Origin of the sequence: Plantactinospora sp. CA-290183 (assembly GCF_050936375.1) — a bacterium.
Taxonomy (GTDB): domain Bacteria; phylum Actinomycetota; class Actinomycetes; order Mycobacteriales; family Micromonosporaceae; genus Plantactinospora.
On record NZ_JBNJMX010000022.1, the window covers coordinates 1 to 57671 of the forward strand.

A 57671-nucleotide genomic window follows, 5' to 3' on the forward strand; every position below is an offset into this window, starting at 1 on the left:
ACGCCCGGCAGGCGTGGCCGTCCACGAAGCACGCGTTGCAGGCGGTCGGGCTCGCGCTGCTGGTCGAGCTGGCCGCCGCGCTCGGCATCACCGGGGTCTGGCTGGTCGGTCTCGTCGTCACCTGAGGGCGGCGGAGCGCCGTTGTCTGAGGGCGGCGGAGCGTCGTCACCCGAGGGCGGCGGAGCGGATCCGGATCGGTGTGGGCGGGACGTACACGCTCTGCGCCCCGCCGGGACCCTCGACGTAGCCCGACGCGCTCCAGCTCGCCGCCCCGGCGACGAGGGGGCCGGAGTAGCTGACCAGCTCGACGGCGTACTGCTGGGGCTGGCCGGTGCAGACCGCCGGTTCGAGGTAGCCGAAGGCGTCGACCACGGTGCCGGCGACATCCTGCCGGAGGCCGAGGTCGACGACGCCCCGCTCGGCCACCCCGCCGGGGTACGGCCCGCAGGTGTACCGGCCGATCAGCACGGCGCGCTCCGGGCTGTCGCCGAGCAGCGCGTACCGGGCGGTGACCGTCAGAGCCGGCGCGGCTCCCGCCCGGCCCTCGGGCGCGGCCGTCGCCGGCACCGGCGGTGCGACCAGCGCCGCGAAGGCGAGCCCGAGCACCGTGACCACCCCTGGCAGCAGCCTCGTCATGCCTGGTCCTCCTCGTCTCGCCGCCGTCCCGACGTCGCCTGCGGCGGTCGCGGTACGCGGATGCGGTTGAGCCGGGACGCTAGGCCAGATCGGCCCGCCGCGCCGGCCGGGGACGGCCCGAGCCGGACATGCCGCAACTAGCGACAAGCCGAGCAAAGACGGGGAGAGCGGGTGGTTGACGGGGCACTCCGGCCGGCGGACGATCTCGGCAGACGGTGGCGAAGGTCACAGTCTCCATCCTGCCGGTAGAAGGAGACGTCGATGAGCGCACCAACGCATCCCGCCGAGCCGCCGGGCGCCAGCGCCGCCGGCCTCGACGAGCAGCGGCTGGCCGAACTCGGCTACAAGCAGGAACTGCGCCGCAAGCTCTCCGGCTTCTCCAACTTCGCGGTCTCGTTCTCGATCATCTCGATCCTGGCCGGCGCGATCACCTCGTACGGGATCGCGATGACCGCCGGCGGGCCGATGGCGATCACCCTGGGCTGGCTCTTCGTCGGCGGCATGGTGATCCTGGTGGCCCTGGCCATGGCCGAGATCTGCTCGGTCTACCCGACCGCCGGGGCGCTCTACTGGTGGGCGGCGGCGCTGGCGAAACGGAACAAGGCGGCCTGGGCCTGGTTCGTCGGCTGGTTCAACTTCCTCGGCGAGGTCGCGGTCACCGCCGCCATCGACTTCGGGGCGGCCATCACCACCTCCGCCTTCCTGAGCCTCGCCATCGGCCTGGAGGTCACCGCGGGAAGCACCTTCCTGATCTTCCTCGTGATCATCGTCGCGCACGGCCTGCTCAACACGTTCGGGGTCAACCTGGTGCGGCTGCTCTCCGACGTCAGCGCCTGGTGGCACCTGATCGGGGTGGCGGTGATCGTCGGCGTGCTCGCGATCGTGCCGGACCGGCACAAGCCGATCTCGGAGGTCTTCTTCGAGGTCCGCGACGCCACCGGCTTCGAGTTCACCGGTGCGGCGGTCTACGCGGTGCTGATCGGCCTGCTGATGGCCCAGTACACCTACACCGGGTACGACGCCAGCGCCCACGTCGCCGAGGAGACCCACGACGCGGCCCGCTCGGCGCCCCGGGGCATCGTGATGTCGGTGGTGGTCTCGGTGATCGCCGGCTTCTTCCTGCTCTTCGCCATCACCTGGTCCATCCGGGACTACGACGCCCAGCGGCAGACCGAGCTCGGCCTGCCGCCGGCGCAGATCTTCATCGACGCGGCCGGCGACGACCTCGGACTGCTGCTGCTCTTCATCTGTGTGGTCGCCCAGTTCTTCTGCGGGATGGCCTCGGTCACCGCCAACTCCCGGATGGCGTACGCCTTCAGCCGGGACGGCGCGCTGCCCGGCTCCCGCCTCTGGCGGCGGGTCAACCCGCGCACCGGCACGCCCACCAACTCCATCTGGCTCTGCGTCGCCTGCTCGACCCTGCTGGTGCTCCCCTCGCTCTGGAACACCACGGCCTACCTGGCGGCCACCTCGATCGCGGTGATCGGCCTCTACATCGCGTACGTCGGACCGGTGTTCCTGCGCCGCCGCAGCCCCGACTTCACCCCCGGACCGTGGCACCTGGGCCGGTGGAGTGCCCCGGTGGGCTGGCTGGCGATCGGCTGGGTCGGGGTGATCTGCGTGCTCTTCGTGCTCCCGACCACCGCGCCGATCACCGCCTCAACCTTCAACTACACGATCGTCGCGGTGGCGGTGGTGCTCGGCGCGGCCTGGCTCTGGTGGGTGCTCAGCGCCCGGCGCTGGTTCACCGGCCCCCGCCAGAACCTGTCCGGTCCAGAGCGGTCGCCCGACGGCCCGACCCCGCAGGCGAGCCCGTTGGCCACACCACCGGAGGCCTGAGCACGGCGATCAGGTGCGGTGGCCGTCCGCCGTGCCCAGCGTCCTCTCCCAGCCGGAGGCGAGTTCGGGCGTGAGTTCTCCGGCGAGTTCGGGTGTCGCGATCTCGAAGAGGAATTCCTTGATCGTGTCCTCGAACCCGGGTTCCAGACCGACGTCGTCCCGCCCTTCCAGCGCCTCCGCCCAGCGCTGGCATTCGTGGGCCGTCAGGTCATGCTCCCGGTAGCGCCGGAGCAGGCGCATCCCATCCAGTCGGGTCAACACGACAAGCTCGGTGTCGCTGTCCCACTCGAAGCGTGCCAGCGCCGCAACGGCCTCCGTCAGCGACGTTCGCAGCTCGATGAGGTTCCGCAACGCGTCCCCGCGTTGCGTCCGGAGTACGTCGTCCTCGTTCACGGCATCTTGTCCTTGGTGTGTGCGATCGATCCGTCCGGCGTGTGAGTGGTTTTCGTGTAGGCGATGGTTCTTCCGGCTCCGTCGACGGTCTTGGTGTACAACGCGTAAGAGCCGGGTACGCGACCGGAAACCATGGCCTCGAACTGGATCGTGCCGTCGGGGCGTTGTCTGATCACGACGTGCGTCGCGGCCGCGGGTAGCTTCTTCTCGTAACGAGTCAGGTTCGACCGTTGCTCCGATGTCAGGTCGTCGCGACCAAGTGCCCGAGCCAGGACGGCCGGGGCACTCGCTGAATCCCGGGCGCCTCCCGAGGGTGGCTGGCCGGCCGCGCCGCCGTCGATCAGACCGGCGTACGCCGACAGGAGTTCAGTCGCCTTTCGTACGTGGGCGAGCGCATCAGCGACCAGTTCGCCGGCGATTCGTATCCGTTCGAGTGTTTCGGTCGGCTCCTGCCGAGCGGAGCCGTGGGTGACCCGGTGCCAGTTGACGCCGGCCTCATTGATCTCGACGCGGGCCCGTCCGAGCGTCGCGGCGGGGAGGGCGGCAATCATCCGCCGCAACTCTGCGGGAACGGAATCCGTCATAGTCGCTCGGAGAATCGCCGGCCCGTCGACGTCGCCCGATCGAGTTGGCGTACCGCGTCGACGGTTGCGCGCAGCGCGACGTCGAGTTCGGCGATGGCGCCGCGGACGTATTCGTGGTTGCTGCTCCGCAGGACGGTCTTCGCCTGGCTCGCGGTGTCGCGTAGGCAGTTGGAGGCGTGATTCAGCGCCGCATGCGGTAGGAGGTTGAGGATTTGCGTGCACTCTTCCCGTAGCGTCGCCATCGGGCATCCTCATGGTTGTCGTGGACCTGGGCTGCTGCGGCGCTCTCAAGATATCGATGACGGGGACTCTGTTGGGGCGTCTCCGGGTTGTCTTCATATCTTGCGAAGAGGATCAATGAGCAGATGTCGGGAGAGCCCGACCTGTCGCCGGTTGACGCTGCCGTCCTTTGCGAGTAGATCTTTGTCCATGGGATTCCGCGCATGACGGCCCGATCGCCCGCGCTGAGCCTGGAGCAGTTGCGGCTGGAGGTCGACGCCGGCCAGCTCGACACGGTGCTGCTCGCCCTGGTCGACATGCAGGGCCGGCTACAGGGCAAACGGTTCCACGCGCCCTACTTCCTGTCCGACGTGGTCGGGCACGGCAGCGAGGGCTGCAACTACCTGCTCGCCGTCGACGTGGAGATGAACACCGTCGACGGGTACGCGATGTCGAGCTGGGAGCGGGGCTACGGGGACTTCGCCATGGTGCCCGACCTGGCCACGCTGCGCCGGGTGCCCTGGCAACCCGGCACCGCGATGCTCCTGGCCGACCTGGCCTGGTCGGACGGGGCCGAGGTGGTCGCCTCGCCCCGGCAGATCCTGCGCCGGCAGCTCGAGCGGCTCGCCGGGCACGGCCTGAGCGCGTACGCGGGGACCGAGCTGGAGTTCGTGCTCTACCGCGACTCCTACGAGGACGCCTGGCGCCGGGGCTACCGCGAGCTGACCCCGGCGAACCTCTACAACGTGGACTACTCGCTGCTGGGCACCGCCCGGGTCGAGCCGCTGCTGCGCCGGATCCGCACCGAGATGGCCGGCGCCGGCCTGCTGCCGGAGAGCGCCAAGGGGGAGTGCAACCTCGGCCAGCACGAGATCGCGTTCCGCTACGCCGACGCGCTGACCTGCGCGGACAACCACGTGGTCTACAAGAACGGGGCGAAGGAGATCGCCGCCCAGGAGGGCATGGCGATCACCTTCATGGCCAAGCCGAACCAGCGGGAGGGCAACTCCTGCCACATCCACTTCTCGCTGCGCGATGTCGACGGCTCCTCGGCGATGCTCGGCGACGGCCCGGCGCACCTGTCCGAGACCGGGCAGCAGGTGCTGGCCGGGCTGCTGGCCACGATGCGCGACTTCAGCCTGCTCTTCGCGCCCAACGTCAACTCGTACAAGCGGTACCAGCCCGGGTCGTTCGCCCCGACCGCGCTGCGCTGGGGCACCGACAACCGCACCTGCGCGCTCCGGCTGGTCGGCCACGGGCCGGGGATGCGGGTGGAGAACCGGGTCCCGGGCGCCGACGTCAACCCGTACCTGGCGATCGCCGCGCTGGTGGCGGGGGCCGTACACGGGATCGAGGCGGGGTTGGAGCTGGCGCCCGAGTGCACCGGCAACGCGTACGGCGACGAGGCCGCGTCGCGGGTGCCGGCCACCCTGCGGGACGCGCTCGGGCTCTGGGAGGCCGCGCCGCTGGCCCGGGCCGCGTTCGGGGACGAGGTGGTCGCGCACTACGCCAACCAGGCCCGGGTGGAGCTGGCCGCGTTCGACGCGGCGGTCACCGACTGGGAGATGTTCCGTGGCTTCGAACGGCTCTGAACCCACCACGCTGGTCAACCCGGCGACCGGGGCGGTGCTGGCCACCGTCCCGGCGACCGGCCCCGCCGAGGCCGACGCGGCGATCGGGCGGGCCGAGCGGGCGTACCAGGGCTGGCGGCGGGTCGCACCGGGGGACCGGGCCCGGCTGCTGCGCCGGTTCGCCGCCGAGGTGGACGCGCACCGGGACGAGCTGGCCGGGTTGGAGGTGGCCAACGCCGGCCACACCATCGGCAACGCCCGCTGGGAGGCGGGGAACGTCCGGGACGTGCTCGACTACTACGCGGGGGCGCCGGAGCGGCTGACCGGCCGGCAGATCCCGGTGCCGGGCGGGCTGGACGTGACCTTCCACGAACCGCTCGGCGTGGTCGGGGTGATCGTGCCGTGGAACTTCCCGATGCCGATCGCCGCCTGGGGGTTCGCCCCCGCCCTGGCGGCCGGCAACACCGTGGTGCTCAAGCCGGCCGAGCTGACCCCGCTGACCGCGATCCGCCTCGGCGAGCTGGCCCTGGCCGCCGGCCTGCCCCCGGACGTGTTCACCGTGCTGCCCGGCCGGGGTGCGGTGGTGGGTGGGGCGTTCGTGCGGCATCCTGCGGTGCGCAAGCTCTGCTTCACCGGCTCGACGGAGGTGGGCACCCGGATCATGGCCGGCTGTGCCGAGCGGGTCAAACGGGTCACCCTCGAACTCGGCGGCAAGAGCGCGAACATCGTCTTCGCCGACGCCGACCTGGAACGGGCGGCGGCGGCCGCGCCGTACGCGGTCTTCGACAACGCCGGCCAGGACTGCTGCGCGCGGTCGCGGATCCTGGTCCAGCGACCGGTGTACGACCGGTTCCTGGAGTTGCTGGAGCCGGCGGTGCGGGCGGTGCGGGTCGAGGACCCGGCGCGGGAGACCGCCGAGATGGGGCCGCTGATCTCGGCGCCGCACCGGGACCGGGTCGCGAGCTACGTCGACGGCGCCGAGGTGGCCTTCACCGGCTCCTGTCCGGACGGGCCGGGCTTCTGGCATCCGCCGACGGTGCTGCTGGCGAGGTCCCCGACCGAGCGGCACTGGCGGGAGGAGCTCTTCGGCCCGGTGGTCTCGGTGCTGCCCTTCGAGGACGAGGCGGAGGCGCTGCGGCTGGCCAACGACACCGAGTACGGCCTCTCCGGTTCGATCTGGACCCGGGACGTGGGGCGGGCGATCCGGGTGGCCCGGGGCGTGGAGGCCGGCAACCTGAGCGTCAACTCGCACTCCTCGGTGCGCTACTGGACCCCGTTCGGCGGGATGAAGCAGTCCGGTCTCGGCCGGGAGCTGGGCCCGGACGCCCTGCACGCCTTCACCGACGTGAAGAACGTCTTCATCGCCACCGAGGACGGCGGTCGAGAGGGGTACGGCGATGATGAGTGATCGACTGGCCGGGCGGGTGGCGGTGGTCACCGGGGCCGGCAGCGGGATCGGCCTGGCGACCGTCCGCCGGTTCGCCGCCGAGGGGGCCCGGGTGGTCTGTGTCGACATCGCGCCGGACGCCGGACGGGCGGCGGCCGAGGAGGTCGACGGCGATTTCGTGGCCTGTGACGTGGCCGACGAGACGGCGGTGCGGGAACTCTTCGACGGGGTGGCGCAGCGGCACGGCCGGGTCGACATCGCGTTCAACAACGCCGGCATCTCGCCCCCGGAGGACGACTCGATCCTGACCACCGGCCTGGACGCCTGGGAACGGGTACTCAGGGTCAACACCACCAGCATCTACCTCTGCTGCAGGTACGCGATCCCGCACATGCTCCGGCAGGGCAAGGGTTCGATCATCAACACCGCCTCGTTCGTCGCGCTGATGGGGGCGGCGACGTCGCAGATCGCGTACACCGCGAGCAAGGGCGGGGTGCTGGCGCTGACCCGGGAACTCGGGGTGCAGTTCGCCCGGCAGGGGATCCGGGTCAACGCCCTCTGCCCCGGGCCGGTCGGCACCCCTCTGCTGCGGGAGCTCTTCGCCGCCGACCCGGAGCGCGCCGCCCGGCGCCTGGTGCACGTACCGATGGGCCGGTTCGGCGAGCCCGAGGAGATCGCCGCCGCGGTGGCCTTCCTGGCCAGTGACGACGCCTCCTTCATGACGGCGGCCCAGTTCGTGGTCGACGGCGGGATCACCGGCGCCTACGTCACCCCGATCTAGGCCCGGCCGTGGGGCGTGGGTGTCCCGGCGCGCCGACGATAGGCTGGAAGTCATGACCGTCCGTGCACCGCTGACGCCCGGGACGATCTCACCGTGGCGTCAGGTCCCGTCGCATATCGTCCGTCCCGAGTACGTCGGCAAGAAGCGGCCGAAGGAGTGGCGCGGCTCGCACGTGCAGTCCGCCGAGACGATCGAGAAGATGCGGGTCGCCGGCCGGATCGCCGCCCAGGCCACCCAGCTGGCGGGGGAGCACTGCAAGCCGGGGGTGACCACCGACGAGATCGACCGGCTGGTGCACGAGTTCCTGGTCGACCACGGCGCCTACCCCTCCACCCTCGGCTACAAGGGCTTCCCCAAGTCCTGCTGCACCAGCCTCAACGAGGTGATCTGCCACGGCATCCCCGACTCCACGGTGCTGGAGGACGGCGACATCATCAACGTCGACGTCACCGCGTACCTGGACGGGGTGCACGGCGACACGGACGCCACCTTCTGCGTCGGTGAGGTCTCCGAGCCGGCCCGGCTGCTGGTCGAGCGGACCCACGAGGCGATGATGCGGGGCATCCGGGCGGTCGCCCCGGGCCGGCAGATCAACGTCGTCGGCCGGGTCATCGAGTCGTACGCCAAGCGTTTCGGCTACGGCGTGGTGCGCGACTTCACCGGCCACGGCATCGGCGAGGCCTTCCACAGCGGTCTCTACGTCCCGCACTACGACAGCCCGCGGCCCACCGACATCATGGAGCCGGGGATGACCTTCACCATCGAGCCGATGATCACCCTCGGCACCTACGAGTACGACATCTGGGCCGACGGGTGGACGGTGGTCACCAAGGACCGCCGCTGGACGGCCCAGTTCGAGCACACGATCCTCGTCACCGAGGACGGCCACGAGATCCTGACGCTCCCGTGACGGACGCCTCGGTCCCGATCAGCGAGCACCACCACGCCGACGTCTCCGGCGGCTGGCTGCGCCCCGCGGTGTTCGGCGCGATGGACGGCCTGGTGACCAACATCGCGCTGATCGCCGGGGTGGGCGGCGGCGGGGTCGCCGCGCGCAACATCGTGTTGACCGGCTTCGCCGGGCTGGTCGCCGGGGCGATCTCGATGGGGCTGGGCGAATACACCAGCGTGCGCTCGCAGAACGAGCAGGTCGAGGCCGAGGTCGCCAAGGAGCGCCGGGAGCTGGAGCGCAACCCGGTCGGCGAGGCCCGGGAACTGGCCGAGGCGTGGGCGTCCCGGGGGCTGCCCCGGGACCTGGCCGAGCAGGTGGCGAACGCCCTGCGGAGCAATCCCGAGGAGGCGCTGCGGATGCACGTACGGGAGGAGCTCGGCGTCGACGCCGACGACCGGCCCAGCCCGTGGACGGCCGCCTTCTCCTCGTTCCTCTGCTTCTCCGTCGGGGCGGTGGTGCCGCTGATCACCTACCTGCTCGGCTTCGACAGCCTCTGGCTCGCGCTCGGGGTGGGCGGCCTGGGGCTCTTCGTCGCCGGTGCGGCGGTCGCCCGGTTCACCAACCGCCGCTGGTGGGTCAGCGGCGGCCGGCAGTTGCTGCTGGGCGCGGCGGCCACCGCCGTGACGTACCTGGTCGGGCGGTTGATCGGCGTCGGCGCCGCCTGAGCGCCCCGCTCAGCTCGGCTCCAGCCGGAAGATGTGGAGCTTCCGGCCGCCGGCCCGTCCCAGGTAGGTCTGGTAGGCCGGCCACTGCGCCACCAGCAGCAGCCACAGCCGCTCCCGCTCCGCGCCGTCGACCGGCCGGGCCCGCACCGGCACCCGCGCGCCGCGCACGGTCACCGTCGCGGCCGGATCGGCGAGCAGGTTCAGCGCCCAGGCCGGGTGCCGGGTCGAACCCCAGTTCGAGCCGATCACCACGTACGCGTCACCGTCCGGCGCGTACTGCAACGGGTTGCTGCGCGGCTGACCGGAGCGGCGTCCGGTGGTCGTGATCAGCAGGGACGGCACCAGTCCCAGCGCCACCACCCGGCCCTTCGTCAGGCGGGCGATCAGGCGGTCGGCCGGGACCACCAGCGGTGTGCAGGCGGCGAACCAGCGCTGGTGACCGAGCCGACGGACGAGACCGCCCGGCGTGCAGACGCGGTGTTCCGGAGTGGACATCCGTACAGTCTGCCGGTCGACCGTCCGGTCCGCACCGGTCAGCCGGGGCGTCCCGGGAAGGCCACCGTGGCCGGGATGACGCCGGCGGTACGCCGCCACCGGGTGGCCCGGACCGCGGCGTCGGTCAGCGCGGCGAGCGCCCGGGTGCGCTGGTCGCCCTCGGTGGCGGGCAGCGCCGCCCGCCAGACCGCCGCGGTGCGCTCCTCGATCTGGAGCGCCAACTGGAGCGCGCTGGTCTCGTCGGTGACCGGGAACGGCAGCGTGTACGCCGGCTCGGGCGGCGGAGGGCTGGCGCCCTGTTCGGCCAGGAGCAGCACCAGGCTGTCCCGGCGGGCCCGGTGGGCCGCCTCCGCCGAGCGCGCCTGGTCGGCCGAGGCGCCGGAGAGCCGTACGCCGATCGGCCCGTACGCGTAGATCGCGGCGTGTTCGGCGGCGAGCGCGGCGGCGAGTTCCCCGCTCACCGGACCACCTCCGCGTGGCTGGCCCGGGCGGCGGCGATCGACCCCACCAGCGCGGCCCGCGCCGCGGGGGCGGCCGCGCACGCCGTGGCGGCGGCCTCCCGGGCCTGTTGCTCGGCGGTCCGCAGGTCACGCAGCGTCGCCTCGGCGCTCGCCCCGGGGGCGGCGGCGGTCGCGGTGGTGCTCGGCAGCGCGGTGCCGGTGACCCGGGCCAGTTCGGCGGCGTGCTCCCGGTGCGCCTGGGCGATCGGGCGGAGCCGGGCGTCCAGCTCCGGGAAGGCGGCGATCGCGGCCTCGTGCCGGCCGGCGAGCTCCAGTGCTCCGGGAATCAGCGGGACGAGCGGGTCCGGGGCGGGCGGCCGGTCGGGACCGTTGTCGAGCAGCCCGCACCCGGTCAGCGAGCCGGTGGCCCCGGCCAGCGCCACCAGGGCGGCTGTCCGTACCACCGTGCGCCGGGACCGTCCCGCCGCGGTGTTCGTCTGGTTCGTGTCTGGCGTGCGCACCGGCCAAGTCAACACCATCGGTGCCGGGCCGGGGGCCGGCACCGCCCGTGTCGGCCGTCCGTCGGTGCGCCGATCGGTCGCCCGGCGGGCCAGCGCGTTACGCTCTGCGCAGCCGCCGGGCACTCGGCCCGGGGGCACGCTGGTGTGGCTGCCCGACCGGGTCCCGCCGATCGCGAGAAAGGTGCGGAGATGACGCAGCGTGGCCGTGCCACTGGCCGGCCGAAGGCGAGCTCGCGCGCTCCGGCACGCCCTCGGGGAGATGCGGCCGCGCATCGGCTCCGACTCCGCGCCGTGATCGAACCGGTGGTGACGGCCGCCGGGTACGACCTGGAGGACCTCTCGGTCTCCCGGGCCGGACGCCGGCACGTGGTCCGGGTGATCGTGGACCGCGACGGCGGCGTCAGCCTCGACGCGGTGGCCGACGTCTCCCGGGCCGTCTCCGGTGCGCTGGACGAGGCCGAGGCGGCCGCGGGTGACCTGGTCGCGGGGGAGTACCAGCTCGAGGTGAGCTCGCCCGGGGTGGACCGTCCGCTGACGCTGCCCCGGCACTGGCGACGCAACGTCGGCCGACTGGTGAAGGTGACCGCGAGCGGTGCCGGCCACCGTCCGCCCGAGCAGCGCCGCCCGGACGGGCCCGTCGGGGATCCCCCGGCCGGCGCTCCGGAGCGGGACGAGGCACCGGCCGCCGCTGGTACGCGGGCCGGGTCCCGGCAGGTGACGGCCCGGGTGGTCGCCGCCGACGAGCACGGGGTGGTGCTGGCCACCGAGTCCGGCCCGACGCAGTGGCGGTACGCGGACCTCGGTCCCGGCCGCGTGCAGGTGGAGTTCACCCGGCTGGACGAGATCGCGGACGGGGATCTCCCGGAGATCGACGACAGCGACGACAGCGACGATGACGATTTCGGCGACGACGAAGATGTGGAGGGCGAGGAGCGGTGAACATCGACCTCGCGGCGTTGCGCGCCCTGGAGCGTGAACGGGAGATCCCGTTCGACACGATCCTCGCGGCGATCGAAACCGCGCTGCTGACCGCCTACCGGCATACCGAGGGGGCCCAGACCCACGCCCGGGTCGAAATCGACCGGAAGACGGGGGCGGCCCTGGTCTACGCCCAGGAGGTGGACGACGAGGGCACGGTGACCCGGGAGGTGGACGACACCCCGCACGATTTCGGGCGGATCGCCGCGATGACCGCCAAGCAGGTCATCCTGCAGCGGCTGCGCGAGGCGACCGACGAGGTGCACTTCGGCGAGTACGTCGGCCGGGACGGTGACCTGGTCACCGGCGTGGTGCAGGCGCACGAGGCGCGCAGCGAGAAGGGCATCGTCTCGGTCGACCTGGGCAAGGTGGAGGCGGTGCTGCCGCAGGCCGAGCAGGTCCCGGGCGAGCTGTACGAGCACGGCCAGCGGATCCGGTGCGTGGTCGTGCACGTGGTCAAGGGCTTCCGCGGGCCGCAGATCACCCTCTCCCGTTCGCACCCCAACCTGGTGAAGAAGCTCTTCGCCCTAGAGGTGCCGGAGATCGCCGACGGCACGGTCGAGATCGCCGCGATCGCCCGCGAGGCGGGGCACCGCACCAAGATCGCCGTACGTTCCACGGTCTCGGGCGTGAACGCCAAGGGCGCCTGCATCGGCCCGATGGGCCAGCGGGTCCGCGCGGTCATGAGCGAGCTGCACGGTGAGAAGATCGACATCATCGACTGGTCGGACGACCCGGCCGGGTTCGTGGGCAACGCCCTCTCCCCGGCCAAGGCGCTCCGGGTCGAGGTGGTCGACGCGGCCACCCGTACCGCCCGGGTCACCGTGCCGGACTTCCAGCTCTCCCTGGCCATCGGGCGCGAGGGGCAGAATGCCCGGTTGGCCGCCCGGTTGACCGGCTGGCGGATCGACATTCGTCCGGATACGGAGCAGGTGTCCAGCCCGGCGCCGGCCGCCCGGCCGAGCGGTGCTGATCACGCTGCCGAGGCAGGCGGAGCGGTTTCGGCCGGGTAGGGGTAGACTTTCTCAGTGGTACGACGCGCGTGGCCGGAGCGCACCTGTGTGGGCTGCCGGCAGCGGGCGCCGGCCGGCCAGCTGCTGCGGATCGTCGCGGTCGGCGATGAGACTGGTCACAGCCTCCGACCCGATCCGGCCCGTAGGATGCCGGGTCGGGGGGCGAACCTGCATCCTGATCCGGCCTGCTTCACGCTGGCGCTCCGGCGCCGGGCCTTCGGGCGCGCGCTGCGTATCGCTGGCGTTCCCGACGCGAGTGAGTTGGCCGAGCACTTTCAAGGCGTTGACAACCACGTCCGGTCACCCGACCGGACGGGGCCCATGCAACGGACCGCACGCAAGGTAGGACGACCGACATGAGCACACGATGAAGTCCCAGAAATGACCAGGCTTCAAGTGCACGAGTGAGGTCGCTGTGGGCGCTGCCCGCACGACCTCGGAGTGAGGAGTGCAGTGGCAGGCAAGGCCCGCGTACACGAGCTTGCGAAAGAGCTCGGGGTCGAGAGCAAGACCGTACTCGCCAAGTTGAAAGAGATGGGCGAGTTCGTCAAGTCAGCGTCGAGCACCGTCGAGGCCCCGGTGGCCCGCCGGCTGCGCGGCGCATTCGTCGCGTCCTCGGAATCCGCGGCACCCGCGGCTCCGTCGGCGCCTCCGGCCCCGTCGGCACCGCCGACCCCGGGTGCCGGCGAACCCAGGACCTCCGCCAGGCCGGCGCCGCCCCGTCGCGCGGTGCCGCAGGCCAAGCCGAAGGGTCCGGGCCCAGGTCCGGGTCCGGTTCCGGGCCCGCCGCCACCGGTGGCGACCACTCCGGTCGCGAAGCCGGCGAGCGCGCACGACATCGAGGTGGCCGCCGCCGAGGCGCGGGCCGCCGCGCTCAAGGCCGAGCAGGAGGCGACCGTCAAGGCCGCCCAGGCCGCCCGGCAGCAGCGCGGCGACACCGTCCGGCGGGAGCCTCCGGCCGACGGCGGGAACACCGCCCGGCCGAGGCCGGGGCCGAACGCCGTGCCGCCCCGTCCGGGTTCTCCGGCCGGAGCGCGTCCCGCGCCGCCCGGTGCGCCGACGCCCGGTCCGGCAGCCCGGCCCGGCGGTCGCCCGCCGGCTCGCAGCGGCGGTAACAACCCGTTCGGCATCACCCCCGGTGGACAGCGCCCGGCCGCCGCTGGCGGCGGGTCCCGGCCCAACCCGGGGTCGATGCCGCCCCGGCCGAGCCCGGCCTCGATGCCGCCTCGGCCCAGCCCGGCGTCCATGCCGACCCAGCGACCCAGCCCCCGCCCCGGCGGTGGCCCCGGTCGTCCGGGCGGTGGCGGCGGTGCCGGTCGCCCCGGTGGCGCTGGCGGCGGTGGATTCCGCGGTGGTCCCGGTGGCGGTGGCGGCGGCGGTGGATTCCGCGGCGGTCCCGGTGGCGGTGCCGGCGGTGGCGCCGGTGGCGGCTACCGCGGTGGTCCCGGTGGCGGCGCCGGCGGTGGCGGTGGCTACCGTGGCGGTCCCGGCGGCGGTGCGCCGGCCGGCGGCGGAGGGCGTCCCGGTGGGGGCGGCCGTGGCCGTGGTGGCGGTGCCGCGGGTGCCTTCGGGCGTCCGGGGGGCAAGCCGACCCGCGGTCGCAAGTCCAAGAAGCAGCGCAGACAGGAGTTCGACAACCTGTCGGCACCGGCGATGAGCTCGGGCGCGCCCCGGGGTCAGGGTCAGGTCGTCCGCCTGCCGCGCGGTGCCTCGCTGTCGGACTTCGCCGACAAGATCAACGCGAATCCCGGTTCGCTGGTCCAGGAGATGTTCAACCTGGGCGAGATGGTCACGGCGACCCAGTCCTGCTCCGACGAGACCCTGCTGCTGTTGGGTGAGCACCTCGGCTTCGACGTGCAGATCGTCAGCCCGGAGGACGAGGACCGCGAGCTGCTGGCCCAGTTCAACATCGACCTGGACGCCGAGGTCGCCACGGACCGGCTGGTCAGCCGGCCGCCGGTGGTGACCGTCATGGGTCACGTCGACCACGGTAAGACCAAGCTGCTCGACGCGATCCGCAAGGCGAACGTGGTCGAGGGCGAGGCCGGCGGCATCACCCAGCACATCGGCGCGTACCAGGTGCACGTGCCGCACGAGGGCATCGACCGGGCGCTGACCATCATCGACACCCCGGGTCACGAGGCGTTCACCGCCATGCGTGCCCGTGGTGCCCAGGTCACCGACATCGTGGTGCTGGTGGTGGCGGCGGACGACGGCGTCATGCCGCAGACGATCGAGGCGCTCAACCACGCCAAGGCGGCCGACGTGCCGATCGTGGTCGCGGTCAACAAGATCGACAAGCCCGAGGCCAACCCGGACAAGGTCCGTCAGCAGTTGACCGAGTACGGCCTGGTCGCCGAGGAGTACGGCGGCGAGACCATGTTCGTCAACGTGGCGGCCAAGCCGGGCATCGGCATCGAGGAGCTGCTCGAGGCGATCCTGCTCACCGCCGACGCGTCGCTGGAGCTGACCGCTCCGATCGACGGGCCGGCACAGGGTGTGGCCATCGAGGCGCACCTCGACAAGGGTCGCGGTGCGGTGGCCACGGTGCTGGTGCAGAAGGGCACCCTGCGGGCGGGCGACTCGATCGTCGCCGGTGGGGCGCACGGCCGGGTCCGGGCGATGCTCGACGAGAACGGCAAGCCGGTCTCCGAGGCGGGTCCGGCACGTCCGGTGATGGTGCTCGGCCTGACCGCGCCGCCCGGCGCGGGCGACACGTTCCTCGCGGCCGAGGACGACCGTACGGTCCGGCAGATCGCCGAGCAGCGGCAGGCACGGCGGCGGGCGGCGAGCTTCGCCAACTCCCGTGGGCGGGCCACCCTGGAGACGCTCATGGAGCAGCTCAAGGAGGGCGAGAAGACCTCGCTCAACCTGGTGCTCAAGGGCGATGTCTCCGGTTCGGTCGAGGCCCTGGAGGACGCGCTGTTCAAGCTCGACATTCCGGAGGAGGTCCAACTGCGGATCATCCACCGGGGCGTCGGTGCCATCACCGAGAGCGACGTGATGCTGGCCAGCGCCTCCTCGGAGGCGGTGACGATCATCGGCTTCAACGTCCGGGCCTCCAACAAGGTCCGGGAGATCGCCGACCGCGAGGGTGTGGAGATCCGGTACTACACGGTCATCTACCAGGCCATCGAGGAGATCGACGCGGCGCTCAAGGGCCTGCTCAAGCCGGAGTTCGAGGAGGTCGAACTCGGCTCGGCGGAGGTCCGCGACGTGTTCCGCTCGTCCAAGATCGGCAACATCGCCGGTTGTATCGTGCGGTCCGGTGTGCTCCGCCGGAACGCGAAGGCACGGCTGCTGCGCGACGGGGCGGTCGTGGCGGAGAACCTCACGATCAACTCGCTCAAGCGGTTCAAGGACGACGCCACCGAGGTCCGCGAGGGCTTCGAGTGTGGTCTGACTCTGGGTGGTTACAACAACGTCCAGGTCGGCGACGTCATCGAGACGTTCGAGATGCGCGAGAAGCCGCGCGCCTGAGCGACGCTCGACCAGCGGCCGGGACCCGACGGGTCCCGGCCGCTGGCCGTTCCCGCACCCGCGCCGGGTGGCCGGTTCCGGCCGGCGGAAACCCGATGATCGGGACCGGTGCCGTGGCGTACCCTTCCCGGCGTGTACACCGGAACCGCCGTCTTCGACCTGCTGCTGCCCGGCGACTCCCGCTCGCTGAAGGCCAAGAGATCGTACGTACGTCCCATCGTGGCGGCGCTGCGCCGGTTCGAGGTCTCCGCGGCCGAGGTCGGCGCCCTCGACCTGCACGGCCGGGCCCAGATCGCCGTCGCGGTGGTCGCCTCCGAGGCCGCTCACGTCGGCGAGGTGCTGGACGCCTGCGAGCGTTCGGTGGCCGGCCGCCCCGAGGTGGAGTTGCTCTCCGTACGGCGTCGACTGCACGGCGCGGATGACTGAGGGTAACCGTCGGCGGGGTCGCGACAAGTGGCGCGGCTGACGGCGACGGTGGGCGCACGGGCGCCCGGCGCGCAGGTAGTGTTCAGCAGGTCGGCCGGTCCGGCCGCGGCGCGTGGCGTCGCCGGTCCGGCCCGGAAGCAGGATGCCGTGGAGGTGCGGAGATGACGGACCCGGCCAAGGTGCGCCGGCACGCCGAGCGCGTGCGGGAGCTGGTGGCTTCGGTGGTGCGTACCCAGATCAAGGATCCCCGGCTCGGCATGATCACTATCACCGACGCGCGGATCACCGGAGACCTTCGGGACGCCACGGTCTTCTACACGGTGCTCGGTGACGCCTCCGAGCAGGCCTCCACCGCCGCCGCGCTGGAGAGTGCGAACGGGCTGCTGCGCAGCACCGTCGGCAAGGCCCTCGGCCTGCGCCACTCGCCGACGCTGACCTTCGTGATGGACAACGTGCAGGACCAGGTCAAGCACATCGACGACCTGCTGGTGGCGGCCCGCAACGCCGACGCCGAGGTGCAGCGGCTGGCGGCCCAGGCGGAGTACGCCGGCGAGCCGCAGCCGTACAAGGTCGACGAGGACTCGGACGAGGAGCCGGACGAGGACTCAGACGACGAGGCCGTACCGCCGGCCGGTGAACCCGGGGACCGACGGTGACCGGGGGCACCAACGGGGCGCTGCTGGCCGAGGCGCAGCCCACGGCCGAGCAGCCCACCGAGGCGGAGTGGGCCGCGGCGGTGGCGGCGCTCACCCGGCTGCCGGCCGACGGGCGGGTGCTGTTGATCTGCCACGTCAACCCGGACGGCGACGCCCTGGGCAGCATGCTCGGCTTCGGGCTGGGCCTGCGCCGGCTCGGCGTACGGCAGCTGCAGGCGACCTTCCCGGGGCGGCCGGAGCTGCCGGAGCCGTTCCGGGCCATGCCCGGGCTCGACCTGCTGGTGCCGGCCACCGAGGCGTATCCGGACCCGGACCTGGTGATCTGCTTCGACGTCGCGGCGGTGTCCCGGCTCGGCGCGCTGGTCGATCGGCTGGACCGGGCCGGTGCCGCGCTGGTGCTGGACCACCACGCCTCGAACACCCGGTTCGGCGGGATCCATCTGGTGGACCCGCACGCGGCGGCGACCTCGGTGGTGGTGGAGAAGCTGCTCACCCGGCTCGGCGTGCCGCTGGACCAGGAGATCGCCGAGTGCCTCTACATCGCGCTGGCAACCGACACCGGCTCGTTCCGGTTCGACATGACCACTCCGGCGGTGCACGAGATGGCGGCCCGCCTGCTGGCGACCGGCATCCGGCCCGGGGAGATCTCCCGGCGCATCTTCGACAGCCGGCCGTTCGGCGCGGTCCGGCTCTACGGTGACGTGCTGGGCCGTACCCAGCTCGAACCGGCGGCGGCGGGCGGCCGGGGGCTGGTCTGGACGTACGCCACTCTGGAGGATCTGGCCCGGCACGGGCAGCGCCCGTACACGCTGGAGCCGCTGATCGACTCGGTGCGCTGCACGGTGGAGGCCGATGTGAGCTGCGTGCTCAAGCAGGTCGCCGAGGGGGAGTGGGCGGTCTCGATGCGCAGCAAGGGCGCGACCGACGTGAGCCGGGTGGCGGTGGCGCTCGGCGGGGGCGGGCACCGGTTGGCAGCCGGCTTCACCGCGTACGGCGCGGTCGGCGACGTCGCGGAGGCCATCCGCGCGGAGCTGTCCCGGCCCGGCCTGGAGCTGAGCGGGTCCTGAGCCTCCCGCCCGGTGCGGCCGGGCGGGGACCGCGAGATCGGTGACCACCCGGCGGCGTCGGAGCTTTCCGCTTCGGGGTGCCGCAGGGACAATTGCCCGATGGAACAGCAACCGGAGCTCTCCGCCGATGTGCCCCGGGCCTGGGACCGACCGGTCGTCACGGTTCCGATCCTCGCGTTTCTCTCCGTGGTGGGCGGCCAGTTGCCGTCCTTCTCCACCCAGGCCAACCTCTACACCATCGGTACGGGTGGTGCGCTGGTCTGGTTGGGCCTCTCCAGCCGGATGCCCCGGCGACCCGTGCCGCAGCGGCTCGGCTCGGGCGCGATCTGGTGGCTGCTGCCGGTGACCGTCTTCGGGGTCTTCGAGGCGAGCACCTTCATGCTCGGCTCCTCGGACGACTATCCGACCTTCTCCAAGCTCGCCGATCCACTGCTGGAGGACAGCCTCGCCCGCTCGGCCGGGTACTTCGCGTGGCTCTCCGCGTTCTGGGTGCTGGTGCGCCGATGATGCGGGCACTGGCGATCGGCGGGTTCACCTCGGCCCTGCTCCTGCTCGTCGCGGTGGAGTGGGCGGCCCGGCGCGAAGGGTCCCGGATCCCGACCTTCGGCGACGTCTGCGCGTACGTGATGCGCTACGAGGTGGGCCCGGTCCCGGTGGGGCGGATTGCCCTGTTCGGCTTCTGGTGGTGGATGGGCTGGCACTTCTTCGCCCGCTGACCTGGGATCCCGCGATCGTACCGTCTCGTATCGCGGGATCCCGGCACAGGATGTGGACCTGAACGATAGCTTGGGTAAAGGAACTGAACGATAGCTAGGGTCGTGACGACGCCAGCCCACCCAAGTTGGCGCATCGAGCACGACCGTCACGCCTCCAGGGTCAACCGACCCGGGCTCACGCTGTCCCGGCCGCTTCCGCCCGGCAACCCCGGACCACGGCCGAGGGCGATCAGCAGGACCCGTCGCGAGGGGCCGCGTCCGCGGCGCCATGCGCCCTGGAAGGAGCCACCACCATGGCCAGCAAGCCGAGCAAGCCGAAGCCCGAGAACACCGACGAGGCCCGCGAGCAGGCCCGCCGCGCGTTGCAGATCTCGATGGACACCCGCCAGTAGCCCTCGCACGCCCTCGCCGGCCGACCATCCGATGTGGGCGGTACTGCCGCTCGCGATGATGCGGTACAGTCCCCGCTGATCGAGAGGTCGACGGCATAGGCGGACATCGCAGGCGCGTCCCGCCCGGCCGTCGGTGACGGGGAGGGTGCGATGCCGAACGGCGGGGTTGATCTCGGGGCGGACCTGTACGACCTGTGGAAGGCGGGCAAGGACAACCTTCCGTCGGTGGCCGGTGAATACACCGCGGCGAGCAACGCGGTGGGCAGCATCGCATCCGGGGTGAGCGGTGCCTTCATGCGCCCGGCCCAGTTCGGCGGCACGCACGGCCCGGCGTACGCGGCCTGGTCGAGCCTGCGCAACGAGCTGGAGTCCATCCTGGAGCAGACCGCGACGAACCTGACCCAGACCGGCCAAGCGCTCTGCCTGGCCGCTACCCGGTACGCCGCCTCCGACAGCGCCGCCGACGCCGAGTTCAAACGCCTGCGGCGGGAGAACGGGGAGCCGCATGCGTAGGGCGGCGGGCGCAGGGGTGCGGGGAGGCGTGCGATGAGCTTCGAGCAGTTGATGGAGCACGCCCACGCGCTGCAGCAGAAGGCCATCGAAAAAGAGGTCAAGCAGTTCAAGGACGCGGTGGAGTCCGAAGGCCAGGGCAACATGGACCGCTACGTCGAGGATCAGCGCCAGCGCAGCACCCAGACGTACGCGGGGGTGCCGGGGATCTTCCAGCCGTTCACCGAGATGCCCAAACCGGAAACCTTCGACGGCATGATCAATCACTTGGCCACGGTGATGCGCAAGCTGTCCAAGGGCCAGTCCGAGGACGCGATCAACGGACAGCTGTACCCCGCCAACTCCACGCTGGACGAGCTCAGCGGCGCGGGGGCCTGGCTGGCGAACTGGACCGGCGAGGCCGCGAGCGAGTTCAAGGCGAACTTCGTCGACAAGTTCCCGTCGGTGGTCGCAAACCAGTTCCTGCTGGCCAGCGTGCTCAAGGGGGCACTGGAGGCGGAGCGGGAGATCTGGGTCAGGGCCCGCGCCGACATCGACAAGATCGCTCACGACGGCCTGGAGGCGCTGGAGGGAGCGGGCGGCTGCGGCCGGAACGACTGGAAGATGAGGTTCACCGTCGTCGCCGCGGTTGTCGCACTCGCGGCGGTACCGGTCACCGGAGGGGCCTCACTGCTGGCGATCACCGCGGTCGGCTCGGCGGCCTCGGTCGCCGCCGAAGCCTCCGCCGACCCGCCGCCGGAGATGCGGTTCAGCGGCGAGAGCGCGTACGCGGTGATCCAGCAGGTGAGTGAGGCCGCCACCAAGCTGGTCGAGTACATCAACCAGCAGGAGCAGAAGATCGCGGTCGCGATGAAGAGCGCGCAGAGCGTCGTCGGCGCGAGCCGGAGTTCCTTCGTCTCCGCACGGCCGCAGCTCGCCGAGGCCGACGCGCGCAACGTGACCAGCGGCGACTACATGGGCTACTCGCGCTGACGCAGGGGAGTTGACATCGTGAGCGTTCTCGCGGAGCGGCTCGACAACATGTACGTCCGCGTCGCGTCGCCGGCCGGCAACATCGTCGCCGAGCTCTCCGGGCGTACCGACGTGCGGCTGTCGTTCTCGGCGGAGAGCTACCGCTACCTCAACGAGCGGGAGCTGGAACGGCAGCTGGTTGGTCTCGGCAAGCTGCTCTGGGCCGCCCGGACGCGGGAGTACTACGCGGCGGTCAGCGAGGCGTTCGGCGAGACGGTCACCGGGGAACCGCCTCCCATCGGCCCACGGGACGTGGAGTTCCACGAGGCCCGGGACGAGCTGGTCGCCGAGGGCCGCTCCGACGGCACGATCCAGGTCTCCGTGCGGGGCATGCAGGTCTGGACGGTACGGATCGCCGACGGCACGGTGCGGCGACTGACCGAGCAGGAGTTCGCCGCCCGGGTCCAGGAGGCGGCCGGCCAGCTGATCCGGGACCAGTTCAGGAAGATCGGGCTGCTGAAGGCCAAGATCTACGGTTGAGCGGCGGCCACGTGTCCGCAGAGTCCGAGGAGTGAAGCCACGATGGAGTCCAGCGGTCCCGAGCCACGGCGTCGGCCCCTCCGGCTGGCGCTGATCGGTGGCGTCGCGGTCGTGGTGCTGGCGGCGGTCGCCGGTGCGGTGGTGCTTGCCCGGGGCGACGACTCGCCCACGGAGGAGGCCCCGTGTGCCGCGCTGCCCAGCACGCCGCCGCCGGGCGTGGACGCGCCGGGCGGGCAGGCGCCGGGCGGCGGCGGCCTGCGGGTGGTGGAGTCGGGTTTCACGCCGGTCGCCGGGAACGGCGACGACAAGCCGTACGTGAGCCTGGGCGCGGTGCTGGAGAACACCAGTACCCGGGTGGCCCATCGGACGCTGGTCAGCTTCCGGCCGGTCGACGGGCGGGATGCTCCCGTCGCCACCCCGGGGAACCTGCTCACCCAGCAGATTCCGGTGATCCTGCCGGGGCAGCGGGTGGTGGTCGGCGGTGCGACCTACCTTTTGGAGGACGCCGCGGGCCGGCCCGCCACGGTTGCCCGGTTCCACCTCGACCTCGGGTCGACCCGGTGGGTCACCCGGGACGACGGGGACCTGATGTTCGCCGAACTCACCGCGCGGCACCAGCGAACCGAGCGTTTCGCGGAGGCCACGGACACCGGGACCGTTCACTACACCGTTGATTCCGGCTACTGCCGGCAGATCAGCTCGCACGGCGTCGGGGTGGTGTTTCGGAACAGCGCCGGCGTGATCGTGGGCGGCAGCTTCCAGACCGGCGGCTCGGTCCGGTGCCGTCCGGGGACCAGCGAGGAGTCCGTCGACCCGATGATGGGGATTCCGCCGGAGATCGACGACAGCCGGACCGAGGCGTACCCGTACTGTGACCCCGTGCCGGGCGGCGCGGTGGACCCGACCGCCTCGGGCGCGCCGGTCAACTACGGGCGGTAGCGCCCGGGCGAGAACCGCCCACGGGCAGACTTCCGGCGCCGGCAGGACGGCTTCCGCCCCGTGCTCGGCTGCCCCGCCCCGTATCGCTCAGCCGTGATCGCGAAGACTTTGGCACCCGTGGGCGAGCAGAATTCTTCGCGATCACGGGCGTCCGGGCCAGCCCGGTCGCGCGCCTTGGGCCGCGCGATTCGGTCGCCTCCGTGCTTCGCCGGGCATCGGCTCGGGCGTCGTCTGTAAGTCCGAGACAACCTTGCGATCACCCGCCTGACGTGTCAGGATCGCCCGCGATGAGCGCCTTAGCCGAACAGCCGCCGCAGTCCGCCGCCTCCGCCCGGCGGATCGCCGGGCTGGCCCTGCCCGCCCTGGTGGTGCTCGCCGCCGAACCGCTCTACGTGCTGGTCGACACCGCCGTGCTGGGGCACCTCGGCGCGGTACCGCTCGGCGCGCTCGCCGTCGGCGGGCCGGTGATGACCCTGGTCGTCTGGATCGGCACCGTCACCGCGTACGGCACCACGGGGCGGGCGGCCCGCCGGTTCGGGCACGGCGAGCGGGCGGCCGCGGTGGCCGAGGGCGTCCAGGCGTCCTGGCTCGCCCTCGCCGCCGGTGTGCTGCTGGCGGTCGCCATGCAGTTCGCGGCCGGCCCGCTGGCGCGTACCGTCGCGGGAGACGCCTCCGCCGAGGTGGCCGACGGCGCGGCACTCTGGCTGCGGGTCGCGGCCATCGGCGCCCCCGGCCTGCTGCTGGCGGCGGCGGGCAACGGCTGGATGCGGGGGGTCCAGGACACCCGACGACCGCTCTGGTTCGTGCTCGGGCCCAACCTGCTCTCCGCCGCGCTCTGCCCGCTGCTGGTCTATCCGGCCGGCCTCGGCCTGGTCGGCTCGGCGATCGCCAACGCGGTGGCCCAGACCCTCTGCGGGCTGCTCTTCGCCGGTGCGCTGGTCGCCGAGCGGGTGCCGCTGGCCCCGCACCCCCGGGTGATCGGCCGGCAGCTCGTGCTCAGCCGCGACCTGCTGATCCGTGGGGCGGCCTTCCAGGCCAGCTTCCTGTCGGCGACCGCGGTGGCGGCCCGGTTCGGCGTCGCCGCCGTCGGCGCCCACCAGATCGCGCTGCAACTCTGGTTCTTCACCGCGCTGATGCTCGACGCGCTGGCCATCGCCGCCCAGTCACTGGTCGGCGCGGCCCTCGGTGCCGGTGACGCGGCGGGCGCCCGGCTGCTGGCCCGGCGGATCGCCCTGTTCGGTGGTGTCTGCGGGATCGCCTTCGGCATCCTGATCGGCGCCGGTGCCGGGATCATCCCGTCCTGGTTCAGCGCCGACCCGCAGGTACGCGAGCAGGCCATGGTGGCCTGGCCGTGGTTCGCCGCCATGCAGCCGCTGGCCGGCGTCGTCTTCGCCCTGGACGGCGTGCTGATCGGCGCGGGTGACGTGCGGTACCTGCGCGACCTCACCGTGGTGAGCGCGCTCGGGGCCTTCCTGCCGGCGATCTGGCTCACCTATGTGCTCGACGCCGGGCTGGGCGGCATCTGGGCCGGGCTGACCCTCTTCGTGGTGGCCCGGCTGGTCGGGCTGCTGCTGCGGATGCGCTCCGGCCGCTGGGCGGTGCTCGGCGCGACCCGCTGAGATGCCCGAGATGATGATTCGGGCTTGCATGACCATTCAGTGTTCCGCATATACTCTTGGTCGTGTCCAAGGTTCTCACCTCCCTGCCTGTCGGTGAACGTGTCGGAATCGCCTTCTCCGGGGGCCTCGACACCTCCGTAGCGGTCGCCTGGATGCGCGACAGGGGCGCCGTGCCGTGTACGTACACCGCCGAGATCGGCCAGTACGACGAGCCGGACATCGGCTCCGTGCCGGGCCGCGCGATGGCGTACGGCGCGGAGGTCGCCCGACTGGTCGACTGCCGGGCGGCGCTCGTGGAGGAGGGACTGGCGGCCCTGGCCTGCGGCGCGTTCCACATCCGCTCGGGTGGCCGTACCTACTTCAACACCACCCCGCTCGGCCGGGCGGTCACCGGCACCCTCCTGGTCCGCGCGATGCTCGACGACGGGGTACAGATCTGGGGGGACGGCTCCACCTTCAAGGGCAACGACATCGAGCGGTTCTACCGGTACGGCCTGCTCGCCAACCCGTCGCTGCGGATCTACAAGCCGTGGCTGGACGCCGACTTCGTCGGTGAACTGGGCGGACGCCGGGAGATGTCGGAGTGGCTGCTCGCCCACGGCCTGCCCTACCGGGACAGCGTCGAGCGGGCCTACTCGACCGACGCGAACATCTGGGGTGCGACGCACGAGGCCAAGGCGCTGGAGCACCTCGACGCCGGCATCGAGATCGTCGACCCGATCATGGGCGTACGGTTCTGGGACCCGGCGGTCGAGATCGATCCCGAGGACGTCGCGATCGGTTTCGAACAGGGCCGCCCGGTGACGATCAACGGCAAGGAGTTCGCCTCCGCCGTCGACCTGGTGCTGGAGGCGAACGCCATCGGCGGCCGGCACGGCCTGGGGATGTCCGACCAGATCGAGAACCGGGTCATCGAGGCCAAGAGCCGGGGCATCTACGAGGCGCCGGGAATGGCGCTGCTGCACGCGGCGTACGAGCGGTTGGTCAACGCGATCCACAACGAGGACACCCTGGCCAGCTACCACACCGAGGGGCGGAAGCTGGGCCGGCTGCTCTACGAGGGCCGCTGGCTGGACCCGCAGGCGTTGATGCTGCGCGAGTCGTTGCAGCGCTGGGTCGGCACGGCGGTCACCGGCGAGGTGACCCTGCGGCTGCGGCGCGGCGAGGACTACTCGGTCCTGGACACGTCCGGGCCGGCGTTCAGCTACCACCCGGACAAGCTCTCGATGGAGCGCACCGAGGACTCCGCCTTCGGCCCGGTCGACCGGATCGGCCAGCTCACCATGCGCAACCTGGACATCGCCGACTCGCGCGCCAAGCTCGAACAGTACGCCCGGGTCGGCATGGTCGGCGGCACCCCGCACCCGGCGCTGCTCGGTGCGGCCCGGTCGACGTCGACCGGGCTGATCGGCGCGATGCCGGAGGGTGGAGCCGAGGCGATCGCCTCCCGTGGTGAGGTCTCCCGCGCCGATGAGCTGCTCGACCACGCGGCGATGGAGGCCGGCACCGACTGACCGGGCCGGGTCGTGCTGCGGTGGTCGCCGCAATCCCGTTGCTGCCCGGCGGCACCGCGGGCCGGGCATCCCGCCGGCAGGACAGCCGGCCGGACGCCACCGGCCGAGGCGCCCGAGAGCCGGCGTCGGGCATCTGGCACCCTTGGCAGTCGTGAGCGTGGACGGTCTGATCGTGGTCGACAAGCCCGGCGGCATGACGTCGCACGACGTCGTGGCCCGGATCCGCCGCCTGGCCCGGACCCGGCGGGTCGGGCACGGCGGCACCCTCGACCCGATGGCGACCGGCGTGCTGGTGATCGGGGTCGGCCGGGCCACCCGGCTGCTGACGTACGTGATCGGTGCGGGCAAGAGCTACACCGCGACGATCCGGCTCGGCCAGGCCACCGTCACCGACGACGCCGAGGGCGAGGTGGTCGCCACCGCCTCGGCCGCCGAGGTGACCGACGAGGCGGTCCGGGCCGGCCTGGTCCCGCTGACCGGCGAGATCGACCAGGTGCCGAGCGCGGTCAGCGCGATCAAGATCGACGGCCAGCGGGCCTACAAGCGGGTACGCGACGGCGAGACCGTCACCCTGGCCGCGCGCCGGGTGACCGTGTCCCGCCTCGACGTGCTCGCCGTCCGGCGTGACGCACCCGATCTCGTCGACGTGGACGTGACGGTGGACTGCTCGTCCGGGACGTACATCCGGGCGCTGGCCCGGGACCTCGGCGTTGCGCTCGGGGTCGGGGGGCACCTCACCGCGCTGCGGCGTACCGCCGTGGGTGGGTTCACCATCGCGGAGGCGCTCACCCTGCCGGAGCTGGAGGAACGGGCACCGGACGTGGTGAACCTGCCGGTCGAGGACGCCGCCCGCCGGTTCTTCCCGCAGCGGGAGGCGGACGCCCGGGAGGCGAAGGTCCTCTCGCACGGGGGCCCCCTGGACCCGGCCGGCATCGTCGGCCCGTACGCGGTCTTCGACCCGGCGGGTGGGCTGGTCGCTATCGTCAGCGAGCGGGACGGCCGGGCCCGGGCGGAGATCGTGCTCGCGCCGGCCTGACCGAGGTGGAGCCGGCCCACCCGGAGCGGCTCGGACGGGTCGAGGAGCGGTTCGGGCGGCGCTGGAGCGGTGCGGCGCGGCTGGAGTGGTGCGGCTGGAGCGGTGCGGCGCGGCTGGAGTGGTTCGGGCGGTGCGGGAGCGGTTCGGGAGGAAAGGGCAGCATGCAGCGGTGGCGGGGGTACCACGGGGCGCCGGTCGGCTGGGGGCGGTCGGTGGTCACCATCGGCGTCTTCGACGGCGTCCACAGGGGACACCAGGCGATCATCGGACACGCTGTGAAGCGGGCCCGGGACCTCGGCGTGCAGTCGGTCGTGGTCACCTTCGACCCGCACCCGGCCGAGGTGGTACGCCCGGGATCGCATCCGGCGGTGCTGACGGAGCCGGCCCGCAAGGCGGAGCTGATCGAGGCGCTCGGGGTGGACGTGCTCTGCGTGGTCCCGTTCACCGCCGAGTTCTCCCGGCTCTCGCCCGAGGCGTTCGTGCACGACGTACTGGTCGAGCAGTTGCACGCGGCGCTGGTGGTGGTGGGGGAGAACTTCCGGTTCGGGCACCGGGCCGGGGGCGACGTCGCGTTGCTGGAGCGGCTCGGCCGTACCTTCGGGTTCGGCGTCGAGGAGGCACCACTGGTCGCCGTCGACGACACCGTCTTCTCGTCGACGTACATCCGGGCCTGCGCGGCGGCCGGTGACGTGACCGCGGCGACCGCGGCCCTGGGCCGGCCGCACCGGTTGGAGGGCGTGGTGGTCCGGGGCGACCAGCGCGGCCGGGAGATCGGGTTCCCGACCGCCAACCTGCTCTGCCACCGCTACGCCGCGGTGCCGGCGGACGGGATCTACGCCGCCTGGCTGGTCCGGCGGGCCGGCGGGGCGGACCAGCCGCCGGCCCGGCTTCCCGCCGCCGTGTCGATCGGGACGAACCCGACATTCTCCGGACGTGAGCGCCGGGTCGAGGCGTACGTCCTGGACTTCTCGGGTGATCTCTACGGCGAGCGCGTCGCGCTGGACTTCGTCGCGTACCTGCGCCCGATGCAGCAGTTCGACGGCGTCGAGCCGCTGGTGGCGCAGATCGCCGAGGACGTCGCGCAGACCCGGCGGGTGCTCGACCTGGGGTCACCGGACCCGCTCTGACCAGGGCGTCCGCCCCGGAGGGCGGATGCCGGCGCGCCCTTGGCTCGGCCGCGCCCCGCCGGGCTGGTAACCTGACCGGGACGTCGGGTTACCGGCGTGGCCCCGCGTGCCTGCACGACGCCGCGGGTGCGGGGCCCTCCACGCCCGGTCCTCGGGCGGTGGATGGCAGAGACAACCCACGGAAACAGGGAGAAATGGCGCTCGACCAGGAAGCCAAGAGCAAGATCCGGCAGGAGTACGCGACCGCCGAGGGTGACACCGGGTCCCCCGAGGTGCAGGTCGCGGTGCTCACCAAGCGGATCGCCGAACTCACCGAGCACCTGAAGGTGCACAAGCACGACCACCACAGCCGTCGTGGTCTGCTGCTGCTGGTCGGCCGCCGCCGTCGGCTGCTCAACTACATGCAGAAGAAGGACATCAGCCGCTACCGGACGCTCATCGAGCGGCTCGGCCTGCGGCGGTGACCTGAGCGGGGGAGCGGCCGTCCCCGGTGCCGCCGCCGAGTGCGCACGCACCGGCGGACAGCCGCTCCACCCGCCTCGTCGCCACCAACACTGGGGCCAGCGCGACCACCCGATGGGGAGCCGGTCGACGCACCGGTCCTCGGTAGTGGCCCCCGGGCCGGCCGGCATCCGCCGGCGCCCCGGGCGCTTCGATCGAAGACCGGCCGTCTGAGCAGCTTCTCCGGCCGCGGTCGCACGCCGGGACCCACCGGCGTGCAGGGCAGTCGCGGGGCCCCCGATCGAAGGAGCGCTACCGCACCATGACCGAAACGTCCAACACGAACAACCCCAACCTCGGCGGCGAGCACCGCACCGCCCTGATCGACAACGGGTCCTTCGGCACCCGTGAGATCACCTTCTCGACCGGGCGCCTCGCCAAGCAGGCCGCCGGTTCCGTCATCGCCCAGCTCGGCGAGACGGTCGTCCTCTCCACGACCACGGCGGGCAAGCACCCGAAGGAGCAGTTCGACTTCTTCCCGCTCACCGTCGACGTCGAGGAGCGGATGTACGCCGCGGGCCGGATCCCCGGCTCGTTCTTCCGCCGCGAGGGCCGGCCCAGCGAGGACGCCATCCTCACCTGCCGGCTGATCGACCGGCCGCTGCGCCCCTCCTTCGTCAAGGGGCTGCGCAACGAGGTGCAGGTCGTCGAGACCGTCCTCGCGCTCGACCCGAAGCACCCGTACGACGTGGTGGCGATCAACGCCGCGTCGCTCTCCACCAAGCTCTCCGGCCTGCCGTTCTCCGGCCCCATCGGGGCGACCCGGATGGCGCACGTGGACGGGCAGTGGGTCGCCTTCCCGACCCACGAGGAGATGGCCCGGGCCACCTTCGACATGGTGGTCGCCGGCCGGGCCCTGCCCGACGGTGACGTCGCGATCATGATGGTCGAGGCGGAGGCCACCGAGCACACCGTCGCGCTGGTCGCCGGTGGCGCGCCCGCGCCGACCGAGGAGGTCGTGGCGAGCGGGCTGGAGGCCGCCAAGCCGGCCATCCGGGAGCTCTGCCGGGCGCAGAGCGAGCTGGCCGAGGTCGCAGCCAAGCCGGTCGCCGAGTTCCCGGTCTTCCTCGACTACGCCGACGACGCCTACGAGGCGGTCGCCGGTGCGGCACGCGGGGAGGTCACCGAGGCCATCAAGATCGCCGGCAAGGCGGATCGCGAGGAGGCGCTGGACCGGATCAAGGAACGGGTCGTCGCGCAGTTCGCCGGCGACTTCGAGGGCCGCGAGAAGGAGATCAGCGCGGCGTTCCGCTCGCTGACGAAGTCCGAGGTGCGGGCCCGGGTGCTGCGTGAGCAGGTCCGGATGGACGGCCGCGGCCTGCGGGACATCCGCCCGCTGACCGCCGAGATCGCGGTCCTGCCCCGGGTGCACGGGTCGGCGCTCTTCGAGCGCGGCGAGACCCAGATCCTCGGCGTCACCACGCTCAACATGCTCCGGATGGAGCAGGCGCTGGACACCCTCTCCCCGGAGAAGACCAAGCGCTACATGCACAACTACAACTTCCCGCCGTACTCGACCGGTGAGACCGGCCGGGTCGGTGCGCCGAAGCGGCGGGAGATCGGGCACGGTGCGCTGGCCGAGCGGGCGCTGATTCCGGTGCTGCCCGCCCGCGAGGAGTTCCCGTACGCGATCCGCCAGGTCTCCGAGGCGCTCGGTTCGAACGGCTCCACCTCGATGGGTTCGGTCTGCGCCTCGTCGCTCTCGCTGCTCTCCGCCGGTGTGCCGCTCAAGGCGCCGGTCGCCGGCATCGCGATGGGCCTGATCTCCGACGAGGTCGACGGCAAGACCCAGTACGTGACGCTGACCGACATCCTCGGTGCCGAGGACGCCTTCGGCGACATGGACTTCAAGGTCGCCGGCACCCGGGACTTCGTCACCGCGCTGCAGCTCGACACCAAGCTCAACGGCATCCCGTCCGACGTGCTGGCCGCCGCGCTGCAGCAGGCGTACGAGGCCCGGCAGGTCATCCTGGGCGTGATGCAGGAGGCGATCGAGGCTCCGGCGACGATGTCGGACTACGCCCCGCGGGTCACCACGGTGCGGATCCCGGTCGACAAGATCGGCATGGTGATCGGCCCGAAGGGGCAGACCATCAACGCCATCCAGGACGAGACCGGCGCCGAGATCTCGATCGAGGACGACGGCACGATCTACGTCGGCGCGACCAACGGCCCGTCGGCCGAGGCCGCCGTCGAGCGGATCAACGCGATCGCCAACCCGACGCTGCCCAAGATCGGCGACAAGTTCCTCGGCACGGTGGTCAAGACCGCCGCGTTCGGCGCGTTCATCTCGCTGCTGCCCGGTCGCGACGGCCTGCTGCACATCTCCAAGGTGGGCGACGGCAAGCGGGTCGAGCGGGTCGAGGACTTCCTGAACGTCGGCGACCGGGTCGAGGTACAGATCGCCGACATCGACGCGCGCGGCAAGATCTACCTGGACAAGGCGCGCCCCGAGGGCGAGGAGGCCCCGGCGCAGCCGGCCGGGGGCGAGCGGCCGGCCGGCCGGGACCGGGGCGACCGTGGTCCGCGGGACCGTGGCGACCGGGACCGCAATGACCGTGGCCCGGCCCGTGGCGACGCCGCGACCGGTGAGGGTGGCGGCGAAGGTGGCGGCGGCGAGGGTGGCGGCGGCGAGCGCCGTCGCCGCAACCGGCACAGCTGACCTTCCGCGTACGCGCCGGCCCGCCAGCACTGGCCGGGCCGGCGCGTCCGCATTCATCGCATCGATCGACCGGGCGTCCGGTCGAGTCAGGAGCCAGGGTTCCTTGAGCAGGGCTGAGCACGGTCCCGTGAGCAGTGTCCCGCCGGGCCGGGCCGGGCGGTCGTCGGGCGCGTCGGCCGGCGCTGCGGGAGCCTCCCGGGCGGTGACCCGGGTACTGGCCGCCGACCCGCTGGGCGGCACCGTCCGCCGTACCGTGCTGCCGAGTGGCCTGCGGGTGCTCACCGAGGCGATCCCGACCACCCGCAGCGTCTCCTTCGGCGTCTGGGTGGCGGTCGGTTCCCGCGACGAGACCGGGCCGCAGGCCGGGGTGTCGCACTTCCTGGAGCACCTGCTCTTCAAGGGCACCAACAAGCGCAGCGCGCTGGACATCTCGGCCCAGATCGAGGCGGTGGGCGGCGAGACGAACGCCTTCACCACCAAGGAATACACCTGCTACTACGCCCGGGTGCTCGACCAGGACCTGCCGTTGGCCGTGGACGTGATGTGCGACCTGGTCGCCGACTCCGTCCTCGACCCGGCCGACGTGGAGACCGAGCGTGGGGTGATCCTCGAAGAGATCGCCATGCACGACGACGAGCCCGGCGACGAGGTGCACGACCTGCTCGCCCGCGCCGTCCACGGAGACCATCCGCTGGGCCGGCTCATCTCCGGCACCGAGGAGACGGTCTCGCCGATGTCGCGGCGGCAGATCCAGACCTTCTACCGGCGCCGCTACACGCCGCCGGCGATCGTGATCGCGGCGGCCGGCAACCTGGACCACGCCGAGGTGGTCAAGCTGGTCCGCAAGGCCGTGGCCGGCACCCCGCTGGACACCGAGCCCGCCGCGCCGGCTCCGCTGCGCCCGACCGTCCCAGGGGTACGGCCGCAGCCGGCCCGGACGCTGGTGGAGCAGAAGGAGACCGAGCAGGCGCACGTCGTTCTCGGCTGCCCCGGCATCGGGCGGCTCGACGAGCGGCGCTTCGCCCTCGGCGTACTCAACAACGTGCTGGGTGGCGGCATGTCCAGCCGGCTGTTCCAGGAGATCCGGGAACGGCGCGGCCTGGCGTACTCGGTCTACTCCTACTCCAGCCAGTACGCCGACAGCGGGCTCTTCGCGGTCTACGCCGGCTGTGCCCCGGGCAAGGTGGACGAGGTGCTGAAGCTGATCCGCGCCGAGCTGGCCGAGGTGGCCGCCCACGGCGTCACCGAGGCCGAGCTGGAGCGGGGCCGGGGAATGGCGAAGGGCTCGTACGTGCTCGGCCTGGAGGACAGCGGATCCCGGATGAGCCGGCTGGCCAAGGGGGAACTCCTCTTCGGCGACCTGCTTCCGGTCGACGAACTGCTGGCCCGGATCGACGCGGTCACCGCCGACGAGGTCAACGCCCTGGCGGCCGACCTGCTCGCCCGGCCGATGTCGCTGGCCGTGGTCGGACCGTTCGGAAAGGGCGACTTCCCCGCCCACGCCGACTGAGCCACCCGGCCGGGGCGGCGCCGCGCCGACCGGGGGTGCCGGTCCTGGTCGGGCGCGGGGTGCCCTCGGCACCCGCTGAGGCACTCGGCCGGGTATGGGATAGGTTGTGCCGCGTGAGCGACGAGCGTGAACCGCAGGCCGGATCGTCCACCCCGTCGTCGGGCCGGCCCTCCGGTGAGCCGCTGCGGGTCGGCGTGCTGGGCGCCCGGGGTCGGATGGGCGTCGAGGTGTGCCGCGCGGTGGATGCCGCCGACGACCTCGAACTGGTGGCGATGATCGACCAGGGTGACTGGCTCTTCAACGCCTCGGACGCCGGCGCCGAGGTGATCGTCGACTTCACCACCCCGGACATCGTGATGGACAACCTGCACTGGTGCGTCGACCAGGGCATCAACGTGGTGGTCGGCACCAGCGGCTTCACCGAGCAGCGGTTGGACCGGGTGCGTACCTGGCTGTCGCACAAGCCCGGCGTCGGCGTGGTGATCGCCCCCAACTTCGGCATCGGGGCGGTGCTGATGATGCAGTTCGCGGCGCGGGCGGCCCGGTTCTTCGAGTCGGTGGAGATCGTCGAGCAGCACCATCCGAAGAAGCTCGACGCGCCCAGCGGCACCGCCGCGCACACCGCCCGGTTGATCGCGCAGGCCCGGGCCGAGGTCGGCCGGGGTTCCGGCCCGGACGCCACCACGGACGAGGTGCCGGGTGCCCGGGGCGCCGACATCGACGGGGTACGGGTGCACTCGGTCCGCGCCGCCGGTCTGGTCGCGCACCAGGAGGTGCTCTTCGGCACCGCCGGTGAGACGCTGACCATCCGGCACGACTCGTACGACCGGGCGTCCTTCATGCCCGGGGTGCTGCTGGCGGTCCGGTCGGTGCCGCACCGTCCGGGGCTCACCGTCGGCATCGACGCCCTGCTCGACTGAGCGCGCCCTGCTCGACTGAGCGGTTAGGAAGGGGCCCTTCCTATCGTTTTTTGTATAGGAAGGGCCCCTTCCTTACACCTCGGGGTCCGGGGTGATCGAGACGTGCAGGCGGAGCTGGGGGACCAGCAGGTCGTCCACGTCCAACGCCCGGGCCGCCCCGTCGGGCTCCCAGCCGGCGCCGGCGAGAAACTTCCGGGTCGCCTCGTCGCCCTCGAAGGCCCAGGCCACGGCCGAGGTGAAGCCGTCGGAGCGCCACAGGTCGACGGCGGCGGCGAGCAGCCGGCTGCCGTGCCCCCGCCGCCCCCACCGGGGCTCGACCAGCAGGTCGGTCACGGCCGCGACCTCGGGTCCGAGGGCGGCTTCCGGCTCCTGGGGAGCGAGCGCCGCCTCGTCGGGGGGACCGGATGCCGCAAATCCCACTAGCTGCGCGCTTTCCCCCACCAGATACGATGATTCGGCCTGCTCGACGGCGACCAGAACGCGGTGCCGGTCGGAGGGGGGCGACTCGATCGCCGCGCTCCACCGCCGGCCGAACCAGGCCTCGTCGAGGTTGTCGAGCACGTGCTTGGGCAGCATCCGCCGGTACGCGACCCGCCAGGTCGCGAGCTGGATGCGTGCGATCTCGGCGGCGTCCTCGGGACGCGCCGGGCGGACGTACCCGAGAGCCATGAGTGGTGAGCCTACGCAAGCCGAGGGGGGCGACAGTGTCGCAGGGTGCCTTTTCGCGGGCCCGTTACCAGGTGCCCTTCGTGATCGCGCTCGCCGTGCTGGTCACCGGCTTCCTGACGGTGGCCGCGGTGCGGCACGGCTTCTTCGACCTGCGGGTCTACTACGGCGCACTACACCACTGGGTGGCCGGCGGGGAGATTTACGACTGGCTCAAGCCGAACAGCAAGTACGGCTTCACCTATCCGCCGTTCGCCGCGCTGGTCATGCTCCCGATGGCGTACGTCTCCTGGCACGTGGCGACCGTGATCAGCGTGATCCTCACCGTGCTGGCCAGCGCCCTGCTGATCTGGTGGCTGGTCGACCCGATCGCCCGTCGTACCGGCTGGACCCGCTGGTTCGTCCTGGCGGTGGCGCTCTGCCTGGCGGCGGCGTTCGAGCCGATGCGCGAGACGGTGAACTTCGGCCAGGTGAACATGCTGCTGCTGTTCCTGGTCGGGGCCGACCTGCTCTGGCTGGTCGCCCCCGTGACGCCGTTCGGGCGGCGCCTGCCCGCGCGCTACCGCTGGTTCGCCGGGGTGGGCATCGGGCTGGCCACCGCGATCAAGCTCACCCCGGGCATCTTCATCGTCTACCTCCTGGTCACCCAGCGCTGGCGGGCGGCGATCGTGGCCAGCGGCACGGCGGCCGGGGCCACCCTGGTCGCCGGTGCGGTGGCCCCGGACGCGTCCCGGGAGTTCTGGACCACCGCGCTCTGGGACACCGACCGGGTCGGGTCGCTGTCGTTCATCTCCAACCAGTCCTGGCAGGGCGTGGTGGCCCGGATCGACCCGGACCACCCGAGCCGGCTCCTCTGGCTGCTGCTGGTGGTCGCGACGCTGGTGTTCTGGGCCTGGCGGTCCCGCTCGGCGGTCCGGGCGGGGGACGAGGCGACGGGCTTCGCCCTGACCGGCGTGGTGGGCTGCCTGATCAGCCCGGTCACCTGGGTACACCATCTGGTCTGGCTGATCCCGGCGCTGATCCTGCTGGTGGACAACGCGTACGCGGCGCCGGCCCGCAGCCTGCGCCGGCGCTACCTGCTCGGCTTCGCGATCTTCGCGTACCTGGTGCTGATCAGCCGGCTGGTCTGGATCTGGGAACGGCGGTTCGACGGGCTGCTCGGCTTCCTCGGCAGCAACGCGTACGTCTGGATCAGCGTGGCGCTGCTGGTCGTACTCCCGGTCCGGGGGCATGCCCTGCCCGCCGCCGTCCAGGACGTACCGGAGCTCGACCAGCCCAAGCGGCGGCCGTCCCCCCGCCCGCTGCAGTTCGTAGGTCGACCGCTCGCCATCGGTGACTAGCCCGGCCCGCTCGTAGAAGCGGCGGGCCCGCCGGTTGTCGGCGAGCACCCAGGCCCGCACCCGCGTCCAGCCCCGGGCGGTGAGTTCGGCGAGGGAGGCGGCCAGCAGGTCCCGCCCCACCCCGGTGCCCCAGAGCGCCGGCTCGACGGACATGGTCAGGATCTCGCCGTAGCGGTGGTCGAGATCGTCCGCGTCCTGGTTGTTGCGGTACGGCCCGACCGTGCTGAAGCCGAGCACCGTGCCGTCGTCCGCCTCCGCGAGCAGGGTCCGGAACGGGTGGTCCGGCTCGGCGGTACCGACGTCGCGGCGGCGCTGGGCCCAGGCCGCCACGTTCAGCCGGGCGAGCACCTCGGCCGGCATGATCCCGGCGTAGCCGGCCTGCCAGGTCCGCACGTGCACCCCGGCGACCGCCGCCGCGTCGTCCGGCTCCTCCGGGCGGATGCGTACCATCCGATGTTTTTATCCCGATTCACCCGCCGGATCCAGCACCCCGGGCTCGCCTGTCGTACGCCTCGATTAGGGTGCTCGGCCATGGCGGTACCCGAATCGTTGTCCCCGGCGCAGGCCCGGCGCGTCGCCCTGGCCGCCCAGGGGTTCGCCGACCCCGCCCCCGGCGGGCCACCCACCCGGCGGCACCTGCGCCGGGTGCTGGACCGGATCGGCCTGCTCCAGATGGACTCGGTCAACGTGCTCCAGCGGGCCCACTACCTGCCGCTCTACAGCCGGCTCGGCCCCTACCCGACCGCGCTGTTGGACACCGCGGCCTACCGGCAGCCCCGCGACCTGGTCGAATACTGGGGGCACGAGGCCTCGCTGATCCCGGTCGAGCTGCATCCGTCGCTGCGCTGGCGGATGGCGGGCGCGCACACCGACGCCTGGGGCGGGATGCGCCGGATCGCCGTCGAGCAGCCCGCGCTGGTCGCCCGGGTCCTCGACGAGGTGCGCGCGAACGGCCCGCTCACCGCCGCCGAGATCGAGCACGACGCCCCGCGCGAGACCGGCAACTGGGGCTGGAACTGGTCGGCGGTCAAACGCGCCTGCGAGTTCCTCTTCTGGGCCGGCGAGCTGACCGTCGCCACCCGGAACACCTCCTTCGCCCGGGTCTACGACGTACCGGAGCGGGTGTTGCCGCCGGAGGTGCTGGCCGCGCCGACCCCGGCCGCGCCCGACGCGTACCGCCGGCTGGTCGGGATCGCGGCCCGGGCGCTCGGGGTGGCGGCCGAGCCGGAGCTGCGCGACTACTTCCGACTGCCGGTCACCGCCGCCCGGGTCGCCGTCGCCGAGCTGGTCGAGGCGGGTGAGCTGGTGCCGGTCGAGGTGCGCGGCTGGCGACTGCCGGCGTACCTGCACCGCGATGCCCGACTGCCGCGCTGGATCCGGGCCAGCACCCTGGTCAGCCCCTTCGACCCGCTCATCTGGGAGCGGGCCCGCACGGAACGGCTGTTCGGGTTCAGCTACCGGATCGAGATCTACGTGCCGGCCCCGCAGCGGGTCTACGGCTACTACGTGCTGCCCTTCCTGCTCGACGACCGGTTCGTCGCCCGGGTGGACCTGAAGGCCGACCGCCGGGCCGGGGTGTTGCAGGTGCCGGCCGCGTGGGCCGAGCCGGGCACGGATCCCGCCCGGACCGCACCCGCGCTCGCCGCCGAGCTGCACCGGCTCGCCGGCTGGCTCGGGCTGGGCGCGGTCGCGCCGCCGCTGCGCGGCGACCTGGCCGGACCCCTCGGCACCGCGCTCGCCGGCACACTCGCGGTACCGTGAGGACGAGCCGGACGCTGCGAGGAGATGGATGGGGCGCGATGACGAGGGTTGACGACGGTCGAGCGGTCGAGCCCGGACCCCCGGCGCCCGCAGCCGGGCCGGTTGCTCCGCCGCCGTACCCGGCCGACCAGCCGTATCCGGTGCACGAGCCCGACCGGTTCACCCGGTTCGTCAACCGGCTCTACGCCCGGGCGCCCCGCTGGGCCGCCCCGGTGGCGGTGCTCGGCTGCATGGCCGCCGCCGTCGGCTACACCGTCTTCACCGACCCCACCCGCAGCGCACCGGACGCGGCCCCGACCTGCCTGCTCAAGCTCACCACCGGGCTGGACTGCCCGGGGTGCGGCGGCACCCGCGCGTTCTGGTACGTCCTGCACGGCGACCTGCCGGCCGCCGCCCGGCACCACCTGCTGTTCGTGTTCGCGCTGCCGTTCCTGCTCTACATCTACCTCGCCTGGGCCGGCCAGGTCCTCTTCGGCTGGCGGTTGCCACAGTTGCGGGTGACCCCGACCGTGCTCGGGGTCTTCCTCGCGGGCTGGATGGTCTTCTCGGTGCTGCGCAATCTGCCCTGGGCACCCTTCGACGGGCTCTACGTCTGACCGTCGGTCCCGCCCCCGTCTCCCCGGCTCCGCCGTTGCGGTCACCGGTCATGCTGACCGCAGGAATCCACCATCGGTGTCGTCCGGAGGCGAAACTGTGCAACTCCACCGTCGTACCCTGCTCTCCGCCGCCGCGGCCACGCTCGCCTCGATGACCGTCCCGCTCGCCGGTCCGGCGGCGGCCGGCGCCGATCCCGGGCCGGAGCCGCCGGTCGAGCCCGGTGAGCCGATCTTCCCCCGGCCCGGGGGCGGGACGCGGGCGATCCACACGCTGAACGTGGACGCCCGGGCCTACCTGCTGGACATCCGCACCGGGGCCTACCACCGGCTGCCGTTCCTCGCCGTCACCCTCGCCCCGGACGACCGCACGGTCGCGGTGGAGGACGTCGAGGGCCGGATCGGGGTGGCCCGGCGCGCTGCCCTGCTCCGCGACGGCGCGGCGGCGGTGCGCTGGACCACGCTGCCCCCGGGCGCGGTGCTCTGGTCACCCGACGGGACGGCGCTGCTGACCACCACCCCGGACCGGGAGACCCGCCGGGTCACCGCGAACCGCTACGACCTCGCCACCGGCCGGCTCCGCCAGACGCTGGTCGACTTCGACTCCGAGGGCGCCGTCGGCTGGGCGGCCGACTCCATCCGGTACGTCGTGCGGCTGCCCGGTCCCGACCCGGAGGTCCCGGACGGCCCGCTGCGGTACGTCGATCCGGACGGCACACCCGGCGCGCTGCTCGGCACCACCGGTCACATCTGGGACGCCCACGCCTACTCCCCGACCCGCCGCCACGTGATCGTGGAACCGGCCCGGGGGTACCCCTTCCCGCCGGAGCCGGCGCCGTGGCAGCTGCCCCGGATCCTCGACCTGCGGACCGGCACCGTCGTCGCGGCCGTACCGACCGACTGGCCGCTGCTCGGCTGGCACGACCACCGGCGGGTCGTCCGGGTGGCACCGCCGGCCGAGGGGCTGCGGACCGTCCTGGAGGTGGTCGACGTGCACACCGGGACCGTGACCCGGCGGGTGCCGGCGCCGGGCCTGCCGCCGTACCATCTCCAGCTCGGTTCCGCGGCCCACCTGCACGGCCGGGCCGCCGCGCTCGGTTTCTGACCCGGCGCGGACCCGGCGACGGGTCCGCGCCACCGGCCCGGACCCGTCGGTGGCGGCGATCCCGACCGCCGCCACCGAGGCGGCCCGTCAGAGCGTCTTGTACGCCCGGACCACCGTCTGGGTGACCGTGTTGCCCGCCGTGTCGGTCGCGGTGGCCCGCAGCGAGACGTAGCCCGGCGTCTCGGGATGCCGCACCAGGGCCTGCCCGGCGCTCACCTCGACGGGGTGCCAACTGGTCCCGTCGTCGTAGGAGGCCTCCACGGTCAGGCTCCGGTTGGCCCCGGCGCCGGAGTCGGGCTGGGCGGTGACGGTGACCGGTACGGTGCCGGTCTGGCCGGCGGGAGCGGTGTTGTCGCTGTCCACCCGGGGTGAGAAGCGGACCGTGGAGAGCGGCAGCCGGCTCGGTGCGTCCCCGTCCACATGGGCGGACCGGAAGGTCCAGGTCACCTCGACCCGGGTGGAGAGCGTCGCCGGCCCGCCCCGCTCACCGGTCATCGTCAACCGGTAGTCCGCCGCCTCCGGTGGCACGGTCAGCTCGCCGTTGAGCCCGTCGAGTTCGGTCAGCGGCTCGCCGTCGCGGAGCAGGGTGATCCGGCCGGTGGCGATGGAGGAGAAGCCGGCCCGGCCGACCCCGTCGCCGTAGAGCGGCGCCTGCACGTACAGGGTGTCGCCGAGCCGGGTCACCCACTGGTGCTCGTACGGGGGCGCGGCCACCGTCGGGCCGAACACCCCGCGACTCCACTGCTCCTGGTACGACTGCCCGGCCCGGTACGCCACCGGCGGCGCGACCAGGCTGGTCAGGTACGCCTGGGTCTGGCCGGAGCCGGTCATCTCGTCGACCGAGCGGAACCACCGCGCCCGGCCGTCGGTGTTGTAGTACTCGGTGCGGGTGGCGGGGAGCGGGAAGGTGACCGGGTGGGCGAAGCCGCCCATCACCGACTCGGGCAGCACCGCCCAGGCGAGCTTCCGGCCCAGGCTGCCGGCCGCCTCGTGGCCGTGGTCGGCGCGGACGGTGGCGAGGTCGGCCTCGGCCACCTGCCGGGTGAACCCGGTCGGCATCCGCCCCTCGGTCAGCCAGCACAGCAGGTACGCGTACGAGGAGTCGGCCGTGTCGGCCGGGGCGAAGGTGGCGGTGACCCGGGAGGCGAAGCCCTCGGCCGGCTGCTCGGGACCGATCCGGCCGATCTCCAGCCGCTCGAAGGTGCGCCCGAGGGTGCCCACCTCGACGGTGCGCCCGGCGGCGACGACGCTGGTGGCGAGTTCGGCGAAGACCTGACCGGCTTCCGTCCTCGGCACGGTGACCGAGAGCGGTTCGCCGAGCCGGGCGTCGAGCACGACGGAGGAGTCGGCGGTGACCTCCAGCGCCGGTTGGGCCAGCACGCTGGTCAGGTAGGTCCCGTCGGCCGGGCTGGTGATCGCGGTGAGGACCGCGTAGCGGCCCCTGGGCACCCGGGTGGTGACCGCGCCGGCGGAGGCGGGCAGGGAGCGGCTCTGCGCGCCGTCCAGGCTGGCGAGCATGGTCAGGTAACCGGAGGTGGCCTCGCCGGACTGACCGAGGTGCGAGATCGTCACGTCGTAGCTCTCCACCTCCCGCTCGATCGCCAACGGGGTCGGTACGGCGCCGCCGCCGGTCGCGGCGGTCGCGGTGAGCTGGCCGGTGAGCTGCCCCTCCGGGCCTCCGGTGAGCGAGGTGTCGGCGGTGATCGTCGCCTGCGCCGTACCGCCGGCCGGGACGGTGAGGGTGGCCGGTGACACCGCGAACATCGCCGACGGTACCGCCGTACCGTCCGGGCCCTCGGCCGTGACGGCGAGCCGCAGCGTCACCGCGGTCGCGCCGTCGTTGCGGTAGCGCACCGTCCGGCTGACCGGTGCGTCGTCGTCGTGCGGCCAGGCCTGGCGGCCGAAGCTCAGGCTCGGCGGCTCGGCGGTGACCCGCTGTTCGAGAGCCCGGGCGATGTCGAGCCGCCCGGCGCCCTGGGCGAAGACGCTCAGTTCGGGGTTGGGTCGGGCGGCGGCCATCAGCGCGGCCTTCAGCGCGGCGGGCGGGAGGTCCGGCTGGCGCTGGGCCAGGATCGCGGCGGCCCCGGCGACGTGCGGGGTGGCCATGGAGGTGCCGGACATGGCGATCCCGCCGCCGGGCGGTACGTCCGGGCCGGCGGCGGCGGAGCTCTGCGCGGCGACGATGTCCAGGCCGGGCGCGGTCAGGTCGGGCTTGATCGCCCCGTCGCCGATCCGGGGGCCCTGGCTGGAGAAGCCGGCGAGCTGGTCGGTCTTGCTGACCGCCCCGACCGCGAGGGCGGCGTCGGCGGTGGACGGCGAGCCGATCGTACCGACGCCGGGGATGTTGCCGGCGGCGATCACGAAGAGCGTGCCGTGGGTGGCGGTGAGCTGCTGCACCGCCTGTTCGAGCGGGTCCACGCCGACGGTGTCCTGTCCGGTGAGGCTCATGTTGACCACCCGGGAACCCTGCTCGGCGGCCCACTGCATGCCGGCGAGGATCCACGACTCCGCGCAGCCTCCGCCGGCGCAGACCTTCCCGTCCAGCAGCCGGGCACCCGGGGCGACACCGGTGAACCGGCCCGCGCCGGTGCCGGCCACCGTGGAGGCGACGTGGGTGCCGTGCCCGGCGATGTCCCGGGCGTCCTCGGCGCCCTCGGTGAAGTTCTGCCGGGCGACCACCTGGCCGTCGAGGTCGGGGTGGCTGTCGTCGACGCCGGTGTCCAGCACCGCCACCTTCACCCCGGCACCGTCGAAGCCCGCGGCCCAGGCGGCGGGCGCGCCGACCTGCGGCACGCTGTCGGCCAGCACGGGTCGGCGCAGGCCGTCGAGCCAGAGGGTGCGGACCGTCGTGCTCATGGTCCGCTCGCCGGAGCCCGCACCGGTGAGGCCGGTCCAGAAGCCGGGCAGCCGGGCGCGGTCGACCGCGAGGGCCAGCCCCTCCACCGGCGGCAGGGCCCGGATCACCCGGGCACCCACCGCGACGACGTCGCGCTGACCGGCGGTCCGGGCGTCGGTGCCGGTGTACGTGACCATCAGCGGCAGGTCCGCCCGCCGGTCGTAGCCGAACTCCAGCAGGGCGGTGACGTCGAAGAGCCGTTCGTCCAGCCGCCCGGTGCGCAGCAGGGAGAGCGCGTCGACCGGGATCACGTGCAGCGCGTCGCCGGTGCGCCGGGTGAGGAACTGGATCTCCTCCCGGCCCGGTCCGGGCTGCACGCTGGCCTTGTCCCCGGCGGTGACGGTGACCCGGTCCCCGGTGACCAGGGTGACGGTACGGGCTCCGCCGGCCAGCTCGGGCTCGTCACCGACCGCGGCGGCGGGCACCGACCGGCTCACCGGCCCGGACTGCGCCACCGCGCCCGACGGGGGCGCCGTGGCGGGTCGGGCCGGAGCGCCGAGCGCACCCGCCGGCGGTGCCGGTACGGCGATCGCGGCCAGGAGGGCGAGACTCGTCACTCCTCTCTTAATCTTCCTTACTGGATACATGGTGTGCCTCCCCTGGAGCCGGTCATACCGGCACTTCTCCGCTGACCGAAACACAGAGTCGACAGCGAGGCAACATCGACGTCCATAGATTGAGATGGGTGACGTCGCGGGTCGTGCCGGGAGGCACGCCGGCGAGGCGGTGCCGATCCGTCCGGAACTGCCGATATGGCACAATAGTTACGTTATGCGCGAAGATTATGGCGTCCCGGTGCGGACCGGTGATGTCAGGGGGTACCGCCGGGCCGGTAGACCGGGCGCACTACAGTCCGAGGAATGCCGGATATGGTGGCGCCGCAGGTCAAGCTCATCGCATGGACGCACTTCGAGGCCCCGGACGACGTCCCGTGGTCGACCGACGCCGAGGGCGGCCAGGCGCTCGCCGAGTTCGCCGGCCGGGCCTGCTACCAGTCCTGGCGCAAGCCCAACCCGGCCACCGCGACCAACGCCGGCTACCTGGCGCACATCCTGGAGAGCCAGCACCTCTCCGTCCTCGAACACGGCACGGTGACCTTCTACTTCACCGGGGTGTCCCGCTCGTTCACCCACGAGCTGGTCCGGCACCGGCACTTCTCCTACTCCCAGCTCTCCCAGCGGTACGTCCCGGAGCGGGACGCCGCGATGGTCGAGCCGGCGGTGATCGCCGAGGACGCCGAGCTGCACAAGCGGTTCGTGGAGGCGTCCGAGGCCGCCGTGCGGGCCTACAACGACCTGTTGGAGGGGCTGGAACGCCGGTTCGCCGACGTCGACAACCCGACGCTGCGCCGCAAGCAGGCCCGGCAGGCCGCCCGGGCGGTGCTGCCCAACGCCACCGAGACCCGCATCGTGGTCACCGGCAACTACCGCGCCTGGCGGCACTTCATCAAGATGCGGGCCAGCGAGGGCGCCGACGTGGAGATCCGCGAGCTGGCCGTGGAGTGCCTGCGCCAGCTCCAACGGGTGGCGCCCAACGTCTTCGCCGACTTCACCATCGGTACGCTGCCGGACGGCTCGGAGATCGCCACCAGCCCGTACGCCGAGCAGTCCTGAACCCTTCCCCGCCGGCCGGGCGGCGCGATTCCGATAGGTTGTTCGCATGACCCACGACCACCCTGCCACCGCCGACCGGGCGGCGCCCCGCCCCTTCGGGCGGCTGATCACCGCCATGGTGACCCCGATGACGGCGGACGGCTCGCTCGACCCCGACGGGGTGGCCCGGCTCGCGGCCCACCTGGTGGACGAGCAGGGCAACGACGCGCTGGTGGTCAACGGGACCGCCGGCGAGTCGCCGACCACGACCGACGCGGAGAAGGAGCAGCTGGTCCGCGCCGTGGCCGAGGCGGTCGGCGACCGGGCGCAGGTGATCGCCGGGGTCGGCACCAACGACACCCGGCACACGATCGAGCTGGCCGCCGCCGCCGAGAAGGCCGGCGCGCACGGACTGCTGGTCGTCACGCCGTACTACAACAAGCCACCGCAGGCCGGCCTGCTCCGGCACTTCACGACCGTGGCCGACGCGACCGGGCTGCCGGTGATGCTCTACGACATCCCGCACCGCAGCGGTGTGCCGATCGAGACCGAGACGCTGGTCCGGCTCGCCGAGCACGAGCGGATCGTGGCGGTGAAGGACGCCAAGGGCGACCTGACCGCCACCTCCTGGGTGACCAGCCGTGCCGACCTGGCCTTCTACTCCGGTGAGGACGCGGCGACCCTGCCCGCGCTGGCGATCGGCGCGGTCGGTGTGGTCGGCACCTCGACCCACCTGATCGGCGCGCCGACCAAGCGGATGATCGAGGCCTACGACCGGGGGGAGACCGCCGAGGCGCTGGCCCTGCACCGCCGGCTGCTGCCGCTGTTCACCGGCATCTTCCGCACCCAGGGCGCGATCCTGGTCAGCGGCGGCGCCCGGCAGTGCGCCCGCCTGCGAGGCCGGTGCGTCCGCCGCTGGTCGAGGCGACCGAGGCCGAGGTCGCCCAGCTCCGCGCGGACTGCGCCGCAGCCGGTTCGGAGCTGCCGTCGTGACCGGTCGGGCAGTACGGGTGGGCGGCATCAGCGAGCGAAGCGAGGCAGCGGCATGAGTCAACCGGGTGTGGAGCTGCAGGCGCCGCCGGAGCTGCCCGAGGGCGGCCTGCGGGTCATCCCGCTGGGTGGCCTGGGCGCCATCGGGCGCAACATGACCGTCTTCGAGTACGGCGGCAAACTGCTGGTGGTCGACTGCGGCGTGCTCTTCCCGGACGTCGAGCAGCCCGGCGTGGACCTGATCCTGCCGGACTTCGCGCCGATCCTGGACCGCCTCGCCGACGTGCAGGCGATCGTGCTCACCCACGGGCACGAGGACCACATCGGGGCGGTGCCGTACCTGCTCGCCCACAAGCCGGACATCCCGCTGGTCGGCTCGGAGTTCACGCTCGCCCTGGTCGAGGCCAAGCTGGCCGAGCGGCGGATCGAGCCGTACACGCTGACCGTCCGGGAGGGCGGCCGGGAGCGGCTGGGGCCGTTCGAGTGCGAGTTCTTCGCGGTCAACCACTCCATCCCGGACGCGCTCGCGGTGGCGATCCGCACCCCGGCCGGGCTGGTGCTGCACACCGGCGACTTCAAGATGGACCAACTCCCGCTGGACGGCCGGATCACCGACCTGGCGGGTTTCGCCCGGCTCGGTGCGGAGGGGGTCGACCTACTCCTCTCCGACTCGACCAACGCCGAGATCCCCGGGTTCGTCACGCCGGAACGGGAAATTGGCCCGGTCCTGGACTCCATCTTCGCCAAGGCACGCGGCCGGATCATCGTCGCCTCGTTCGCCTCGCACGTGCACCGGGTGCAGCAGGTGCTCGACTCGGCCCTCGAACACGGCCGGAAGGTCACCTTCATCGGCCGCTCGATGGTCCGCAACATGGGCATCGCCCGCGATCTGAACCTGCTCCGGATCCCGCCCGGCCTGGTGGTCGGGCTGGACGAGGCGACCATGCTGCCGCCGGACCAGATCGTGCTGATGTCCACCGGCTCCCAGGGCGAGCCGATGAGCGCGCTGGGCCGGATGTCCACCGGCGACCACCGGCACATCACGATCGCCCCGGGCGACACGGTGGTACTGGCCAGCTCGCTGGTCCCCGGCAACGAGACCTCGGTCTACCGGGTGATCAACCAGCTCTCCCGGGCGGGCGCGACCGTCATCCACAAGGACGTGGCCAAGGTGCACGTCTCCGGGCACGCCCCGGCCGGGGAACTGCTCTACCTGCTCAACGTGGTGCGCCCGAGCAACCTGCTCCCGGTGCACGGCGAGTGGCGGCACCTGCGCGCGCACGCCCGGCTCGGCATCGAGTCCGGCGTACCCGCCGACGGGGTGGTGCTCTGCGAGGACGGCGACGTGGTCGACCTGGTCGCCGGGCAGGCCCGGGTGGTCGGCCACGTCAAGAGCCGGTACGTCTACGTCGACGGGCTGGCCGTGGGTGACGTGGGCGAGTCGCTCCTCACCGAGCGGCGGATCCTCGGCGACGGCGGATTCATCTCGGCCACGGTGGTGGTCGACTCGGTCACCGGCAAGGTCGTCGGCGGTCCGGCCATCTCCGCCAAGGGCTTCTCCGACGACCCGGACGCGTTCAACCCGATGATCCCGCTGATCACCGAGGCGCTGGGCCGGGCCGCCACCGACGGCATCACCGACCCGCACCAGTTGCAGCAGATCGTCCGTCGTACGGTCGGCCGCTGGGTCAACGACGCCTACCGCCGGCGGCCGATGATCGTGCCGACCGTCGTCGAGGTCTGAGCCGGGTACGTATCCGCGGCGCCATCGGTTCAGCCGATCGCTGTGAGATAGCCCATCGCCGATCCTTCATCGGGCGGCACCCCTCGTCCGTACCCTCCCACGGGCTGCCGACGGTGAGGGGAGTCGATCTATGGATCGCGGACAGGCGACACGGAGCAGGCGCGGGACGAGGTTCGGCCGGGGTGGCCGGGGCAGACGGGCGATCGGCATCGGTCTCGCGGTCGCCACGGTGGCCGGGCTGGCCGCGGTCACCCTGCCGGCGGTCGCCGGGGACGACCGGGACCCGCCGTCCGAGGCGTCCGCGCCGGACCGGGCACTCGTCGACGCGCTCCGCCGGGACCTGTCGCTGACCGAGGCGCAGGCGCGCGAGCGGCTCCGTACGGAGCGGTGGGCCAGCGGGACCGCGCAGCGGCTCCGTACCGAGCTGGGGGCCGGCTTCGGTGGGAGCTGGCTCTCCGCCGACGGTCGGCGCCTGATGATCGCGGTCACCGACGAGGGCCGCGCCGACCGGGTCCGGGCGGCCGGCGCCGAGCCGAAGCTGGTGACCCGCAGCGCCCGGCAACTCGACGCGGTCAAGGCGAGCCTCGACGGCAACGCGGGCGCGGCCACGCCCGACCTCGCCGGCTGGTACGTCGACGTGGCGGCGAACCGGGTCGTGGTACGCGCCCAGCCGGGTGCCGAGTCGGCCGTGCGGCGGTTCGTCCGGGACAGTGGCGCGCCGGCGGAGGCCGTCCAGGTGGTCGCCTCGGCGGAGGCCCCGGTGCCGCTCATCGACGTACGGGGTGGCGAGGCGTACCTGATCGACGGGCGGGCCCGCTGCTCCATCGGCTTCTCCGTGGTCGGCGGGTTCGTCACCGCCGGGCACTGCGGGCAGCCGGGCAGCACCACCTCCGGGGCCGACGGCGTCGCCCAGGGCGTCTTCCGGGCCTCCTCCTTCCCGGGCGACGACTGGGGGGTGGTCGAGGTGAACGAGGACTGGACCCCGCAGCCCGTGGTGGTCGACTTCAACGGCGGGACGGTGCCGGTCGCCGGAGCCCAGGAGGCGCCGGTGGGCTCCTCGGTCTGCCGGTCCGGCTCCACCACCGGCACCCGGTGCGGGCTGATCCAGGCGCTGAACGCGACCGTGAACTACCCGGAGGGCACGGTGACCGGCCTGACCAGGACGGACGTCTGCGCGGAGCCGGGTGACTCCGGGGGCTCCTGGATGTCCGGCGACCAGGCCCAGGGCGTGACATCCGGCGGCTCCGGCGACTGCACGATCGGCGGTACGACCTTCTTCCAGTCGCTGACCGAGATCCTGGACGTCAACCAGCTGACCCTGGTCACCACCGGCGACCCGGTGGAGCCGGCAGCGCCGCCCGCCCCGCCTGCCGAGCCGGGTGCGCCGGCCGAGCCGCCGGCCGGGTCGGGTGCGCCGCCCGCCCCGCCGGCCGGGTCGGGTGCGCCGCCCGCCGCACCGGAGTCGCCCGCGCCGAGCGACCCGCCGCCCGCGGCCGCCCCGCCCGGCTCCGACTGCGCCGGCCACCACGCGACCCGCACCGGCACGGTCGGCGCCGGCGACCGGCAGGTACAGCCGGGTGGCCGGTACTTCCGGGCCGGCGCCGGCCGGCAGACCGGCTGCCTGGACGGGCCGGCGGGGGCCAACCTCGACCTCACCCTGGAGAAGTGGACCCGCAACGGCTGGCGGACCGTGGCCCGGGCGGCGAGCGCGGGCGCCGACGAGCAGATCTCCTACGGCGGCACCGCCGGCTTCTACCGCTACCGCGTCGAGTCGCGGCGCGGGGCGGGCGACTACACGCTCGGCTTCTCCCTGGGCTGACCGGCGGCGCCGAGCGCGGCCGGCGGTGGCGAGCGCGGCCGGCGGTGGCGAGCGCGGCCGGCGGTGGCGAGCGGCCGGCGGGTTGAGTATCCGTACCCGGTTCCCGGGGTGCCGGTACCCGGTCCGCCGGCCGCTGCGCTGGTTAGCCTTGGGGCGGGAGGGCGCTCATGGGCTACCGGTTGTTGACCGTGCTGGTCGTGCTGCTGCACTTCGGGTTCCTCGCCTACCTGGTGGCCGGCGGGTTCCTGGCCTGGCGCTGGCCGCGCACGGTGTGGCTGCACCTGACCGCGGCGACCTGGGGCGTCGTGGTGGTCGCCGCCGGCCTGGCCTGCCCGCTCACCCACGCCGAGCACTGGGCGCGGCGGCGGGCCGGGGAGACCGGCGTGGGCGAGGGCTTCATCGACCACTACCTGGAGGGCGTGCTCTACCCCGAGCGGTACGGCACCGAGGTCCGTGCGCTCGTCGCCGTCCTGGTGCTGGTCTCCTGGGCGGGCCTGCTGCTCCGGCTCAGGGCAGCGCGGCAACCGCGGCCGCGAACGCGGCCCCGGTAGCGAGGGTGGTGTCGACCAGGATGCCGAGCTGGCTCGCGGCGACGCCGTGCTCCAGGTCGGTGGTGACGTCGCCGGCGAGGATCAGCCCGTCCGCCCCGCCGTCGTGCACGTACGCCTTGGGCAGCAGCCGGTCGTGGTTCCAGGCGTCGCAGAACTCGTACGCGTCCGCGAGCCGCCCGGGCGGCAGCCGCCGTACGGCGATCACCCGGACGTGCAGGATCTCGCCCCGCTGACCCGTCCGCTCGAACTGGATGACCGCGTCGCCCCACCGGCCCCGGACCGCGCCGCCCGGCTCCACGACGTGCTGGTCGCCCCGGTCCCGCAGGATCGCGACGATCGCCTCGACGCTGAGCGGGCCGACCGGCTCCCGCCGGCCGTCCGGCGGGATCCGGCCCGGCGTCGCCCAGTCGTCGACCGGCCCGTCGTCGGGCAGCGCCGGGGGATCACCGAGCGGGCGTTCGGCCAGCCAGGCGGCCATCCGCCCGGACTGGTGGTTGGTGCCGTTGCGGGCGTCGAACCGGCCGGCGAGATCCTGCGTGGTGGCCAGCAGTTCGGCGCCGAGCGCCGCGACGGTGAGGTCGGCGGCGCGCCGGTCGCCGTACCCCGGCCGGTGGATGGCGTACCGGTCGAGCCCGGCGGTACCGGCCAGCCGGCAGACCAGCGCGCCGGCCGCCGCGAACTCCATCGCCGAGCCCTCGTCGTACGGGCGGTCCAGCCGGTCCAGGTGCCGGGCGAGGATCTCCAGCCCGCGTTCGTGGTGCCCGGTCAGCGCGCAGAACCGCAGGTGGTCGGCGAGGAACGGGAACGCGTCCCGTTCGTGCCGGTGCCGCCGGTAGGCGCGGACGTGGGCCTGGGCCGCCTCCTCGTACCGGCCCAGCCGCAGGTACGGCAGCAGCAGCGTGCCGAGCGCCCGCTCCGGCTGGTCCGGGCAGGTCAGCACCCCGGTCAGCACCGGCTCGGCGGCTTCGACCGCCTCCGCCCACCGTCCCCAGCCGGCCAGCAGCCGTGCCTGGGCCACCGGTTCGCAGCCGACGCAGTCGCCGTCGGCGTCCCGGGGGGCAGAGCGCCAGCGGTCCAGCCACCGTCGGGCGGCCGTCTCGTCACCGACGTGGTCGGCGAGCCCGCAGCGCAGGCCGTACCCCGCCCGTGGGCTCGCTGCGAGCGAGCGCAGTCGCCGTTCCAGGTCGGACAGGAGGGCCTCGGTGCGGGCCAGCCCCACCCGGGAGTCGCCGCGCAGCGCGCCGACCGCCCACCTGTGGTACCAGCGCAGCAGCTGCGCGTCGGACGGGTCGAAGAGCGTCGGGTCCCGGTCGAAGGCGGCCAGACACCACTCGAAGGGGGCCACCATCCGCCACCGTTCCGGGTGCTGGTGGTGCGCCTCGATCAGGGCGAGCCGGGCGGCGAAGCCGAGCCGTACGTCCGCGGCGGCGTCGGCGTGCGCGGTGATCCGGTCCAACTCAGTGATCTTGGTCTCGTCGTCCGGCAGGTCCCGGGCCTCCTCCAACGCCGCGAGCAGTTCGTCCCGGGTCACCGCGCCCCACCCCCCGTTCGTGGCCGGGCGGCTCGCCGGACGGGCCCGCTCCGCACACCCACGCTGCCTCCCGCCGTGCCCGCACCGTCCCTTGTGTCGGACAGTCGCGGTGAGTTTACTCAGGGTCGCGGGTCGGCCACCACCGCCGCAGAGCCGGGCGAAGCCGGTGGCCGTGACGGGGCTGCCGGCACGGTAATCCGGCGGACACGGCCCGCAAAAGCGGGGATTCCTCAGCGGGCGGGTCTAACGTGTGAACTTATGGCGGGCCGTACCTCCTCTCAGGCGAACCGGCGCCGGAGCGGGGCGTCCCGTACCGGCGGAACCCGGGCCGGTGCCCCTGCGGCCCGGCGGTCTCCCCGGGGCCGCGCCGCCGCGGCGGCCCGCCGCCGACCCCCGCGCACCAGCCCGGCGGTCTTCGTCGGCCGCGCCTTCGGGGCGGCCTGGATGGGCCTGGCCCACGGGGTCGGCTGGGCCATGCGCGCGGCCGGGCGGCAGGCGGCCACCGCCCGTGACCTCGATCCGGAGCACCGGCGCGACGGCGCCGGGCTGTTCCTGCTCGGCCTCGCGATCCTGAGCGGGGTGGCGGTCTGGTTCTCCTCGGCCGGTCCGGTCGGCACCCGCCTCGCCGACACGATCCGGCTCTTCTTCGGCGCCATCTCCATCGTGCTGCCGGTCCTGCTGCTGATCGGCGCGGTCCGGCTGATGCGCACCCCGACCGATCCGGACCACCGGGGCCGCGGGCTGGTGGGCTGGAGCGCCCTCATCATCTCCACCGCCGCGCTGCTGCACATCGGCCAGGATCCGCTGGACAACACGGAGCGGGACTACGCGGGCGGGCTGATCGGAGCCGGCGTCGGCCAGCCGCTGGAGGACGCGGTCACCGCCTGGGTGGCGTTCCCGCTGCTGGTCCTGCTGCTGCTCTTCGGGCTGCTGGTGGTCACCGCCACCCCGATCAACAAGATCCCGGAGCGGCTCGGGCTGCTGGCCGGCGCGGTCCTGCCGCGGTCGGAGACCGACGAGACCGACGAGTCCGAGGAGGACGCCGCGCCCGCCGATGCACGGCGGTCCCGCCGACGCCCGGCGCCGCGCCCCACGCCCCTCGACGGCGACCCCGACGCCTACGACGACGAGCCGGTCGAGCAGCCGGTCCCGCCGCCCCGGCGGTCGGCGGCGAAGGTGCCGGCCGCGCGGAAGGTCGCCGAACCGCCGGAGCACTCGCCGCCGCCCACCCGGGCCGAGCAGCTCGCGCTCACCGGACTGGCCGGCGACTACGCGCTGCCGCCGGCCAACCTGCTGCGCCCGGGCAGCGCGCCGAAGACCCGCAGCCGGGCCAACGACGAGGTGATCGCCGCCCTCACCGGGGTCTTCGACCAGTTCGACGTGGACGCCGCGGTGACCGGCTTCACCCGGGGGCCGACGGTGACCCGGTACGAGGTCGAGCTGGGTCACGGCGTGAAGGTGGAGCGGATCACCCAGCTCTCCCGCAACATCGCGTACGCGGTCAAGTCCCCGGACGTCCGCATCCTCAGCCCGATCCCGGGCAAGAGCGCGGTCGGGGTGGAGATCCCGAACACCGACCGGGAGGACGTCGCGCTCGGCGACGTGCTGCGTTCCCGCGCGGCGGGGGCCGACCACCACCCGATGCTGGTGGCCCTGGGCAAGGACATCGAGGGCGGCTTCGTGGTGGCCAACCTGGCCAAGATGCCGCACATCCTGATCGCCGGCGCCACCGGCGCGGGCAAGTCCTCCTGCCTCAACAGCCTGCTGGTCTCGATCCTGACCCGGGCCACCCCGGACGAGGTGCGGTTGCTGCTGATCGACCCGAAGCGGGTCGAGATGACCAACTACGAGGGGATCCCGCACCTGGTCACGCCGATCGTGACCAATCCCAGAAGGCGGCGGACTCGCTGGACTGGGTGGTCCGCGAGATGGACATGCGCTACGACGACCTCGCCGCCGCCGGGGTACGGCACATCGACGACTACAACCGCAAGGTGCGGGCCGGCCAGGTCAAGCCGCCGCCCGGCAGCGAGCGGGAGATCCGGCCGTACCCGTACCTGCTGGTGATCGTGGACGAACTGGCCGACCTGATGATGGTCGCGCCGCGCGACGTCGAGGACTCCGTCGTCCGGATCACCCAGCTCGCCCGGGCCGCCGGCATCCACCTGGTGCTGGCCACCCAGCGCCCGTCGGTGGACGTGGTCACCGGCCTGATCAAGGCGAACGTGCCGTCCCGGCTGGCCTTCGCGACCTCGTCGCTGGCCGACTCCCGGGTCATCCTGGACCAGCCCGGCGCGGAGAAGCTGATCGGCCGGGGCGACGGCCTCTTCCTGCCGATGGGCGCCTCCAAACCGGTCCGGATCCAGGGTGCCTGGGTGACCGAGACGGAGATCAACGACATCGTCAAGTTCTGCAAGGACCAGCGGGAGCCGGAGTTCCGGCCCGACGTGCTGGCGCCGGCGCAGGACAACAAGAAGAAGATCGACGAGGACGTCGGCGACGACCTCGACCTGCTCGTGCAGGCGATCGAACTGGTGGTCACCTCGCAGTTCGGCTCCACCTCGATGCTCCAGCGCAAGCTGCGGGTCGGGTTCGCCAAGGCGGGCCGGTTGATGGACCTGATGGAGACCCGGGGCATCGTCGGGCCGTCGGAGGGCTCCAAGGCCCGGGACGTCCTGGTGAAGCCCGACGAGCTGGACGAGGCCCTGACCGCCCTCCGCCCGGCCGACTGACCCCTCGGCGGCGACGCCGGGGCTGCGGGCGGATACCGGACCGCCGACCCGAGCCCGTCCGGCCGCACGCGGGTACGGCGGGAGAGGGGGGCGCCGCCACTTGACATCAACCGCCCTTGAGCTACGAGGATCGGGTCATGACCCTGTTCGTCACCGATCCGGAGGTGGCGGCCCGGCTGGACGCCGGGACCGCCGTACGGGCGATGCGCGACGCCCTCCTCGCCGCGCACGCCGGCCGGCTCGTCGCACCGCCCCGGGCCGCCGCACCGCTGGCCGGGGGCCGCCTGGTGCTGACCGCCGGGCACCTGACCGGCGAGTGGTACGGCTTCCGCTCGTACGACACCTTCGGGCACGCCGAGGCCGAACAGGTGGTGGTGCTGCACGACGCCGCGACCGGGCGGATCCGGGCGATCGCGGTGGGGGAGGAGATCGGCTCCCGCCGTACCGGGGCGCTGGGCGGGGTGGCGGCCGACGCGCTCGCCCGGCCGGACGCGGCCACGCTCGGGGTGATCGGTGCCGGCGGGCAGGCGTGGACGCAGGTCTGGGCGATCGCGGCGGTCCGTAAGCTGCGCGAGGTCACCGTCTTCAGCCGTACCCCGGCCGGGCGGGAGAAGTTCGTCGCGCGGGTCCGGGCGGAACTGGGCATTGCGGCCCGGGCGGCGGAGGACCCGACCGGGGCGGTACGGGGCCGGGACCTCGTGGTGCTCGCCACCACCAGCCCCACCCCGGTGCTCTCGGCCGCCGACCTCAGCCCCGGCAGCCACGTCAGCGCGGTGGGGCACAAGCAGGTCGGGCGGTCCGAGTTCGGGGTCGAGCTGCTGGACCGGGCTGAGGTACTGGTCACCGACTCGCCGGCCCAGGCCGGGGCGTACCAGCCGCCGATGCTCGCCGCCGTCGAGCCGTACGCCGGTCGGTTGCGGTCCCTGGGCGGGGTGCTGGCCGGCGCGGTCCCCGGCCGGGCCACGGCGGACCAGGTGACGCTCTTCTGCTCGGTGGGGCTGGCCGGCAGCGAGGTCTTCCTGCTCGACCGGCTGGTCGGCGAGCTGGACCAGCCGCCCGGGAACTCCTCCGGGGCGGCGGCCGGGCCGGTGGACGCGCCGGAGTGAGGCACCTGGCCGGTGGCGGCCCGCCCGGGAAGGCTCGCGGGACGGTACCGGTACCCTCGGATGGTGTCCGCCACTTCGTCCGCACCGACCGCCGGCCGCCGCGTCGCGATGCTCACCCTCGGCTGTGCCCGCAACGAGGTCGACTCGGAGGAGTTGGCCGCCCGGCTGCACGCCGACGGCTGGCAGGTGACCACCGACGGCGAGAACGCCGACGTGGTGCTGGTCAATACCTGCGGCTTCGTCGAGAAGGCCAAGCAGGACTCGATCCAGACCCTGCTGGCCGCCGCCGAGACCGGTGCCAAGGTGGTCGCCGCGGGCTGCATGGCGGAGCGGTACGGCCGCGAGCTGGCCGACAGCCTGCCCGAGGCCGAGGCGGTGCTCGGTTTCGACGACTACCCGGAGATCTCGTCCCGGCTCGACGCCGTGCTCGCCGGGGAACGGATCGACGCGCACGTCCCGCGGGACCGGCGCGAGCTGCTGCCGCTGACCCCGGTGGCCCGGCACGGCAGCGCGGTCGTGGTGCCCGGCCACGCCTCGTCGTCCTCCTCCGCCCGGCCGGCCGGCGGCACCCTGGTCGCGGACGAGCACACCCCGGCGCACCTGCGCCCGGTGCTGCGCCACCGGCTCGACTCCGGCCCGGTCGCGTCGCTCAAGCTGGCCAGCGGCTGTGACCGGCGGTGCGCCTTCTGCGCGATCCCGGCCTTCCGTGGCGCCTTCGTCTCCCGCTCGCCCGACGAGCTGCTGGCCGAGGCGGAGTGGCTGGCCCGGTCCGGGGTCCGCGAGCTGGTCCTGGTCAGCGAGAACTCCACCTCCTACGGCAAGGACCTGGGTGACCCGCGACTGCTGGAGAAGCTGCTGCCGCAGCTCGCCGCCGTCGACGGCATCGTCCGGGTACGCGCCAGCTACCTCCAGCCGGCGGAGACCCGGCCCGGCCTGGTAGAGGTGATCGCCACCACACCGGGCGTGGCCGCGTACTTCGATCTCTCCTTCCAGCACTCCAGCGAGGCGGTGCTGCGCCGGATGCGCCGGTTCGGCTCCACCGACCGGTTCCTCGACCTGCTGGCCACGGCCCGGGAACTGGCCCCGGAGGCCGGCGCCCGGAGCAACTTCATCGTCGGTTTCCCGGGTGAGGGCCGCGCCGACGTCGAGGAGCTGGTCCGCTTCGTCTCCGCCGCCCGGCTGGACGCGATCGGCGTCTTCGACTACAGCGACGAGGACGGCACGGAGGCGGCCGGCCTGCCCGGCAAGCTCTCCGCGGCCACCGTCAAGCGGCGGTACGACCGGCTCTCGGCGCTCGCCGACGAGCTCTGCGCGCAGCGGGCGGAGGAGCGGCTCGGCTCGACCGTCGAGGTACTGGTCGACTCGGTCGAGGACGGGGTGGTGGAGGGCCGGGCCGCGCACCAGGCGCCCGAGGTGGACGGCTCCACGACCCTGGTCGCGCCGCTCGGCGGCGGGGTCGACCTGGCCGCGCTCCGCCCGGGCGACCTGGTCCGCGCCACCGTGACCGGTACGGAGGGCGTCGACCTGCTCGCCGTACCGGACGAGATGATGTCGGCGGCGCCACGCGGGGCGGAGTGAACACGGTGCAGGGGTGGAATGCGGCTGCCGGTCGGGGCAGCGCCGCGCTGACGGTCTCCTCCCGTGCGGCGGGATGACGCCGTGACCGAGGCGACCGAACCGGTGCCCGGGAGCGTGGGCGCCACCGTTGACGCGCCGCCGACCGGCCGGGTGGGGCCGGTCCCGGTCGTCAACGCGGCCAACGGGCTGACCGCGCTCCGGCTCGCCCTGATCCCGGTCTTCGTCGGTCTGGTGGTCGTCTCCGACATGGTCCACCCGGGTTGGCGGGTGGCAGCCTGCCTGACCTTCGCGTTCGCCTCGGTGACGGATCTCGTCGACGGGTGGATCGCCCGCCGCTACGCCCTGGTCACCTCCTTCGGCAAGGTGGCCGACCCGATCGCCGACAAGGCCCTGACCGGCACCGCTCTGGTGCTGCTCTCCTGGTATGACCTGATTCCCTGGTGGGTAACAGTGGTCATCCTGGCGCGCGAGCTCGGCGTCACGCTGATCCGCTTCTGGGTGATCCGCTACGGCGTCATCGCGGCCAGCCGGGGTGGCAAGGCGAAGACGGCGGTGCAGACGCTGGCCATCGTCTGGTACCTGTGGCCCGTACCCGCCGCGCTGACCGGGGTCGGGCCGTGGATCGTCGGTGTCGCCGTGGTGGTGACCGTGGTGACCGGGCTCGACTACGTGGTGCGGGCGCTGCGGCTGCGGCGTGCTCCCCGCTGAGGCGGACCCGTCGGGGTGATCCGGGGGCCGGACCGTGTGTGCCCGGCGCCGGCGGGGAACCGTCGCCGAGAAGCCGTCGACGGGCAACGGGGCGTTGACGTCGGTGCGGGACGGCACGGGAGGAGCGGAGATGAGCGAACCACAGCGGGAGGTCGACACCGCTGCGGCGGCGGTGGTGCACCTCCTGGTCGAACGGGGGGAGACGCTGGCCTCGGTCGAATCCCTCACCGGCGGGCTGCTGGCGGCGACGGTCGTCGACATCGCCGGGGTGAGCAGCGTCTACCGGGGCGGTCTCGTGGTCTACGCCACCGACCTGAAGGCGTCGCTCGCCGACGTGCCGGCCGATCTGCTGGACGCGCGCGGCCCGGTCGACCCGGACGTGGCCGTCGCGATGGCCGAGGGGGGCCGGAAGCGCTGCGGCGCGGACTGGGGCGTGGCCACCACCGGGGTGGCCGGCCCGGACCCGCAGGACGGCAACCCGGTCGGACTGGTCTTCGTGGCGGTGGCCGGCCCGAGTGGCACCGACGTACGCCGGCTCGACCTCGACGGGGGCCGGCTGCGGATCCGGACCGGGGCGGTGGCCGAGGTGCTGCACCTGCTCGCCGACCGGCTGCACGCCCTACCCCCGCCGGAGCCGGTGACCGGACCGCGCTGACCTGTTCGCCCGGCAGGGCGGGATGTCGCGGACGGCCACAACGGGTACGGTTGCGGGAAGGCTCGGGCAGCTGACGCTGTGGGCTTCCTCCGCACCGCGGTCGGGGGCGACGCCGACGGCGCCGGCCCGCCCGTGTCCCGGGGATGGTCCTGCGACAGGGGAGGTGCGATGGTCCTGCTACGCCGGGTCATTGGTGATGCGCTGCGGGCGCGTCGGCAGGGGCAGCATCGGACCCTGCGCGAGGTTTCCTCGGCGGCGAACGTGAGCCTGGGCTACCTCTCCGAGATCGAACGCGGCCAGAAGGAAGCCTCCAGCGAGCTGCTGGCCGCCATCTGTGACGCCCTCGGCGCCCGCCTCTCCGAGCTGCTGCGCGACGTCAGCGACACGGTGGAGCTGGCCGAGGAGATCCCGAACGTGCTGGTGCCCGTCCCCGACCGGGGCGCGGCCGAGCGGCTTCCGGCCGGGCGTACGGGCGGCGACGCGACGCGCCCGGAGCGGGCCCCCGCCCCGTCCACCCGCCCCGAGCCGGTCCGCCGGTCGGCACCGGCCGAGCCGGCCCGGCAGCCGGCGCACGCGGAGGCACCCGCGTCGCGGCCGGCGATGGCCGATGCCGTCCTGCGGCCGCTCGCCGAGGGCGGAAAGCGGCAGCGCCCGGTCGACGGCAACCTCTCGGTGGCGACCGACGGCAGGGTGTCGGTGACGGTACGGCAGCAGTCGCCGCTCAAGACGACGCTGCGTACCACCCGCCGGATCCGCCCCAAGAACGAGGAACGCGACGTCGTCTGCGTCGGCTGACCCTTTCCGCGGCAGGTGTCCGGAACGGCCCCTCTCCATCGCTCGGCGGTGCGCCAGGGGCCGTTCCCGTCAGCCCCGCCGAGCCGTCCGCGCCCAACAGGTGGCTCGACCGGCGTGTGCCGCGTTACGGTTGGCGCGCAGCCGCGTGTCCGGCGGAAATCCCCCTGAGGTCCCCTGCCCGGGTGGCGCGGGACTGGGACGATGGAGATCGTGCCGTGGCGTACACGCCTCGGCCGGCCGGTCGGCGGAGCGATGACACTGAGGGGATACCGGGATGGCGAACCCGTTCGTCAAGAGCTGGCGCTACCTGATGGCGTTGTTCGGTGCCAAGGTCGACGAGTACGCCGACCCTAAGGTGCAGATCGGGCAGGCCGTCGAGGAGGCGCAGCGCCAGCACCAGGCGCTGGTCCAGCAGGCCGCGGCGGTCATCGGCAACCAGCGTCAGCTTGAGATGCGGCTCTCCCGGCAG

Annotated in this window: 51 protein-coding genes and 4 pseudogenes (1 of these 55 running past the window's edge); 44 read left to right on the top strand and 11 right to left on the bottom strand. The window is 73.2% G+C overall.

Annotated elements, in window-relative coordinates:
- Positions 1-165: 165 nt before the first annotated feature.
- Entirely contained in the window at positions 166-636 is a 471-nt protein-coding gene (locus ACQEUR_RS21580; protein WP_433034168.1) for a hypothetical protein, read from the bottom strand.
- Between the two features lie 261 nt (positions 637-897).
- On the opposite strand from ACQEUR_RS21580, the gene ACQEUR_RS21585 reads away from it, so the two are divergent.
- Positions 898-2475, top strand: coding sequence for an amino acid permease (locus ACQEUR_RS21585; protein WP_433034171.1), 1578 nt, complete (start codon positions 898-900; stop codon positions 2473-2475).
- 9 nt (positions 2476-2484) lie between these two features.
- On the opposite strand, the gene ACQEUR_RS21590 is transcribed toward ACQEUR_RS21585, so the two are convergent.
- The 3 genes from ACQEUR_RS21590 to ACQEUR_RS21600 are packed head-to-tail and all read right to left on the bottom strand — an operon-like array spanning position 2485 to position 3694.
- Entirely contained in the window at positions 2485-2868 is a 384-nt protein-coding gene (locus ACQEUR_RS21590) for a hypothetical protein (protein WP_433034174.1), read from the bottom strand.
- Positions 2865-3419: a hypothetical protein gene (locus ACQEUR_RS21595; protein ID WP_433034177.1), complete on the bottom strand. Its 555-nt coding sequence runs from the start codon at positions 3417-3419 to the stop codon at positions 2865-2867. Before ACQEUR_RS21595 ends, ACQEUR_RS21590 begins: the two co-directional genes overlap by 4 nt.
- 29 nt (positions 3420-3448) lie before the next feature.
- Entirely contained in the window at positions 3449-3694 is a 246-nt protein-coding gene (locus ACQEUR_RS21600) for a hypothetical protein (protein ID WP_433034180.1), read from the bottom strand.
- 201 nt (positions 3695-3895) lie between these two features.
- Between ACQEUR_RS21600 and ACQEUR_RS21605 the strand changes: the two genes are divergently transcribed.
- The 5 genes from ACQEUR_RS21605 to ACQEUR_RS21625 all read left to right on the top strand — a co-directional run bounded on the left by ACQEUR_RS21605 (position 3896) and on the right by ACQEUR_RS21625 (position 9027).
- Positions 3896-5263 (top strand): glutamine synthetase family protein, encoded by a 1368-nt coding sequence (locus ACQEUR_RS21605; protein ID WP_433034183.1) that lies wholly within the window; start codon positions 3896-3898, stop codon positions 5261-5263.
- A gap of 10 nt (positions 5264-5273) precedes the next feature.
- Positions 5274-6650: an aldehyde dehydrogenase family protein gene (locus ACQEUR_RS21610; protein ID WP_433034270.1), complete on the top strand. Its 1377-nt coding sequence runs from the start codon at positions 5274-5276 to the stop codon at positions 6648-6650.
- Positions 6643-7410 (top strand): 3-oxoacyl-ACP reductase, encoded by a 768-nt coding sequence (locus ACQEUR_RS21615; RefSeq protein WP_433034186.1) that lies wholly within the window; start codon positions 6643-6645, stop codon positions 7408-7410. Before ACQEUR_RS21610 ends, ACQEUR_RS21615 begins: the two co-directional genes overlap by 8 nt.
- Before the next feature lie 52 nt (positions 7411-7462).
- Positions 7463-8320, top strand: a complete 858-nt coding sequence (gene map, locus ACQEUR_RS21620) for a type I methionyl aminopeptidase (RefSeq protein ID WP_433034189.1) — start codon at positions 7463-7465, stop codon at positions 8318-8320.
- An 80-nt stretch (positions 8321-8400) separates the two neighbouring features.
- On the top strand, positions 8401-9027 hold the full coding sequence (locus ACQEUR_RS21625) for a VIT1/CCC1 transporter family protein (RefSeq protein ID WP_433034272.1): 627 nt from the start codon (positions 8401-8403) through the stop codon (positions 9025-9027).
- Between the two features lie 9 nt (positions 9028-9036).
- On the opposite strand, the gene ACQEUR_RS21630 is transcribed toward ACQEUR_RS21625, so the two are convergent.
- Genes ACQEUR_RS21630 through ACQEUR_RS21640 form a run of 3 tightly spaced genes read right to left on the bottom strand, consistent with a single transcriptional unit; the run spans position 9037 to position 10483 of the window.
- Complete coding sequence (locus ACQEUR_RS21630; protein ID WP_433034192.1) at positions 9037-9522, bottom strand: nitroreductase family deazaflavin-dependent oxidoreductase; 486 nt, start codon at positions 9520-9522, stop codon at positions 9037-9039.
- A gap of 38 nt (positions 9523-9560) precedes the next feature.
- Positions 9561-9983, bottom strand: coding sequence for a ferritin-like domain-containing protein (locus tag ACQEUR_RS21635; RefSeq protein ID WP_433034195.1), 423 nt, complete (start codon positions 9981-9983; stop codon positions 9561-9563).
- Complete coding sequence (locus tag ACQEUR_RS21640; RefSeq protein ID WP_433034198.1) at positions 9980-10483, bottom strand: hypothetical protein; 504 nt, start codon at positions 10481-10483, stop codon at positions 9980-9982. The genes ACQEUR_RS21635 and ACQEUR_RS21640 overlap by 4 nt, the downstream gene beginning before the upstream one ends.
- A gap of 189 nt (positions 10484-10672) precedes the next feature.
- On the opposite strand from ACQEUR_RS21640, the gene rimP reads away from it, so the two are divergent.
- From rimP to dapB, 21 genes are all read left to right on the top strand, one after another.
- A complete protein-coding gene (gene rimP / locus ACQEUR_RS21645; protein ID WP_433034200.1) occupies positions 10673-11422 on the top strand; it encodes a ribosome maturation factor RimP in 750 nt (249 codons plus the stop codon).
- Positions 11419-12474, top strand: a complete 1056-nt coding sequence (gene nusA / locus ACQEUR_RS21650) for a transcription termination factor NusA (protein WP_433034203.1) — start codon at positions 11419-11421, stop codon at positions 12472-12474. The genes rimP and nusA overlap by 4 nt, the downstream gene beginning before the upstream one ends.
- Before the next feature lie 15 nt (positions 12475-12489).
- Positions 12490-12834, top strand: a complete 345-nt coding sequence (locus tag ACQEUR_RS21655; RefSeq protein WP_433034205.1) for a YlxR family protein — start codon at positions 12490-12492, stop codon at positions 12832-12834.
- Positions 12835-12927: 93 nt separating this feature from the next.
- The gene (infB, locus tag ACQEUR_RS21660) at positions 12928-15954 is read left to right on the top strand and encodes a translation initiation factor IF-2 (protein ID WP_433034207.1); all 3027 of its coding nucleotides are present in this window, start codon (positions 12928-12930) and stop codon (positions 15952-15954) included.
- A gap of 132 nt (positions 15955-16086) precedes the next feature.
- Positions 16087-16380: a DUF503 domain-containing protein gene (locus ACQEUR_RS21665; protein ID WP_433034210.1), complete on the top strand. Its 294-nt coding sequence runs from the start codon at positions 16087-16089 to the stop codon at positions 16378-16380.
- 161 nt (positions 16381-16541) lie between these two features.
- Positions 16542-17036, top strand: coding sequence for a 30S ribosome-binding factor RbfA (gene rbfA, locus ACQEUR_RS21670; protein WP_433034213.1), 495 nt, complete (start codon positions 16542-16544; stop codon positions 17034-17036).
- Positions 17033-18103: a DHH family phosphoesterase gene (locus ACQEUR_RS21675; protein WP_433034216.1), complete on the top strand. Its 1071-nt coding sequence runs from the start codon at positions 17033-17035 to the stop codon at positions 18101-18103. Before rbfA ends, ACQEUR_RS21675 begins: the two co-directional genes overlap by 4 nt.
- 99 nt (positions 18104-18202) lie before the next feature.
- Positions 18203-18610, top strand: coding sequence for a hypothetical protein (locus tag ACQEUR_RS21680; protein ID WP_433034219.1), 408 nt, complete (start codon positions 18203-18205; stop codon positions 18608-18610).
- Complete coding sequence (locus ACQEUR_RS21685; RefSeq protein WP_433034274.1) at positions 18610-18819, top strand: DUF6186 family protein; 210 nt, start codon at positions 18610-18612, stop codon at positions 18817-18819. Before ACQEUR_RS21680 ends, ACQEUR_RS21685 begins: the two co-directional genes overlap by 1 nt.
- A 542-nt stretch (positions 18820-19361) precedes the next feature.
- Positions 19362-19724 carry a hypothetical protein gene (locus tag ACQEUR_RS21690; RefSeq protein WP_433034222.1) on the top strand — a complete coding sequence of 121 codons (363 nt, stop codon included), beginning with the start codon at positions 19362-19364 and terminating at the stop codon, positions 19722-19724.
- Positions 19725-19757: 33 nt separating this feature from the next.
- A complete protein-coding gene (locus ACQEUR_RS21695; RefSeq protein ID WP_433034225.1) occupies positions 19758-20693 on the top strand; it encodes a hypothetical protein in 936 nt (311 codons plus the stop codon).
- An 18-nt stretch (positions 20694-20711) separates the two neighbouring features.
- Positions 20712-21212 (top strand): hypothetical protein, encoded by a 501-nt coding sequence (locus tag ACQEUR_RS21700; protein WP_433034227.1) that lies wholly within the window; start codon positions 20712-20714, stop codon positions 21210-21212.
- Positions 21213-21254: 42 nt separating this feature from the next.
- Positions 21255-22151 (top strand): hypothetical protein, encoded by an 897-nt coding sequence (locus ACQEUR_RS21705; protein ID WP_433034229.1) that lies wholly within the window; start codon positions 21255-21257, stop codon positions 22149-22151.
- A gap of 287 nt (positions 22152-22438) precedes the next feature.
- Positions 22439-23770 carry an MATE family efflux transporter gene (locus ACQEUR_RS21710; protein WP_433034231.1) on the top strand — a complete coding sequence of 444 codons (1332 nt, stop codon included), beginning with the start codon at positions 22439-22441 and terminating at the stop codon, positions 23768-23770.
- 62 nt (positions 23771-23832) lie between these two features.
- On the top strand, positions 23833-25284 hold the full coding sequence (argG, locus tag ACQEUR_RS21715) for an argininosuccinate synthase (RefSeq protein ID WP_433034233.1): 1452 nt from the start codon (positions 23833-23835) through the stop codon (positions 25282-25284).
- A gap of 151 nt (positions 25285-25435) precedes the next feature.
- The gene (gene truB, locus ACQEUR_RS21720) at positions 25436-26320 is read left to right on the top strand and encodes a tRNA pseudouridine(55) synthase TruB (RefSeq protein ID WP_433034235.1); all 885 of its coding nucleotides are present in this window, start codon (positions 25436-25438) and stop codon (positions 26318-26320) included.
- 161 nt (positions 26321-26481) lie between these two features.
- Positions 26482-27447, top strand: coding sequence for a bifunctional riboflavin kinase/FAD synthetase (locus tag ACQEUR_RS21725; RefSeq protein ID WP_433034276.1), 966 nt, complete (start codon positions 26482-26484; stop codon positions 27445-27447).
- A gap of 194 nt (positions 27448-27641) precedes the next feature.
- Positions 27642-27911 (top strand): 30S ribosomal protein S15, encoded by a 270-nt coding sequence (gene rpsO, locus ACQEUR_RS21730; protein ID WP_433034236.1) that lies wholly within the window; start codon positions 27642-27644, stop codon positions 27909-27911.
- A 299-nt stretch (positions 27912-28210) separates the two neighbouring features.
- Entirely contained in the window at positions 28211-30610 is a 2400-nt protein-coding gene (locus ACQEUR_RS21735; RefSeq protein ID WP_433034237.1) for a polyribonucleotide nucleotidyltransferase, read from the top strand.
- A 202-nt stretch (positions 30611-30812) separates the two neighbouring features.
- Entirely contained in the window at positions 30813-32120 is a 1308-nt protein-coding gene (locus ACQEUR_RS21740; protein ID WP_433034238.1) for a M16 family metallopeptidase, read from the top strand.
- A 182-nt stretch (positions 32121-32302) separates the two neighbouring features.
- On the top strand, positions 32303-33040 hold the full coding sequence (gene dapB, locus ACQEUR_RS21745) for a 4-hydroxy-tetrahydrodipicolinate reductase (RefSeq protein WP_433034278.1): 738 nt from the start codon (positions 32303-32305) through the stop codon (positions 33038-33040).
- A gap of 72 nt (positions 33041-33112) precedes the next feature.
- On the opposite strand, the gene ACQEUR_RS21750 is transcribed toward dapB, so the two are convergent.
- Positions 33113-33709, bottom strand: a complete 597-nt coding sequence (locus ACQEUR_RS21750) for an N-acetyltransferase family protein (protein WP_433034239.1) — start codon at positions 33707-33709, stop codon at positions 33113-33115.
- Positions 33710-33744: 35 nt separating this feature from the next.
- On the opposite strand from ACQEUR_RS21750, the gene ACQEUR_RS21755 reads away from it, so the two are divergent.
- A complete protein-coding gene (locus ACQEUR_RS21755) occupies positions 33745-35046 on the top strand; it encodes a glycosyltransferase 87 family protein (protein WP_433034241.1) in 1302 nt (433 codons plus the stop codon).
- Between the two features lie 9 nt (positions 35047-35055).
- On the opposite strand, the pseudogene ACQEUR_RS21760 reads toward ACQEUR_RS21755, so the two are convergent.
- Positions 35056-35496: pseudogene (locus tag ACQEUR_RS21760) on the bottom strand (N-acetyltransferase family protein); the annotation flags it as partial.
- A gap of 81 nt (positions 35497-35577) precedes the next feature.
- Here ACQEUR_RS21760 and ACQEUR_RS21765 point away from each other — a divergent pair.
- The 3 genes from ACQEUR_RS21765 (at position 35578) to ACQEUR_RS21775 (ending at position 38505) form a co-directional block, all read left to right on the top strand.
- Entirely contained in the window at positions 35578-36807 is a 1230-nt protein-coding gene (locus ACQEUR_RS21765; RefSeq protein ID WP_433034243.1) for a winged helix-turn-helix domain-containing protein, read from the top strand.
- Between the two features lie 38 nt (positions 36808-36845).
- Complete coding sequence (locus tag ACQEUR_RS21770) at positions 36846-37403, top strand: DUF2752 domain-containing protein (RefSeq protein WP_433034245.1); 558 nt, start codon at positions 36846-36848, stop codon at positions 37401-37403.
- A gap of 97 nt (positions 37404-37500) precedes the next feature.
- Entirely contained in the window at positions 37501-38505 is a 1005-nt protein-coding gene (locus ACQEUR_RS21775; RefSeq protein ID WP_433034247.1) for a hypothetical protein, read from the top strand.
- 87 nt (positions 38506-38592) lie between these two features.
- Here ACQEUR_RS21775 and ACQEUR_RS21780 read toward each other — a convergent pair whose 3' ends face one another.
- Positions 38593-41958: a S8 family serine peptidase gene (locus ACQEUR_RS21780; protein WP_433034249.1), complete on the bottom strand. Its 3366-nt coding sequence runs from the start codon at positions 41956-41958 to the stop codon at positions 38593-38595.
- A 312-nt stretch (positions 41959-42270) separates the two neighbouring features.
- Here ACQEUR_RS21780 and thyX point away from each other — a divergent pair, with 312 nt between their 5' ends.
- The 5 genes and pseudogenes from thyX (at position 42271) to ACQEUR_RS21805 (ending at position 48097) form a co-directional block, all read left to right on the top strand.
- Positions 42271-43014: an FAD-dependent thymidylate synthase gene (gene thyX, locus ACQEUR_RS21785; RefSeq protein ID WP_433034280.1), complete on the top strand. Its 744-nt coding sequence runs from the start codon at positions 42271-42273 to the stop codon at positions 43012-43014.
- Positions 43015-43060: 46 nt separating this feature from the next.
- A pseudogene (gene dapA, locus ACQEUR_RS21790) lies at positions 43061-43986 on the top strand (4-hydroxy-tetrahydrodipicolinate synthase).
- A 52-nt stretch (positions 43987-44038) separates the two neighbouring features.
- On the top strand, positions 44039-45727 hold the full coding sequence (locus ACQEUR_RS21795; RefSeq protein WP_433034251.1) for a ribonuclease J: 1689 nt from the start codon (positions 44039-44041) through the stop codon (positions 45725-45727).
- Positions 45728-45857: 130 nt separating this feature from the next.
- Positions 45858-47546, top strand: coding sequence for a S1 family peptidase (locus ACQEUR_RS21800; protein WP_433034253.1), 1689 nt, complete (start codon positions 45858-45860; stop codon positions 47544-47546).
- Positions 47547-47713: 167 nt separating this feature from the next.
- Complete coding sequence (locus ACQEUR_RS21805) at positions 47714-48097, top strand: DUF2784 domain-containing protein (protein WP_433034255.1); 384 nt, start codon at positions 47714-47716, stop codon at positions 48095-48097.
- On the opposite strand, the gene ACQEUR_RS21810 is transcribed toward ACQEUR_RS21805, so the two are convergent.
- Entirely contained in the window at positions 48054-49628 is a 1575-nt protein-coding gene (locus tag ACQEUR_RS21810) for a YbjN domain-containing protein (RefSeq protein WP_433034257.1), read from the bottom strand. The genes ACQEUR_RS21805 and ACQEUR_RS21810 overlap by 44 nt on opposite strands.
- Positions 49629-49886: 258 nt before the next feature.
- Here ACQEUR_RS21810 and ACQEUR_RS21815 point away from each other — a divergent pair.
- The 8 genes and pseudogenes from ACQEUR_RS21815 to ACQEUR_RS21850 form a co-directional block, all read left to right on the top strand.
- A pseudogene (locus ACQEUR_RS21815) lies at positions 49887-50625 on the top strand (DNA translocase FtsK 4TM domain-containing protein); the annotation flags it as partial.
- Positions 50626-50693: 68 nt separating this feature from the next.
- Positions 50694-52360, top strand: a pseudogene (locus tag ACQEUR_RS21820) (DNA translocase FtsK); the annotation flags it as partial.
- Between the two features lie 137 nt (positions 52361-52497).
- The gene (locus ACQEUR_RS21825; protein WP_433034259.1) at positions 52498-53466 is read left to right on the top strand and encodes an ornithine cyclodeaminase family protein; all 969 of its coding nucleotides are present in this window, start codon (positions 52498-52500) and stop codon (positions 53464-53466) included.
- 60 nt (positions 53467-53526) lie between these two features.
- The gene (gene rimO / locus ACQEUR_RS21830) at positions 53527-55044 is read left to right on the top strand and encodes a 30S ribosomal protein S12 methylthiotransferase RimO (protein WP_433034261.1); all 1518 of its coding nucleotides are present in this window, start codon (positions 53527-53529) and stop codon (positions 55042-55044) included.
- Positions 55045-55158: 114 nt separating this feature from the next.
- Positions 55159-55752: a CDP-diacylglycerol--glycerol-3-phosphate 3-phosphatidyltransferase gene (gene pgsA / locus ACQEUR_RS21835; RefSeq protein WP_433034282.1), complete on the top strand. Its 594-nt coding sequence runs from the start codon at positions 55159-55161 to the stop codon at positions 55750-55752.
- A gap of 130 nt (positions 55753-55882) precedes the next feature.
- Positions 55883-56407, top strand: a complete 525-nt coding sequence (locus tag ACQEUR_RS21840) for a CinA family protein (protein WP_433034263.1) — start codon at positions 55883-55885, stop codon at positions 56405-56407.
- A gap of 168 nt (positions 56408-56575) precedes the next feature.
- Entirely contained in the window at positions 56576-57202 is a 627-nt protein-coding gene (locus ACQEUR_RS21845) for a helix-turn-helix domain-containing protein (protein WP_433034265.1), read from the top strand.
- Between the two features lie 274 nt (positions 57203-57476).
- Positions 57477-57671, top strand: the start of a protein-coding gene (locus ACQEUR_RS21850; RefSeq protein WP_433034267.1) for a PspA/IM30 family protein. Its footprint extends 669 nt past the window's final position; only the first 195 of its 864 coding nucleotides appear in the window; it begins with the start codon at positions 57477-57479; its stop codon lies beyond the right edge, outside the window.

Excerpts from the sequence above, each read along its gene's own strand:
- ACQEUR_RS21840 (WP_433034263.1), top strand. The coding sequence starts at position 55,883 with ATGAGCGAACCACAGCGGGAGGTCGACACCGCTGCGGCGGCGGTGGTG.
- ACQEUR_RS21630 (WP_433034192.1), bottom strand. The coding sequence starts at position 9,522 with ATGTCCACTCCGGAACACCGCGTCTGCACGCCGGGCGGTCTCGTCCGT.
- ACQEUR_RS21685 (WP_433034274.1), top strand. The coding sequence starts at position 18,610 with ATGCGGGCACTGGCGATCGGCGGGTTCACCTCGGCCCTGCTCCTGCTC.
- ACQEUR_RS21845 (WP_433034265.1), top strand. The coding sequence starts at position 56,576 with ATGGTCCTGCTACGCCGGGTCATTGGTGATGCGCTGCGGGCGCGTCGG.
- ACQEUR_RS21690 (WP_433034222.1), top strand. The coding sequence starts at position 19,362 with ATGCCGAACGGCGGGGTTGATCTCGGGGCGGACCTGTACGACCTGTGG.
- map (WP_433034189.1), top strand. The coding sequence starts at position 7,463 with ATGACCGTCCGTGCACCGCTGACGCCCGGGACGATCTCACCGTGGCGT.
- ACQEUR_RS21735 (WP_433034237.1), top strand. The coding sequence starts at position 28,211 with ATGACCGAAACGTCCAACACGAACAACCCCAACCTCGGCGGCGAGCAC.
- ACQEUR_RS21750 (WP_433034239.1), bottom strand. The coding sequence starts at position 33,709 with ATGGCTCTCGGGTACGTCCGCCCGGCGCGTCCCGAGGACGCCGCCGAG.
- ACQEUR_RS21765 (WP_433034243.1), top strand. The coding sequence starts at position 35,578 with ATGGCGGTACCCGAATCGTTGTCCCCGGCGCAGGCCCGGCGCGTCGCC.
- ACQEUR_RS21585 (WP_433034171.1), top strand. The coding sequence starts at position 898 with ATGAGCGCACCAACGCATCCCGCCGAGCCGCCGGGCGCCAGCGCCGCC.
- ACQEUR_RS21825 (WP_433034259.1), top strand. The coding sequence starts at position 52,498 with ATGACCCTGTTCGTCACCGATCCGGAGGTGGCGGCCCGGCTGGACGCC.
- ACQEUR_RS21805 (WP_433034255.1), top strand. The coding sequence starts at position 47,714 with ATGGGCTACCGGTTGTTGACCGTGCTGGTCGTGCTGCTGCACTTCGGG.
- ACQEUR_RS21795 (WP_433034251.1), top strand. The coding sequence starts at position 44,039 with ATGAGTCAACCGGGTGTGGAGCTGCAGGCGCCGCCGGAGCTGCCCGAG.
- rpsO (WP_433034236.1), top strand. The coding sequence starts at position 27,642 with ATGGCGCTCGACCAGGAAGCCAAGAGCAAGATCCGGCAGGAGTACGCG.
- ACQEUR_RS21625 (WP_433034272.1), top strand. The coding sequence starts at position 8,401 with ATGGACGGCCTGGTGACCAACATCGCGCTGATCGCCGGGGTGGGCGGC.
- rimP (WP_433034200.1), top strand. The coding sequence starts at position 10,673 with ATGACGCAGCGTGGCCGTGCCACTGGCCGGCCGAAGGCGAGCTCGCGC.
- ACQEUR_RS21770 (WP_433034245.1), top strand. The coding sequence starts at position 36,846 with ATGACGAGGGTTGACGACGGTCGAGCGGTCGAGCCCGGACCCCCGGCG.
- ACQEUR_RS21605 (WP_433034183.1), top strand. The coding sequence starts at position 3,896 with ATGACGGCCCGATCGCCCGCGCTGAGCCTGGAGCAGTTGCGGCTGGAG.
- ACQEUR_RS21725 (WP_433034276.1), top strand. The coding sequence starts at position 26,482 with ATGCAGCGGTGGCGGGGGTACCACGGGGCGCCGGTCGGCTGGGGGCGG.
- ACQEUR_RS21710 (WP_433034231.1), top strand. The coding sequence starts at position 22,439 with ATGAGCGCCTTAGCCGAACAGCCGCCGCAGTCCGCCGCCTCCGCCCGG.
- ACQEUR_RS21615 (WP_433034186.1), top strand. The coding sequence starts at position 6,643 with ATGAGTGATCGACTGGCCGGGCGGGTGGCGGTGGTCACCGGGGCCGGC.
- rbfA (WP_433034213.1), top strand. The coding sequence starts at position 16,542 with ATGACGGACCCGGCCAAGGTGCGCCGGCACGCCGAGCGCGTGCGGGAG.
- ACQEUR_RS21600 (WP_433034180.1), bottom strand. The coding sequence starts at position 3,694 with ATGGCGACGCTACGGGAAGAGTGCACGCAAATCCTCAACCTCCTACCG.
- ACQEUR_RS21695 (WP_433034225.1), top strand. The coding sequence starts at position 19,758 with ATGAGCTTCGAGCAGTTGATGGAGCACGCCCACGCGCTGCAGCAGAAG.
- ACQEUR_RS21580 (WP_433034168.1), bottom strand. The coding sequence starts at position 636 with ATGACGAGGCTGCTGCCAGGGGTGGTCACGGTGCTCGGGCTCGCCTTC.
- ACQEUR_RS21680 (WP_433034219.1), top strand. The coding sequence starts at position 18,203 with ATGGAACAGCAACCGGAGCTCTCCGCCGATGTGCCCCGGGCCTGGGAC.
- ACQEUR_RS21705 (WP_433034229.1), top strand. The coding sequence starts at position 21,255 with ATGGAGTCCAGCGGTCCCGAGCCACGGCGTCGGCCCCTCCGGCTGGCG.
- ACQEUR_RS21800 (WP_433034253.1), top strand. The coding sequence starts at position 45,858 with ATGGATCGCGGACAGGCGACACGGAGCAGGCGCGGGACGAGGTTCGGC.
- rimO (WP_433034261.1), top strand. The coding sequence starts at position 53,527 with ATGGTGTCCGCCACTTCGTCCGCACCGACCGCCGGCCGCCGCGTCGCG.
- thyX (WP_433034280.1), top strand. The coding sequence starts at position 42,271 with ATGGTGGCGCCGCAGGTCAAGCTCATCGCATGGACGCACTTCGAGGCC.
- ACQEUR_RS21595 (WP_433034177.1), bottom strand. The coding sequence starts at position 3,419 with ATGATTGCCGCCCTCCCCGCCGCGACGCTCGGACGGGCCCGCGTCGAG.